Consider the following 56,974-nt stretch of genomic DNA (forward strand, 5'->3'; position numbering starts at 1 on the left):
TCGGCGGTGAACTCGGGGGTGAGATAGCCGGTGAAGGTGTCGCAGCCGCCGTTGGTGGTGTCCGCCGTGTAGGAGACGAGGGAGAACGTCCCCGGCTCGATGACCACCTTCGCCGGGTTGTCCCAGCTCATCACGGTCTCGCGGCGCACGATGGTGCGCGCGACTTCGTCGCTTCCCGCTGCGGCGCGTACGACCGGACAGACGTAGGTGACATCGGTGGTCGCCTCGACCGCACCGCGCTCACCTTCCCGGTACGTGATCCGTCCTCGTGTCTTGACCACGTTCCCGACAAGCCGCACGTTCGTCTTCTCGAAACGGCTGAACAGCAGCAGAGGATCGTTCTCCCGAGCGGGCGCGCGGAAGGCGGTCGCCAAGTAGTCCTGGACATCCCGCTGATGTGGATTGATCAAGGCGATCGCCTTCTCCGGCCGCTCCCCGCGCAGCACACCGGGATCCAGACTGGACGCGGCGAGGAAGTCCCGGGTCCGGTCGAGTGTCTGCGCGACCTGTTCCTTGCTCATCCAGCCGGTCGCCTGTGGTGCGGGCAGGCGGATCCCTGCCGTTCCGTCGCCCCACCGCGCCGCAGGCGACCCTCTGAACGGCTGCTCCATTGTGGGCAGTTGGGCTGCCGCCTCTGTCGCCGGCGGCTGATCCGGACGTTCCGACTCCGCGGCGAGCGGCGCACTCTCGCCGCGTCCGCCACCGCCTCCGAACCAGCCGGCCACCCGCCCCGGATCCAGTGCCGCGACCAGCAGGCCGAACGCGTACCAGCCCCTGCCCCGTCGCCGCCGGGCCGGCTGGTGAGTCCGCCACCCTTCCGGCGGGCGGGTCTCCTCCCGCAGCCGCCGCGTCACCGTCCGGGCCCGCGCTCGGATCGGGATTCTTCGCTGCCGGCCGGTGCCGCTCGCCCGCCTCGCTACCCGGGCTGCGCGTTCTCGCCGCCCGGTCGCTCGTCCGCCTCGACCAGGCGGGCGAGGTTCGCCAAGGCCATGCGGGTGCCCAGTTCGTTGTCGGCGGCGGGGACGTCGTCGGGGATTCCGGCGTGCACGATCAGGACATCGGTCGCGCCGTCCGCGTCGGTGAGTGTGGTCGTCATCGTCATCGTGCCGCTGAAGCCCGGGTCCGCCGTCTCGAACGCGAATACTTCCGTCACCTGCTCGTCCGGCACGAGTCGGGAGAAGTGGCCCTCGTACGTGTCGGTGTGCGCGGCCGATTTGCCGGTGCCGGCCGGGTCGTCGTAGGTGAGGGAGACGCGGAACGTTCCGCCTTCGCGGGGATCGAAGGCGTGCACGTGGCTGGTCATGCCGGCGGGTACCCGCCAGCGGGCGATCGCGTCCGCGTCGAGAAGCGCTCGGTAGACGGCCGCGCGGGGGGCGTTCACGCGGCGGGAGACACGCGTCGAGTACATGGAGTCCAACGTATCGCCGATGGCCTCCGCGTACAGCTCCCGGGAGATTAGATATATCAATCATTTTGATTTATCGTCTCTGGCAGGGCACCACTGCCTGCCGTACCGGGACGGAAGGAACCACCATGTCGGGCGACATCTTCGTCAGCGCCCTCGCGAACACCCCCGCGACCCCGCTGCCGCACTTCTGGAGCCGCGTCGTCGGCGCCGGACGCGCCAATGAGGGGCTGCGTGCCGACTGGCAGCGCCAGCTTCGCGAGGCTCACGAGGCGTGCGGCTTCGAGTACATCCGTTTCCACGGGCTCTTCCACGACGACATGTTCGTGTACACGGAGCGTGCGGACGGCACCGCCGTCCATAACTTCCAGTACGTCGACGCGCTCTTCGACTTCCTCCTGGACCTCGGGGTCCGGCCGTTCGTGGAGTTCGGCTTCAGCCCCCGTGCCCTCGCCCGGGAGACCAACACTGTCTTCTGGTGGGGAGCGCACGGCGCCCCGCCCGTGGACCTCGGCAAATGGGCCGCGCTGATCGAGAGCATCACCCGCCACTGGATCACCCGGTACGGGATCGAGGAAGTGCGCCGCTGGTACTTCGAGGTGTGGAACGAGGCCAATCTCCGGGGCTTCTTCCACGGCACCCGCTCCGAGTACTTCGAGCTGTACAAGGTCACCGCGGGCGCGGTGAAGAACGTGGACGAGCGGCTGCGCGTCGGCGGCCCCGCCACCTCCAACTTCGTACCCGACGAGCGCTTCGGCGGTGAGTCCGAGGATGTCTCCCGGCGCATCGTGGCAGGCCGCGACGACATCGACGACCTGGAATGGCGTCCGGTGTGGATGGAGGCCTTCCTGGACTACTGCGCCGGGGAAGGGCTGCCCGTCGACTTCGTCTCCACCCACCCGTACCCCACGGACTGGGCACTGGACGAGCACGGCCAGGGGGAGAAGCTCACCCGCGGCAAGGACGCCACCCCGGTCGATCTGGCCCTGCTGCGCGATCTGATCGCCAAGAGCCCCTATCCGGACGCCGAGATCCATCTCACCGAGTGGTCCTCGTCGTCCTCGCCGCGCGACCACACCCATGACACGCTGCCCGCCGCCACGTACGTCACGCGCTCGGTCCTGCACTCGCTCGGAACGGTCGACTCGCTCGCGTACTGGACGTTCACGGACGTCTTCGAGGAGGGCGGGGCGGGCGACGAGCTGTTCCACGGCGGCTTCGGCATGATCACGCTGCCCGGTATCCCCAAGCCGACGTTCCACGCGTACCGCATGCTGCACGCCCTCGGCGACGAGCTGATCGAGCGCGGCGAGGACCATGTCGTGACCCGCTCGGCCGCCACAGGACGGATCACCGCGCTCGTCCACCACTACCCGGAGGAGGAGCCCAAGTCCGTGCCGGCCTCCTTCGACGACCGGGCCGCGGCCGAGGCCACCCAGGCCAAGGGGCGGCCACGGCGGCTGACGCTGGAGATCGGCGCGCTCGCGGCCGGCGCCCCCTTCCGTGTCGAGGTGCTGGACTCCGCGCACGGCGACGCCATCGGGGCCTGGCGGGCCCTCGGCTCGCCGGCCGCGCCCACCCGTGAGCAGCTCGCCCATCTCGACCGGCTGGCCCGTGCCACCGAGGTACGGACCATCGCCGCCGGTGCGGACGGGGTGCTGCGGCTCGACACCGCCGTCAGTCCCTGGTCGCTCGTCCTCATCGAGCAGCTGGGCTGACTTCGGTACAGCCGGCACCGGCACAAGCGGGCTGTGCGGACACGTCGTACGCCCCCAGCCGGTACGATTCCATCGATTTGACGCACCCAGGGAACGGCGGCATCTGGCCGCCGTCCCTTTCCGGGGCCGGGAGACGCATTTTGACGAGCAAGAAGGCGAGCGCCGGAAAGGCGTCGATCAGACGCGGCACCAACCTGCCTCGCATGGGTGACTTCAACGAATCCGTCGTCCTGGACGCGATCCGGCGCCACACCGCGGGCCTGAGCCGGGTCGAACTCGCCCAGGCCACCGGGCTGTCGGCGCAGACCGTCTCCAACATCACCCGCAGGCTGCTCGACCAGGGCGTGGCCCGCGAGTCCGGGAAGCAGAGCACGGGCAGCGGCAAGCCCCGTACGCTCCTCCAGATCGCCCCGGGGGCCCGGTACGCCGTGGGCGTGCATCTCGACCCGGCCGTCATCACGTACGTACTTCTCGACCTGCTCGGTACGGTCGTCGCCCAGCGCAGCGAACGGACCCCGCGCGGCGGCGACACCGACCAGGTCGTGGCGGGCATCGCCGCCTCGGTGACCGCGCTGGTGGCCGAGTCGGGGGTCGACAGGGAACGCGTACTGGGCCTCGGGATCGCCGCGCCGGGCCCGATCGACGCGGCGGCCGGGCTGGTCGTGGACCCGCCCGAACTGCCCGGCTGGGGAAGCGTTCCGCTGCGCGACCAGCTCAGCGAGGCGACCGGCTTTCCGGCCCTGCTGGACAAGGACGTCATCGCCGCCGTCGTCGCGGAGCGCTGGTCCGGGGCGGCCACCGAGAGCCGGAACTTCCTCTTCTTCTACCTCGGCACGGGCTCCGGCATGGGGCTGGTCGTCGACGACACCGTGCTGCGCGGCGTCTCCGGCAACGCCGGCGAGGTCGGCGGTCTCGGCGCGGCCTGCTCGACCCGGGTGCTGGTCGAGGAGGCCATCGCGCTCGGCGTGCTCGGCGGGGAGTTCACCCCCATGGATCCCGGGGACGCCCAGCGCGGTCTGGAGCAGTTGGCGCTCCTCGCCGCCCGGGGCGACGAGCGGGCCGGCAGCGTCATCGACCGCTGGGGGATCCGGATCGGCCGGGGTGTCTGCGCGGCGGCCACGCTCCTGGATGTGGACACCATCGTCTTCGGCGGCCCGATATGGCACCTTCTCGCCGACCGGCTCCTCGCGCTCATCGAGCCGATGGTTGCGCAGTCCCCGTTCGTCAAACCGATCCATCCCACGCTGGTCATCACCACCGCCGTCGGCGAGAACGTCGCGGCCGTGGGAGCGGCGTCGCTGGTCCTGGACCGGACGCTCTCCGCGCAGCCGAAGTCCCTGTTGCTGGGGTGAGCCGCAGATATGGGTGAGGCCCGCCGACCGGCGGGGCCCCACCCATATACGGCGCTGATCAGGGCCGTTGCACGCTTCCGTCCGCGTTGCGCAGCAGCGCCCAGCGGTCGTGTTCCAGCGGATCGGTCACCGGATACCTGCGTACGGCCGACTCGTCGAAGTCGACGCCCAGGCCCGGCTGTCCGGAGGGGTACAGGCGCCCCTCGCGCGGCACGGGCGCGCCGGGGAAGACCTCCAGCGTGGCTTCCTTGAAGGCGGCCGCCTCCTGGACGCCGAACGCGGGCGAGCTGATGTCCAGGGCCAGGTTGGCGGCCATGCCGACGGGACTGACATCGCCGGGGCCGTGCGGCGCCGTCCGTACGCCGAACAGCTCGCAGGCCGCGACGAGTTTGCGGGTGGGCGTCAGGCCGCCCAGGGTGGGGATACGGATCCGGGCGAAGTCGATGACCCGCTGTTCCAGCAGCGGCAGATACATCATGACGTCGTGGTACAGCTCGCCCACCGCGAGCGGGACCGAGCCGGCCCGGCGGAGCTGGCCGAAGTGCGCCGCGTCCTCGGGGGCGAGGGCGTCCTCCAGGAAGAACAGCCGCGCGTCCTCGACCTCGTGCACCAGCTCACGGGCCTGCGAGGGCGTCAGCCGCTCGTGCGCGTCGTGCAGCAGCTCCACACCCGTGCCGACCCGCTCACGGATGTCGCGCAGCACCGGCGGGACATGACGCAGATAGCTCAGGGAGTCCCAGCTCCCCGCGCGCAGCCGGCGCCGGCGGGCTTCGGCTTCGTCGCTCGGGGCCGTGCCGTAGGTGTCCGTGCCGGGGACCGCGACCTGGACGCGGACATGGCGGTAGCCGCGCTCGGCGGCGGCGAGCACCCGCTCGGCGATCTCGCCCGCCTCGTGGCCGTCCACGTGCGTGTACGCCTCGGCGGCCTCCCGGGCCCTGCCTCCCAGCAGCTGGTGCAGCGGCAGTCCCGCCGCCTTGCCCTTGATGTCCCAGAGCGCCACATCGACGCCCGCCAGGGCGTTCTGCGCGATCGAACCGCCCCGCCAGTAGCCGCTGTTGAGCAGCAGCCGGTGCAGGTCCTCGATGTCGTGGGGGTCGCGGCCCAGCAGCATCGGACCGAAGTAGTCGTCGACGACCGAGCGGATCGCGAGGGTGCGCTGCGGGTCGCTGGCGCAGCCGAGCCCGTACAGGCCGGGCTGGTTCGTCTCCACGCGCACGATCACGTACGGACAGCCCTGCGGGGCGCACAGGAAGGTACGGACCGCTGTCACCCGTAGCGAGTCGGAGCCCCGCGAGGAGTCGGAGCCCCGCGAGGAGTCGGAGCCCCGCGAGGAGTCGGAGCCGGATCGCGCCCAAGGGGCCGGGGCCAGCACCTCCGCCGTCTCCGTCGTATCCCGTGTCTTCGCTGCCGTCATGGGTTCCCCTCCGAGGTGATGGCACGTCCGTGTTTTCCCGGTGTTACAACTGTTGACACCGTACATCAAGTCGATTTAGATTCGCTGCGTCATAGAGGAGCTGGACGGACAGCCCCGAAGAAAGGCGCTGGGAACGTGATACGACTTCTCCCAGCCGCGCGTCGCACCTCGATACTCGCTTCGGTCGCCGCTATGGGTGTGCTGATCGCGGGTTGCGGTTCGGACGGCGGGAACAGTTCCGGACGCGATGAACTTTCCATGTGGACCTTCAAACAGTCCCATGTGGCCGCCTTGCGGGCGGCAGCGGAAAAGTTCACCGCGGAGACCGGAACAAAGGTGAATATTCAGGCGGTGACGCCGGATGACGCCTTTCTGACCAAGGTTCAGGCCGCGGCCCGCACCAATGATCTGCCCGATGTGCTCGAAGTGCACGCGAACGGCGACGACCTCGCGTTCGGCGGGGCGGGGCTGCTGGAAGACCTCTCCAAGGACGTCGACCAGAAATGGCTCGCCCAGTACCTCCCCCAGGTCCTGACGGACGGCACGGTCACGCCCGATGTCTACAAAGCGTCGCTCACCGAGGGTTCCAAGACCCAGGGTGTGCAGTTGGGGCAGCGATTCAGTGTGCCGCTCACCGTCGGCACCCAGGGCGTCGTCTATATGAACAAGAGCCGCGCGGCGAAGGCCGGGGTCACCCGGGCGCCGGCCACCTGGGAGGAATTCATCGATGCCCTCGACAAGGTGACGAAGGCATACCCCGACAACGGCGGGGTGACCGTCGGTGTGAAGCAGCCCTCCACGGCCCTTGAGTGGCTGATGCAGCCGATGGCGTTCGGCATGCTCGGGAAGCAGAAGTTCGAGGCGCTCTTCGGCCCGGACACCGCTCAGGGCTGGTCGTCGCCGAACGGCCAGAAGGTCCTGAACACCTACAACGAGGTGACCCCGTACTGGATGCCGGGCACCCAGTCCAAGGGGATCGACGAGGCGGATCTCGCCTTCGCCCAGGGCAAGGCGTCCTTCGACATCGGCGGCACCTATACGCTGGCGTTTCTCGCCGAGAACGGCTACGACGCGGACAATCTCATGACGTTTCCCGTGCCGCCGCCGAAGGACGCCGCCATCCCCGGCCTCCAGCTCTCGCCCTTCTCGCTCACCGGTCTCTCCATCACCCGGACTTCGGACAAGAAGGACGAGGCGCTGCGCTGGCTGAAGTTCCTCTCCAGGGACGATGTAGCGGCCGACTTCGGAAAACAGGCACTCGACGTGCCGCCGAATGATCTCGACAAGAAGCAGAGCGAGGCGCTCGGCCCGGTGCTGAATTCCATGGAAGCGGCCTTCGGTTCCGGCAAGAATTCCTACAACGCCGGCTATACGGCGTACCGTCCCAGCCTGTACGACCCCGGGAAAGTCGGAGCCGTACTGGCCCAGTTCACCCCGCTGAAGTCACGCAGCGCGGAAAGCACGGGTACCCAGATGAGTTCCATGCTGAAGTCCTACTGGGCGGAGCAGAACAAATGACGGCCGGAATCGGTACGGCGACGGCCGCCGGCGCCGGGAAAGGCGCGGGCTCCCCGTCCACCGCTGAGCGGGGCGGCGGCGCACCCCGCCGCGGACCCTTCGGCGCACTGCGCGAGAAGCGCAAGCAGGCCGCCTGGGGCTATCTCTTCGTCGCTCCCGCGATCGCCCTGTTCGCCGTCATGGGCGTCTACACGATCGTCTACGGCTTCTCGCTGAGCTTCGCCCAGTGGAACGGCTTCTGGCCCGAGTGGAACTGGCGCGGCTTCCGGAACTACACGGATCTGCTCGGCGGCAGCCCCACGTACTGGCCGATCGTGAAGAAGGCCGCCGTCAACACGCTCTGGGTCGTCATCGCGGTCCCCCTGCTCACGGTGCTCGTCGCGTTCCCGCTGGCCCTCGTACTGAACCAGGTCAAGCGCTTCCAGGGTGTCCTGCGCTCCGTCTACTTCGTGCCGTACGTGACGACCGGGATCGCCGTCTACTTCGCGTGGAACTACATCCTTGAGCCCAACGGCGCCGTCAACCTGCTGCTGAAGACCGTCGGCCTCGGCTCGCTCCAGCAGCCGCAGGGCTGGCTCGGGAATCCGGACACCGCGCTGGCCACGATGATCGTCGTCATGGTCTGGTCGGCCGTGCCCGTCGCGATGCTGCTGTATCTGACCGGACTCCAGTCGCTGGACAGCTCCCTGCTGGAGGCCGCGCAGATCGACGGCGCCGGGTGGCTGCGCTCCACCACGACCGTCGTATGGCCGCTCATGAAGCCCATCACCGTGGTCGTGCTCCTGCTCAATGTGCGCGACTCCCTCCAGGGCTTCCAGTCCTTCCTGATCATGACCAATGGCGGCCCGGGTGACTCCACGAGCGTCCTGGGGCTGGAGACCTACCGGCTCGCCTTCCTCTCCGAGCTGTCCCCGACGCTGGGTCTCGCCAGCGCCCTGGGCTGGCTCCTGTTCCTGGCGGCCCTCGTCGTCGCCTTCATCAACCAGCGGGTGATGAGGAGGATGGGATGAGCGGCGAAACGCTGTCCCCACCGCGGCGGGCGGGCATCCGCGCCCTGGACCGGACCGTGCCGCGGACCGGCCGCCGGGGGCCCCGCGGCCGGACCGCCGTCCGTACCGTCGTCGGGATCGTGCTCGCCGCCTACGCGGCGGTCAGCGTCTATCCCTTCCTGTGGATGGTCTCGGCGGCCTTCAAGACCAACAAGGAGGTGCAGGAGGGCGGTCATCTCCTACCGCACGACCCGACCCTCCGTACCTTCGCCGACACCTGGAACAAGCTCGACTTCTTCGACTACTTCCTCAACAGCGTCAAGGTCACCGTCCTGACGACCGTGCTGGTCGTGGTGGTCTACTCGGCCGCCTCGTACGCCTTCTCGGTGCTCGCGTTCCCCGGCAAGAAGTGGCTGTACCGGCTGTTCCTGGTGCTGCTCTTCGTCCCCGGCGTGGTGACGCTGCTGCCGATCGTGCTGCTGGAGAGCAAGCTCGACATCCTCGGCACCCACTGGGGCCTGATCCTGCCGTTCGTCAACGGCAGCGCCCCGCTGGCGATCCTGCTGCTGACCAACGCGTTCAGCTCGGTGCCGGGGGAACTGCGCGAGGCGGCGCGGATGGACGGCGCGGGCGAGCTGCGGATCTTCAGCCGGATCTATCTGCCGCTGGCCCGGCCCGCCGTCATCACCATCGCGCTGCTCACGGCCATCCCGACCTGGAACGAGTACCAGCTCACCCGGATCTCGCTGAACGATCCGCACACGTACACACTGCCGATCGCGCTCCAGGCGATGCAGTCGCAGAGCGTCGTGCAGTACAACTCGCTGATGGCGGCGGCTCTGATCATGGTGGTCCCGGTGATCGTCCTGTTCCTGTGCGCCCAGCGCTATTTCGTCAACGGACTCATGGGAGCGGTCAAGGGATGAGCGGGCGGACGGTACGGAAGAGCGGCCGGACGGTACTGGTGACCGGGGCGGCCGGCGGGATCGGCCGGGCCGTCGTGGCCGACCTCATCGGCGCGGGCTTCCGCGTCGTGGGCGCCGACCTGGAGCGGGGCGACAGCGAGGACGGCTGTGTACGGTTCGTCACCGGCGACCTCAGCGAGGCGAAGACCGTGACGGAGAGCTTCGCCGCCGCCCGGGAGGCGGCGGGGGAGGACGGTGTGTTCGCCGGGGTCGTGCATCTCGCGGCGTACCCGGCGCCCGGCATCGTGTCGGAGGTCGAGACGCTGCGCGCCAACGTCCTCGCCGCCTATCTGGTGTTCCAGAAGGCCGGCCGGCTCGGCGTGCCGCGCGTGGTCGGCGCCTCCAGCGCGGCGGCCGTCGGCATCGCGTGGGCCGGCCGGGATCTGCACCCGGTGTACGTCCCCGTCGACGAGGACCACCCCGACCTCACCGTCGACTCCTACGGACTGTCCAAGGTCATGTCGGAGAAGGCCGCGGAGTTCACGACCCGGCGCTACGGCACGGTCACCGTCATGCTGCGGTTCCCGTTCGTCGGGTCGGGGGACCGGCTGCGCGAACGGCTGGCCGAGGTGCACGGCGCCCCCGCGTCCAACCGCCGTGAACTGTGGGGCTGGCTGCACACCCCGGACGCCGCCCGGGCTGTACGGGCCGCGCTGACGGCCGAACTCACGGGCCATCATGTCGTCAATGTGGCCGCGCCCGACAGCGCGGCCCTGGAACCGACCCGGGAACTGCTGGAGACGTACCACCCCACCAGCGAGATCCGGGGCGCGCTCGACGGACACGCGTCGCTGTTCGACACCACGCGCAGCCGGGCACTCCTCGGCTTCACAGCGGCGGGGCGTGCGGACATCACGGACGCGGACTGAGCGTCGCGCGCCCGGCCGGCCGGGCCCGCCGCTGTCACTGAGCTGGAGTGTCCGCGCCCTGCCCGTTCTCGGTCTGATCGCCTTCCTGGTCATCGCCTGGCGGCGCAATGAACCGGCGCACCGGCTCTCCGAGTTGGGAATTCAGCACCGAATACGCGCTCGACGCGCGGGAATGCCGCGGGAGTGCCGGGGGAGCGTGGGGGGAGTGCCGGGGGAGCGTGGGAGGTAGCCACGCTCCCCCTTCGGCTGTGAACTGCCTTTTGATGAAAGGGTATTCGTCGCATTCGATCCACTCTTCGGTGAAAGGCCGCCACAGAACTCGCATATGGCCCGCGGTTGTTCGGGTGCGAGAGCAGAGCAGGGACGCGCACGGCTCCGCCGGTCAAATGGCGTTGAGCGATCCGATGCCCCGCGAGAAGCGGCCCGCCCGGGGCCTCGCCGGGGCCGGATCCGGTGCGATCCCAGTGCGCCTTTATGGGCGATTTATCTCCGTTCTCCCCGAAGTCCATTTCCATGGTATTCATGCGACTTTCCACTCTCTTGGTGGTGCCGTGATCTGGACATTTCCGTCATGCGCGTGATGTGTGTCACGTAAGTGCCGGATCGCGAGGTCCGTCTCTCCGCCCATTTCGTACGCGGAGAAGGCGAGTTGAGTTCCCCGGTATCGAGTGGGTAACGAGATATTTCCGGTCCGGATTCATGAATTGGATTCCGTTGTGAATTCGGGGCTTGTTTCGTCCGGGCGTCCTCGCTTACGTTCTCGTCACTCCGGATGGAACGCCGAATCCTGCCGCCGTCCGGTAACCCACACCCACCCACGTACGGCAGGAGCGGGGGACCCAGGTAAGTCGCCGATCCGTACTCCGGACCGGCTTGGGGTGAAGCCGCATTCACAGTGCGGCCGGGCATCTCCAGTCCGAACCCGACAGCTCACCTCGCAGGCGGAGGAGAGGAATTCGTCATGGCCTCAAAGGCTAAGCACCGTCGTCCCAAGAACAGCCCCCTCGCCAGAGGCCTCGTGACCGCGGGCACGGGCGGTGCCGTACTCGCCTTCCCCCTGCTGGCCGCGACCACCGCGGAAGCGGCCCCGGCGGCGCACACCGCCGCCACCGCCAAGGTGACCCTGACTCCGGCCGCCGCCGTCCAGCAGGACACCCCGGCGACCTACTCCGTGGTCTGGGGTGACTCGCTGTCCAAGATCGCGGACACGTACTCGCTCAGCGGCGGCTGGCAGCAGCTCTACGAGAACAACCGCGACGTCATCGGCGCCAACCCGTCGCTGATCCACCCCGGCCTCACGCTGACGCTCGGTACGGAGTCCGTATCGCAGGCCCCGGCCGAGTCCACCGCGGACGAGAGCGCCACTGCGGACGAGAGCGCCGCCGTCGACGAGAGCGCCTCCGCCGATACGGGCGCCACCGCCACCCAGGCGGCCGCGAAGACGTACACCGACGACCTGGACGGCTGGATCCGGGAGGCGCTGGACGTCATGGCGGTGCACGGCATCCCCGGCTCGTACGACGGCATCTACCGCAACATCATGCGCGAGTCCTCGGGCAACCCGACGGCCATCAACAACTGGGACTCCAACGCCGCCGCCGGTATCCCGTCCAAGGGGCTCCTGCAGGTCATCGACCCCACGTTCCAGGCCTACCACGTGCCCGGTACGTCGACCGACAGCTACGACCCGGTCGCCAACATCACCGCCGCGTGCAACTACGCGGCCGACCGGTACGGCTCGATCGACAACGTGAACGGCCCCTACTGACAGGCCTCACACCACTCGCGGCAGGCCGGACAGCCCTCATGGGCGGTCCGGCCCTGCCGCGTTCCGCGTCCCCGTGTCCCCCGTCCCCACCCCAGCCTCCGGGCTCAGGCGCGCCGCGCGCGCAGCTCCCGTACCCCCGCCGCCGCCAGGACGAGCGCCGTCGCGCCCAGGGACCACAGCAGCTGCGGGCGCGCCGCGTCATTCGTCAGCATCAGACCGAACACGACCGCCATCGCGGCGAGCGTGGCCCAGGTCAGCCCCGGGAAGAGCCACATCCTCAGCACCAGCCGCTCCGGTGCCTCCCGCTCGATACGCCGCCGCAGACGCAGCTGCGACACGGCGATCAGGGCCCAGACGAAGAGGAGCACCGCGCCGACCGCGTTGAGCATGTACAGGAAGACCGAGTCCGGCCACTTGAGATTGAGCAGCACCGAGACGAAGCCGAACGCCACGGACGCGAGGACCGCCCGCCGGGGCACGCCCCCGCCGCTCACCTTCAGCAGGGACCTCGGCGCCTCGCCCCGCCCGGCCAGCGAGAAGACCATCCGGGACGATCCGTAGAGGTTGGCGTTGAGCGCCGACAGCAGGGCCACGAACACCACGATGTTCATGATCTGCCCGGCGGACGGGATACCGATCGCGTCGAGGACGGTGACATACGGGCTCAGCCCCGCCTTCTGCGCCGTCCACGGCAGCACCGTCACGATGACCAGCATTGACCCGACGTAGAAGAAGAGGATCCGGAACACCGCGCTGCGCACCGCCCGCGACACCGAGCGCACCGGATCGTCGGATTCGGCCGCCGCGATCGTGACGACCTCCAGACCGCCGAAGGCGAACACGACGGCGAGCACACCGGAGATGACGCCCTGCCAGCCGCCCGGCAGGAATCCGTCCCGCCCCGCGAGGTGGGTGAGGCCGACGGGGTCGGTGTCGGGCAGCAGGCCGAAGACCGCCAGCAGCCCGAGGACCAGGAACGCGACGATCGCGAACACCTTCAGGGCGGCGAACCAGAACTCGAACTCGCCGAAGTTCTTCACGGCGGCGAGGTTCGTGCCGGTGAAGAACACCATGAAGAGCAGCACCCACGCCCACTGCGGTACGGAAGGCAGCCAGCCGTTCGCGATCTGGGCCGCGCCCGTCGCCTCCACCGCGAGGACGACGACCAGCAGGAACCAGTACAGCCAGCCCGCGCTGAACCCCGCCCACCGGCCGAGCGCCCGCTCGGCGTGCACGGAGAACGAGCCCGACGCCGGCATCGCGGCCGACATCTCGCCGAGCATCCGCATCACACACATCGCGAGCGCGCCCGCGATCAGATACGAGACGACGATCCCGGGCCCGGCCATCGCGATCCCGGCCCCCGATCCGACGAAGAGCCCGGCGCCGATGACCCCGCCGAGGCCGAGCATGGTCAGATGGCGCTGCTTGAGCCCACCGGCGAGCGGTATGTGAGCCGTAGCCGTAGCCGTAGCCGTAGCCGTGTCTGTGTCTCTGCCCGTATCCGTGTCGGTCCGGGCCGGGGTGTCGGGCGGGGTCTGGTCGTGCATGAGCGGTCAGGCTGCCTTCGGGGCTTGTGGGGGGTCCGCGGTACCCCGCAGTCTCCCCGGACCACGCCCTCCCAGGCAAAACGAGCCGGTCTCGACCGAGCCGACGGGCAGGTCAGCGTACGCGGGCGACTCCGGCGTAGATACCGCTGTCGAATCCGCCGCTCTCCTCTTCCGCCGGCGCGGCCGTGTCCTTGTACCAGTGAGGGGCCGTGACCAGGCCCGGCTCGGCGAGGTCCATGCCCTCGAAGAACCGCGTCACCCCCGCGCGGGTACGGAAGCCCAGCGTGATCCCACCCCGCTTGTACTGCGCGACCACCTGTTCCACCAGATCGGGGTAGAGATCGGACGCCGCGTGCGAGAGCACCAGATAGCTGCCGCTGGGAAGGGCTTCCACCAGGGTGCCGACGATGTCGTACGGCTTCTCGTCCTCCGGGATGAAGTGCATGAGGGCGATGAGGGAGAGCGCGATCGGGCGGCTGAAATCCAGGAAACCTTGGGCATGTTCCAGGATCGCCCGCGGCTCGCGGACATCCGCCTGGATGTAGTCGGTGACGCCTTCCGGGGTGCTGATCAGCAGAGCCTCGGCGTGCCGCAGGACGATGGGATCGTTGTCGGTGTAGACGACCCGGGCCTTCGGGTTGATCTCCTGGACGATCTGGTGCAGGTTCGGCTCGGTCGGGATGCCGGTGCCGATGTCGAGGAACTGGTCGATCCCGCTGAGCGCCAGCCAGGCGGTCGCGCGGCGCATGAAGGCACGGTTCTGCCGCGCGGCGGCCCTCGCCTCGACCGGCAGCTTCGCCCCCACCGCCTGGTCGACGGCGTAGTTGTCCTTGCCGCCGAGGAGATAGTCGTAGACACGTGCGGGATGGGGCTTGCTCGTGTCGATCTGGGGCTTGGGCATCTCGGCCGTCATTGAACGCTCCCATGGAGTGGAGGCGGGGAAAGAACCTGGTGAAGGAGACCGCAGCGCCGGGGTACCCGTTTCTGGTGATCCGGGTGGGGCGAGCGGTAACAGCGTATGTGATGGCGGCAGTTGCTGTTCGAATGAGGTGCGTATGTGCGAGCGGCCGGATGTCGCGCGGCGGCGGCCGGACGCGAGCCGGGCTGGGCTCGCACAGGATTCTCGTCCATACTTCCGGACGTGGAGCAGCGCATAGACTCGAATATCTGGCCCGAGCGTGCCGTCGGCAAAGACCCGGCGTACGTTCCCGGCCTCATGGTCCCCCGCCCCGTCGGCACAGCGGAGACGGACCCGGAGCAGGCGGAGACCGAGGAGCCGCGCGCGCCCGAAGGCGGCGCCCCCTCGGATGCCCTCCCGGAGGACGTTCCCGATGAGCCCGCCCCCTCCTCGGAGGACGCCCCCTCGGAGGATGACGCCGCCACCGACGCCCCCTCCGGAGAGGACGCCCCCTCCGGAGAGGACGCCGCCACCGACGACGCCCCCGCCAAGGACGGCCCCGTCTTCGAGGCCACCGACCGCCGTGGCGCGATCACCGCGGACAGCGAGGGCGTCCGGTTCCGGCTGGACGACCAGGAGGCCGACTTCTGGTGGGACGAGATCGGCGCGGTCGAGATCAAGACCCCTCGGTTCGGGCGCCGGTTCACCGTCACGGTGCACGTATCGGAGCGCCGCTGGTTCGACGCCGAGGTCGAGGCCGACACCAGGAGCCGTCTCAAGGAATGGACGGCGGAACTCGACGCCGTCCTGGACGCCTACTTCGAGGAATCCTGAGCGGTCGATCCGGTCCCGGCCGATCCGCCGGCCGGGACCATGAGGCCCGGCCGGCGAACGCCGGGCCTCATCGCACCAGCTCCTTCGTCACGCGCTCCAGCATGAAGGCCGACGAGTCCCTCGCCCGTTCCTCCCAGGCGAAGACGCACACCGTCGCGACCCCGTCGAACTCCAGCTCCCGCAGCGTGCCGAAGAAGGCGTTCCAGTCCACCTCGCCCTGTCCGATGTCCAGGTGCTGGTGGATACGGGCGGCCGTGCCCGGCGGGTTGAGGATGTAGCGCAGCCCCGAGGAACCCTTGTGGTCGAACGTGTCGGCGATATGCAGGTGCTGGAGCTTGTCGCCCGCGTACCGCAGCATCTTCGCGATGTCCGCGCCCGGTTCGGCGCCGGAGAGATGGAAGCTGTGCGGGGCGCAGTACAGATAGTTGACGTACGGCTTGTTGACGGCGCGTACGAGATCGACCGCCGGGTTGTTCTCCTCGCAGAAGTCGTCCGGGTGCGCCTCCAGATTGAGCGCGATGCCCTCGCGTTCGAACTCCGGCAGCAGTTCCTCCATCGACCGCCAGAACGCGGCCTCGCTCCGCTCCGCCTGCTCGGGGCGGCCGTTGAACTCCGAGTTCATCAGCGTGCAGCCGAGCCGCGCGGTGATCTCGATCATCCGCCGCCAGTAGCGCACGGCGGTCTGCCGTTCGCTCTCGTCCGGGCTCGACCACTTGTAGAGCGGGAGGACGCTGGAGAGCTGGACGCCGGTCTCGTCCAGCGCCCGTTTCAGCTCCGCCACCCGCTCGTCGTCGGCGCGCGGGTGGCGGAAGAACGGCATGAAGTCGTCGCGCGGGGACAGCTCGATATACCCGTAACCGAGGTCGGCGACCGTGCGCACCATCTCCCTGATCGGCAGCGCGCGGAACATGTACGGGTCGAGGGCGATCTTCACCGGGACGCTCCTCCGTAGAAGGCGGGACGCTCCTTCAGGGCGTCGACGTGCACGATCTCGCCCGACTCCAGGGCCTGGACCAGCGCGTCCGTGATGACGGTCGCGGCGTAACCATCCCAGGCGGAGGGCCCGGTGGGCTCGGTGCCCGCCGCGACCGTTTCGGCCCACTCGCGGAATTCGGTGTCGAAGGCGTTCTCGAAGCGGCCCTTCCAGTCCTGGAGGACGGCGGTCGAGTGCCGGCCGGCGCTCCGTACCGCCACACCGGCCGGGTCGGGCAGCCGGACGAGGCCCTCCTCGCCGACGGTCTCGCACTGGATGTCGTAGCCGTACTGGCAGTTGACGAACACCTCCAGGTCGATCCTGACCCCCTCGGCAGTCTCGAAGAGCATGATCTGCGGGTCCTGGAGATGCGCGTACCGCTTGCTCGTCCGCCGGGGCCTGAGCACCTGTACGGTGCGGATCTCGTCGTCCAGCAGCCAGCGCAGTACGTCGATCTCATGGACCGCCGTGTCCTGGGCGGCCATCGCGGAGGTGTACGACTCGGGCACGGTCGCGTTGCGGTGGGCGCAGTGCACCATCAGCGGCGCGCCGATCGCGCCCGACGTGATGACCTGCCGCATCTCGCGGTAGCCGGCGTCGTACCGGCGCATGAAGCCGACCTGGACCAGCCGGGAGCCGTGCGCGGTCTCGGCGGAGACGATCTTGAGACAGTCCTCGGCGGTGGTGGCGAGCGGCTTCTCGCAGAAGACCGGCTTGCCGGCGGCGATGGCGGCGAGGACATGCTCGGCGTGGGTCGGGCCCCAGGAGGTGACGACGACGGCGTCGACATCGGCCGCGTCGATCACCGCGCCACCGGTGGGCAGGGCGCGGGCGCCGACGGACGCGGCGACCTCCTCGGCCCGCGCGGTGTCGAGGTCGCACACCGCCGTGACCTCGGTACCGGTGATCACATGGGTGAGACGACGGATATGGTCCTGGCCGATCATGCCGGTGCCGATCACACCGATACGCACAGTCATGGGGGATTCCCTTTCGGGCTCAGCCGGCCGGAGCCGGGTCGGAAGGCCGGGTGTAGCGGGCCTGAAGCTCGGTCTGGAGCGATTCGAGCGACCGGCCGCGGGTCTCCGGTACGTGCAGTTTCACGAAGGTGACCGCGCCGATACCGAGGACCGCGAAGACGAAGAACGTGGCGGAGATACCGATGCCGTCGACCAGGACGGGGAAGGTCAGTCCGATCGCGAAGTTGACCATCCACAGCACCACGGCGCAGACGCCCATCCCGAAGCCCCGCATCCGCATCGGGAAGATCTCCGCGAGCATCAGCCAGGTGACCGGCGAGATCGCGCCCTGCTGGAAGGCGAGGAAGGTGACGGTCATGGCGAGTACGGCGTACGCGCGCGGTGTCCCCTCGGGCAGCGCGACCGAGAAGACACCGATCATCAGCAGCGCGCCGGTAGTGCCCAGCTGCCCGATCATCAGCATCGGCCGGCGGTCCATCCGGCCGAGCAGCCAGATACCGAGGAGGGTGGCGAGCACCGAGATCACACCGTTGGCTATGTTCGCGGTGAGCGCGCTGTCCGAGGTGAACCCGGCGTCGGTGAGGATCTGGGTGCCGTAGTACATGATCGTGTTGACACCGGTCACCTGCTGGCAGATGGCGATGCCGACCCCGACGAACACCAGCCGCCGGATCCAGGGGACGGTCCGCAGATCCGCCCAGCCGCCCGCCTTCGACCGCTCGTCGGCCACCGCGAGTCCGGTGACCTCCCGTAGCTCGGCCTCGGCGCGCCGCTCCGATCTGACCTGCTTCAGCACGGCGAGCGCCTCGGCGTACCGGGTCTGCGAGGCCAGCCAGCGCGGGCTCTCCGGCATGACCAGCATGCCGAACCAGAGCACCACGGCCGGCAGGGTCGCGATCACCAGCATCCAGCGCCAGATCCCGCCGCTCTCGCCGCCGAACCCGGCGATGACCGCGTTGAAGGTGAAGGCGGCCAGCTGACCCGTAACGATCATGAGCTCGTTACGGGTGACCAGACCGCCGCGCTTCTCGGCGGGGGAGATCTCCGCGAGATAGACGGGTACGGTCACCGACGCACCGCCGACGGCGAGACCGAGCACGAACCGGGCCACCACCATGACCTCGGTGTTCGGGGCGAGCGTGCAGCCGAGCGCCCCGAAGAAGAAGATCAGCGCCAGCATCAGGATGTTCTTGCGCCGGCCGCGCCGGTCGGAGAGCCGGCCCCCGAACAGGGCGCCGAGTGCCGCGCCGAACAGCAGCGAGCTGGTGACCAGACCCTCGGTGAACGGGCTCAGCCCGAGGTCGTCCTTCATATACGGCAGCGCGCCGTTGATCACTCCGGTGTCATAACCGAAGAGCAGTCCGCCGAAGGTGGCGATGAGGGTGACCACCCGCAGCCTGCGCCTGACAGGGGGCGGGGGATCGTCCGTCAGCGCGGCGGGCGATGACTCGGTGCCCGCGGTCGCGTCGTCCTTGACGTCCGTCATGGCAGCCTCCCCTTTACCGGGTGAGTGGGCGTCGGGTACGGGTGAGGCCGCTCTCTGCCAGGACCGCGCGCGTATGCACGGCGATCGGCAGCGGAACGTCCGGAGCACAGGGGTAGAGGTCCTGCTCGACGATCACGAACAGCTCCGCGTCCAGCCGGGACAGCTCGGCGACCACCTCGCCGGGCTCGGGCACCCCGGCCGGCGGCGCGACACAGACGCCGCGCTTGACGGCCTCGCCGAAGGAAAGGTTCTCCTGGGCTACCTGGGCCAGGACCGCGGGATCCATCTGCTTAATGTGGACATAGCCGACACGTTCGCCGAATCGCCGGATCAGGTCAAGGTTGTCGCCGCCGCCATAGGCCACATGACCGGTGTCCAGGCAGAGGTTGGCGTACCGGGGGTCGGACTCGTTGAGGAAGCGCTCGATCTCCGGCTGCGTCTGGATATGGCTGTCGGCGTGCGGGTGGAGGACCAGCCGTATGTCGTACTCATCGAGCAGGATCCTGCCCAGCTCATCGGCGGCCCGGCCGAAACCGGCCCACTGTTCGGCGGTCAGCTCGGGGCTCTCGGTGAAGGCGCCGGTCTTCTCGTCCCGGTACATCGGGGGGATGAAGACCAGGTGATGGGCGCCGGCCGCGGCCGTGAGCTTCGCGACGGGCAGTACGTCGGCGAGCATCGTGTCCCACTGCTCGGGACGGTGCAGCGCGCCGAAGGTGGTGCCGCCGGAGACCTTGAGGCCACGGACGGCCAGTTCCTCGGCGAGCCGCTCGGGCTCGGTCGGCAGATAGCCGTACGGCCCCAGTTCTAGCCACTCGTAACCGGCCTCGACCAGCTCGTCGAGGAAGCGGGTGTAGGGGACCTGCTGGTCGTCCTCGGGGAACCAGACGCCCCAGGAGTCGGGTGCGGAACCGAGGCAGAGGTTGCCCACGGTCGTACGGGGAGAAGCTGACGTCTTTGTCATCGATGCGGCTCTTCTCGGCGAAGGGGGAAAGGGGGAGGACGTGGGGGAGTGAGCGAGGGGGCTCAGTCGGAGGTGGGGAAACTGAATCCGGCCGCGGTCTGGCGCTCCTGGTGCGGCCAGCGCGTGGTGACGACCTTGGCGCGGGTGTAGAAGCGGATGCCCTCGGGCCCGTGGACGGGGCTGTCGCCGATGAGTGAGTCCTTCCATCCGCCGAAGGAGTAGTACGACATCGGCACCGGGACGGGGACGTTGACGCCGATCATGCCGACCGTGACCTTGCGCTGGAAATGCCGCGCGGTCCCGCCGTCGGAGGTGAAGACGGCGGTGCCGTTGCCGTACGGATTGGCGTTGATCAGCGCGATCGCCTCGTCGACGGTGCCGACCCGTACGACGGCGAGCACCGGCCCGAAGATCTCCTCGCGATAGGCGTCCATCCCGGTGGTGACGCGGTCGAGGAGGGACGGGCCGACGAAGAAGCCGTCCTCGTGGCCCTCGACCTTGAGTCCCCGGCCGTCCACCACCACCGTCGCGCCCTGCGCGGCTCCGGAGGCGACCGCGCCGGTGACCCGCTCCTGGGCGGCGGCCGTGACCAGCGGGCCCATCTCGCTCGTCGGATCGTCGCCCGGCCCGACCTTGATCGCGCGGGCCTTGCGCTCCAGGATCTCCACCAGCGGGTCGGCGGCGGAGCCCACCGCGACCGCGACGGAGATCGCCATGCAGCGCTCGCCGGCCGAACCGTAGGCGGCGGCGATCAGATGCCTGGCCGCGAAGTCGAGATCGGCGTCGGGCATCACCACAGCGTGGTTCTTGGCGCCGCCGAGGGCCTGGACGCGCTTGCCATGCGCGGTCCCGCGCTCGTGCACGTACGTGGCGATGGGCGTCGAGCCGACGAAGGAGACGGCCGCGATGCCGGAGTGGTCCAGGATCGCGTCGACGGCGGTCTTGTCGCCGTGGACGACATTGAAGACACCGTCCGGCAGCCCCGCCTCCTGGTAGAGCCGGGCGACGAGGTTCGCGGCCGACGGATCGCGCTCGCTGGGCTTGAGGACGAAGGTGTTGCCGGTGGCGATGGCGACCGGATGCATCCACAGCGGCACCATCGCCGGGAAGTTGAACGGGGTGATGCCCGCGCACACCCCCAGCGGCTGGCGGAAGTTGTGCACATCCACGCCGGTGGAGACCTGGTCGGAGAAGGAGCCCTTGAGGATGTCGCCGAGGCCGCAGACGTACTCGACGACCTCCCGGCCGCGCACGATCTCGCCGCGCGCGTCGTCCACGACCTTGCCGTGCTCGGCGGAGATGATCCGGGCCAGCTCGTCCTCGTGCCGTACCAGCAGCTCACGGAAGGCGAACATCACCTTGATCCGCTGTGAGAGCGAGGTCTCGCTCCATGACTCGAAGGCGTGGGCGGCGGCGGCGACCGCCGCGTCCACGTCCGACGGTCCGGCGAGCCGCACGCGGGTGGACGGGGCGCCGGTGGCGGGGTTGAAGACCGGGGCGGTACGGGAGGACGCGCCCGCGGTGGCCGCCCCATTGATCCAGTGCTCGATGGTGCTCATATGACGATTCCTCAGATCCTCAGAGGTAGTGGCGCTGGGAGCGCTTGGCCGCGGCGTAGGTCTCGTACGCCCGCCGGGTGGACTCGATCGCGGAGACCTGGCTGACGGGCACGTCCCACCAGCCGCTGCCGGGCGGATTCGGCCCGTACAGATCGGTCTCGACATGGACGACCGTCGTACGGTCGGACGCCCTGGCCTTCGCCATCGCGCCGGTGAACTCCTCGACGGTGGACGCGGAGAGGACATCGGCGCCGAGCGAGGCGGCGTTGGCGGCCAGATCGACCGGCAGGACCTCGCCGTCGAGCTGACCGCTCTCCCGGTCGCGGAAGCGGTAGCGGGTCCCGAAGCGCTGTGAGCCGAGCGACTCCGACAGCGCGCCGATGGAGGCGAAGCCATGGTTCTGGACGAGCACGATGATGACCTTGATGCCCTCGGAGACCATGGTCACGATCTCCTGGGCCATCATCAGATACGAGCCGTCGCCGACCAGGACGACGACCTCGCGGCCCGGCTCCGCCATCTTCACACCGAGCCCGGCGGCCACCTCGTACCCCATGCAGGAGTACGCGTACTCCACGTGGTACGCCTTCGGATCGCGGGCACGCCACAGCATCTGGAGATCGCCCGGCAGGGAGCCGGCCGCGTTGATCACCACATCCCGGTCGTCCAGCGAGCGGCGCAGCGCGCCCAGGATCTCGGTCTGCGCGGGCAGCGGACCATGGCCGGGGGCGAAGCACTCCTCCTCGGTACGCCGCCACGCGGCCGACAGCTCCAGCACCCGCTGCCGGTAGCCGCCGTCGGCCTTCCAGCCGGCCAACTCCCGCTCCAGCGCCTGGAGTCCGAGCAGGGCATCGGCGACCAGCGGCTCGGCGGAGTGCTTCACCGCGTCCAGCCGGGCGACATTGAGATTGATGAACCGCACCCCGGGATCGCCGAAGACGGTGTGGCTGGCGGTGGTGAAGTCGCTGTAGCGGGTGCCCACGCCGAGGACGACATCAGCCTCGGCCGCGAGCGCGTTGGCCGCCGCCGTACCGGTCGAGCCGATGCCGCCGACCGCGCACGGATGGTCCCAGGGCAGCGCGCCCTTGCCCGCGTGGGTGTCCGCGACGGGGATACCGGCCGTCTCGGCGAACGACCGCAGCTGGTTCTCGGCGCCGGAGTAGACGACACCCCCGCCCGCGACGATCAGCGGCCGCCTCGCCGTACGCAGCAGCTGGGCCGCCCGCTCCAGGGCCGCGGGCTCGGGCACCGGCCGGCCGATGTGCCAGACCCGGCGCCGGAAGAACGCCACCGGCCAGTCGTACGCCTCGGCCTGGACGTCCTGCGGCAGACAGAGCGTCACCGCGCCGGTCTCGACCGGGTCGGTCAGCACCCGCATCGCGGCGAGCGCGGCCGGGATCAGCTGCTCGGGCCGGGTGATCCGGTCGAAGTACTTGGACACCGGACGGAACGCGTCGTTGACGGTGACATCCCCGCCGCGGGTGTCCTCCAGCTGCTGGAGCACGGGGTCGGCGGCGCGGGTCGCGAACATGTCGCTGGGCAGCAGCAGGACCGGCAGCCGGTTGGTGGTGGCCAGCGCGGCGCCCGTGATCATGTTCGTCGAGCCGGGCCCGGTGGAGGCGGTGCAGGCGTACGCGGAGAGCCGGTCCCGCATCTTGGCGAAGGCCACGGACGCGTGCACCATGCCCTGCTCGTTACGGGCCAGGTAGTACGGCAGATCCACCTCGCCGGTACGGGCCGCCTGGAGCAGCGCCTGTCCGACCCCCGCCACATTGCCGTGCCCGAAGATGCCCCAGACGCCGGGGACGAGCCGCTGTTCCCGGCCGTCGCGCTCGCTGTACTGATGCGCGAGGAACCGTACGAGGGCCTGCGCGGTGGTGAGCCGTACGGTCTCCATCACTTCTCCTTCCGGAAGGGCAGTCGGGGGTCGGTCTCCTGGCTCTCCCAGCCGGCGCGCACCCAGCCGTGCGCCGGGTCGTCGCAGATCAGCCAGGCCCGGTCCTGGCCGGGGCCCGCCATGACGTTGAGGTAGTAGAGGTCGTAGCCGGGGGCGGCGATGGACGGGCCGTGCCAGCCGTGCGGGATCAGCACCGTGTCGCCGGTGCGTACCTCCGCGAGGACATCGAGCGGCCGGTCCTCGGTCCCGTACACCCGCTGGTACGCGAGGCCGGGGCCGGCGGGGCCGTCGGCGATCTCGAAGTAGTAGATCTCTTCGAGCTCGCTCTCGACGGGGGTCCCGTCGTCGGCCGTGCGCGCCTCGTCGTGCTTGTGCGGTGGGTACGAGGACCAGTTGCCGCCGGGCGTGAGCACTTCGCAGACCAGCAGCTGTTCGGCCTCGAACGTGCCGGGCAGACAGTAGTTGTTGACCTGGCGCGAGCAGTTGCCCGCGCCGCGCAGCTCGGTGGGGACGCCCTCGGCGGAGCCGTACCGTACGGTCAGCCGGCGCTCGCAGCGCGCCGACGGGAGGGCGAAGCGGCCACCGCGCTCGCTGCGGATCACGGCGTCGGTGTCACGCGGGAGGTACGCGAAGTCGGTGACGGCGTCGAAGACCCCGTCCCGGCCGGCGAGCAGGAGCGTCGCGTCGTCGGCGGTGACCGTACAGGAACCGCTCAGCGGCAGTACCAAGCACTCGCTGTCCCCGGTGGACAGGGCGACCGGCTCGCCGGGCGTGAGCTCGGCGACGCGCAGTCCGGAGAAGCCCCACCCCGCGGACTCGGGTGTGACGACCGTGGTGAAGGGCCCTTCGGCGGTGGAACCCGCCCGCAGCCGCGGCCCGTGACCGTTCACAGCAGGCTCACCGCGCGGTCCACGGCCCCGGCGACATCGCCGTCCGCGGGGTAGAGCAGCGACCGGCCGACGATCAGGCCCTGCACGGTCGGCAGGGAGAGCGCCTTGTGCCACGCGTTGAACGCCGCCTCGGCGTCCTTGACCTCGCCGCCGAGCAGCAGCACCGGCAGTGTGGAGGAGGCGAGGACCCGCTCCATCTCCGCCACGACCGGCAGCTTCAGCCAGGTGTACGCGCTGCGGCGGCCGAGCCCGGAGGCGATGGTGATGGACGTGATGACGGCCTCGGGGGAGAGGTCGTTACGGATCTTCCCGTCCACCCAGCGCGACAGGAACGGCTCGACCAGGGCGATCAGCTGACGGTCGTTGAGCTCGTCCACCGCACGCGCGGTGTCCGTCAGTGCGGAGGGGGTGGCCGGGTCGTCCAGGCAGATACGGGTGAGCGTCTTGCCGCCGTCGAAGCCCATGGCCGCGATGGCCTCGGCGTCGTACCCGGTGAACCGGTCGTCGATCTCGAAGGCCGAACCGGCCAGCCCCGCGCGGTTCATGGAGCCGAAGACGCTCTTGCCGTCGAGTACGCCGAGGAGCAGCAGATCTTCGAGGATGTCGGCGGTGGCGAGGACACCGGTGACCCCCGGACGCTCCAGGGCGACACACATCCGGTCGAGCAGCGCGCTCCGGTCGGCCATCGCGGAGGGATCGGCGCCCACCGCGTTGGCGCCGCGCGCCGGGTGGTCGGCGGCGATGATCATCGCCCGGCCGTGCCCGCCGAGCGGCGAGCGGGCCCTGACCCGCCGGGCAGCGGCCTCGGCGATGGCACCGGGGTTGTTGACCCGCGCCTCGACGATCCGCCGGACCTTGTCAGACACGCGCGTTCTCCTCTTCGGTCTTCTCCTGGATCTTCGCCTCGACGCGTGCCGCGTCGGGCATGGCGTCCGAGCAGGCCAGTTCACCGGCGACGAGGGCGCCCGCGGCGTTGGCGAAGCGCATCACGCGTGCGAGGTCCCAGCCGGACAGCAGCCCATGGCAGAGGGCGCCGCCGAAGGCATCACCCGCGCCCAGACCGTTGACGACCTCGACGGGTACGGGCGGCACCTCGACCGCGGTGCCCTCACGGTCCATGGCCAGAACGCCCTTGGGGCCCTGCTTGACCACGGCGATCCCGGCCCCGAGGGCGAGGAGCGCGCGGGCGGCGGCATAGGGCTCCGTCTCGCCGGTGGCGACCTCGCACTCCTCGCGGTTGCCGACGGCGACCGTGGCGTGCCGCAGCGCCTCGGCGTAGTGGGCACGGGCCTCGGCCGGGTCCTGCCAGAACATGGGGCGCCAGTCGAGATCGAAGACGGTGATCCCCGAGCGGGCGCGGTGCCGCAGCGCCGCGAGCGTCGCGGAGCGGCTGGGCTCCACGCTCAGCCCGGTGCCCGACATCCAGAAGATCCGGGCCGACGCGATGGCGTCGAGATCCAGGTCCTCGGGGCGGATATCGAGGTCGGGGGCGAGGGGCAGCCGGTAGAAGTAGAGCGGGAAGTCGTCCGGCGGGAAGATCTCGCAGAACGTCACCGGGGTCGGCGCGACGGTCGACACCCCTACGTGCGTGTTGTCGACCCGGTAGCCCGCGAGGGCCTGTCGTACGAACTGGCCGAAGGGATCGTCGCCGGTCTTGGTGATCACCGCGGCGCTTCTGCCGTAGCGCGCCGCGGCGACGGCGACATTGGTAGGGCTGCCGCCCAGGTACTTGCCGAACGAGGTGACATCCGCCAGGCCCACGCCTGATTGCTGCGGATAGATGTCGACCCCGACCCGTCCCATGGTCAGGACGTCCAGGACTGCCATGTGTGGGGACCTCCAACGACTGGCGCGCTCTACTAGCGCGCTCTAGCTGCGAGTACGATGGGCCAGGTCCATATGTCCTGTCAATGCTTTGTTACGTGCGGTTTTCCGCTAGGTTCACGTACACCCGGCGGACAGTACGAAAGGTGAGGGGGCCCGATGGAGGAGACGACGCCCGGCGGACGGCGCCCCACGATGGCGGATGTCGCGAAGAGGGTCGGAGTGTCCCGTGCCCTGGTGTCCCTGGTGTTCCGCAACCAGCCCGGCGCGGGCGAGGAGACGCGACGGCGGGTGCTGGAGGCCGCCGACGAGCTCGGCTACCGCCCCGACAGCGCGGCCAGACTGCTGGCCCGGGGGCGCAGCCGCACCATCGGCGTCATGCTGACGTTGCATCAGCCGTTCGAGGCCGACCTGGTCGAGGGCGTGTATCCGGAGGCCGAACGCCTCGGCTACGACGTGCTGTTGTCCGCCAGCGCCCCCGGCCGCGACGAAAGCAAGGCCGTCGAGGCGCTGTTGAGCCATCGCTGCGAGGCGCTGATCCTGCTCGGCTCCACGGCGAGCATCGCCCGGCTCGATGAACTCGGACGCCGTAGCGCGGTCGTGGTCATCGGCCGCACGGCCCGCGGCGCCAACGTCGACAGTGTGCACACGGCGGAGGGCAAGGGCGTACGCCAGGTGGTGAACCACCTGGTGGAGCTGGGCCACCGTCATATCGCGCACATCGACGGCGGCAAGGAGCCGGGAGCCGCGGAGCGCCGGCGCGCCTACCGCGCGGCCATGCGCAGACACCAGCTCACCGAGGAGATCCGGGTGGTGCCCGGCGCGCACAACGAGGACGCGGGCATCGCGGCCGGCCGGCTGTTCCTCTCCGAGGAGCGGCTGCCCACCGCGGTGTTCGCCGGGAACGACCGCTGTGCGATGGGTCTGCTGCACACGCTGGGCCGCGCCGGCATCGATGTACCCGGCGAGGTCTCGGTGGTGGGCTTCGACGACAGCCATCTCTCGCATCTGTCGCACATCGATCTCTCCACCGTCCGTCAGGACGCCGTACGGATGGCGGAGCACGCGGTGCGGTTCGTGGTCGAGCGGCTGGACGACAGCACGCTCGATCCGAGGGAAGCCGTCCTCGATCCCAAACTGGTCGTCCGCGGCACCAGCGCCGCGCCGCCGTCGGCCACCGGCTCGGCCGGTCCTGACGACTGCCGCTGCTCCCCGCGCGGTCACCGGGCGGGCCACTGAGGGACGGCTCCGACGACGGCGGGCCGCGCGGTCAGCCGCTCTTCGTGAGCACCCGGTCCCCGAAGCGCGCCCGGCGCTCGTCCGTCGCCCCCTCCTGGCGCTCCCGCTCGCGTACCCGCGTCAGCAGCAGCGCCGGGTCGGGGTCCTTCTGGAGCGCGGCCAGGAGCAGCAGCCACAGATCCGACAGCCCCTCCTCGATCTGCCGCCTCCCCTCCAGGGCGTCGGAGACCGTATGCAGCCCGAAGAAGGCGCAGACGAGTCCGTGCGCGGCCACCTCGGGGCACACGCCCGCGGCGAGCGCTCCCTCGGCGCGGGCCTCTTCGAGCAGCGCGGTGACCGTCTCCAGCCAGCCGACGAACGGCCGGGGCAACGTGGCGTCGATGGCCGCGCGTTCCGCCCACAGCCGGGATCCGGCGCGGATGACGACATCGTCGCGGAAAGCTCTGGCCACATCGAAACTCAGGGCGACCAGCCTTTCGAGCGCCGGGCGGTCGGCCGCTTTGTAACGGCCGATCAGCTCGGGCCAGGTCGCGAAATGCTCCTCCACAATGGCCAGGGCCAGATTCTCCTTGCTGGCGTAGTGGAAGTAGATGGCCCCGCTGGTACGGCCGGACCGCGCGCTGATATCGCTGATGCTGGTACCGGCATAGCCGCGCTCATCGAACAAATGTGCCGCGGCCTCCAGGAGAAACCTGCGTGTCGCTTTCGCCCGAACCTGCTCCGCCCGCACCTGCACGTGTACCCCGGATTCCCGTTCCGTTAAATGACAGCACGCAATGTAGCGGCTTTTCCCGTGGGGCGTGACCGGCGTGTGGCGGGGGCGGGCTGGGGTGCGCGTACCGGAGAATTGCGATGTTCTTATCGCATGAATACATCGGTTGGTGACCTCGCCGGGGAAGTCCGGCCGCTGTCGTGGTCGCGCACCGTCGCGCGCGAGATGGTGCATCGCGCCTCCGTGGCGGAGGTACTGCTCACCGACGTACGGCAGACCGAAAGCGGCGATTTCGAAGCCGCCGCCTCCTGGCCCCGCTCCCATCCGACTTTTCCGCGCGACGGCGCCGATCTGCACAGCCCGTTGATGATCGTCGAGACACTGCGTCAGCTCGGGATCTACATTCCGCTGCGGTATTTCGGCGTCTCACCCGCCGCGAGTCTGATCATCACCGATCTCTTCTTCGACCTCGACCCCGCCTCCGAGCCGCGGGCGGTCTCCGGCGCCACCGGCGTCACCTGCCGTGTACGGGTCGCGGAGGTGCGTCGCGGGCCGGACGGTTCCGCGACCGGACTGCGCCTCCAGGTCTCCTATCTGGCCGGCGGGGCGCTGTTCGCGCTGGCCGGCGGCGGTGCGCGGTTCCTCGAACCCGAGCAGTACGACACCGTACGGGCGGGCCGCGCGGAGTCCGCCGCCCCGTCCGTCGCGCGCGCGGCCGGCCGGGCCCGCCCCGATGCCCGGCGGCTGGGGGTGACTGGCGCGCACGATGTCGTGATCGGGGCCGAGGGCGCCACCCTGCTGGTGGATCCCGCCGATATGCGGCATCCCTTCTTCTTCGACCACGCGACGGATCATGTCCCGGGCATGATCGTTCTGGAGGCCGCCCGGCAGGCGGCGGCCTTCGAAAGTGGCGGAAGACTGCTGCGGCCTACCGCCGGTCGGCTGAAAACGGCGCGCTTCATCGAATACAGCCCGCCCGCTCGCGTTCTGTGCGTGCCGCACCACGCGACCTGCGTCTTCCGCTTTCTCCAGGACGGCGAACAGAAGGCCTTTGGCGTCCTCCGCTACCAATAAACAGATTTAGACACTAAATGCAATCGCTTGACTGCCGAGAGTAGTCCTCTCTAGCGTAGCGATCGTTATGTTCCTGGCGGTCGCCGGAACTGGCCTTCTCCATAAGGCCGCGCCCGCCAGGGATCGCACCCGTCCGACAACGGGTGACCAACACGCCCGCGGTGTTTCGCACCGTTGCGGCGGCCAGCGCTGCCGCTTTTAGGGCACTCCTGAACGGAAGCACGCGGATGACAGCTCAACGCATCCTTTCCTGGACTCCCTCAGCCATCGTCTTCGACTGCGACGGCACTCTCATGGACACCGAATGCCACTGGCAGGACGCGCGCATTCTGGCGTTGCGCGAGTACGGATTCACCCCCGCCACCGGCTTCGCGGAGCGGGCCAAAGGGCTCCACTACAGCGAATGCGGACGCCTGATGGCGGACGAGGCGGGGCGCCCGGACCTCGGCGGGGAGATGACCGAACGGCTTCTCGCGCATTTCCGCGCGCTGGTCGCCGACAACCCCATGACCATGCCCGGCGCCCGTCAACTCGTGGAAACGGCAGCGCAGTTCGCGCCGCTCGCCGTCGCCAGCAACTGCCCGCGGGAGGTCGTCGAGTCCTGCCTCGACACCGCGGGCCTGCTCGACCTCTTCGGGTACATCGTGGTGCCCGAGAACGAGATGCGGCCCAAGCCGCATCCGGACGTCTATCTCACCGCGGCCAGACTCTGCGGCGCCGACCCGGCCGACACCCTGGCGATCGAGGACTCCCACTGCGGTATCCAGGCCGCCGACCAGGCCGGGATGCGCATCATGGGCGTCGGCCCCTGGCCCGACGCGCGGACCGTCGCGCTGGTGGACCTCTGGGTCCGCTCGCTGGACGAGCCGGAAGTCTCCGGCTGGGCCACCGGGCGCGTACCGCCGCAGTACTCGCGCTGACCGCCGGCCCCGTCGGTCGCACGTAGTCCGGCGGGGCCGGATCGAACGGATCGACCGCTTCCCGACTCCCCCCTCCTCCGGAAGTCGCCCTCCCCGGAAATCGGCCTACCATGAGTGCCAGAGGACATATCCGTCCAGAAGCTGCCGCACAGGGAGATGGCCATCGGATGGATGAGGATCGTGCCGGCCGTCTCGTGTCGTCGCTGCGGGCCCGCGGGGTGATGGCCCATCTGGCGCACCTGGGGGTCTACCAGTGCGGAGTACAGATCGTGCTCGCCGAGGGCGGTGAGGCGATCTGGGACATCGACGGGGTGCTGGGGCTGCGGGCCGAGGTGGTGGAGGACGGTGTCCTCGTGGGATTCGTGCCGCATGTGCGGGGCTCCGAGACCTTCACCGAGGAACAGCTCGTGGCGGCGATCGCCGCCACTCGGTACGACAAGGAGGGCCTGCGCCCTCCGGTGGACACGAGCCCCGCACCGGACGGCGGCGTCGGCATGGACGCCGGCGGCGCAGGACCGTACGGCGGCCGCTTCCCCGGCCCCGCGCTGCCGCGGTGGGTCGCCCGCCGCGGACTCAGACTTCCCTGGCGCCTTCGCCGGCCGAGATGACCGGATGACCCGTACGCCGGTTCGGCTCCGCACCCGCCCGGATGGGCGTACGTATGCGCGGGTACCGCGCCGTGTCACGCGGTCGGTGGTTCTTTCCGCGTAATCGCCCCGTGCGCCCCGGCCGTATGGGCATGCTCGGGGGCATGGCTGAGCTTGGTGAGAACGTGCCCGCGTACCGGACGATCCGGGTGTCAGGTCCGGAGGGGCCGGTCGAGGCGGTGGCCGATGTGGTGGCATGGCAGGCGCGGGAGAGCTATCCGGACATCCTCTCGGCGGGCGGGCCGCTCTTCGGAGTGGTGCGCGAACGCGAGGCGGGCGGCTGGGAGCTGGTCTCGTCGTTCTCGGGGCTGGCCCCGCAGGACGGGCGCGACAGCATGGGGTCCCAGTTCCGCAGACGGGCCCAGGAGTGCGAGAAGGCCGGTGACCGCGCCGGGTACGAGGAGTGCATGCGGGCCGCCGAGCGGATGGAGTGGGAGACCCTCGACGAGCTGACCGTGCTCGGCGTCCGCCACCGGGTCGCCCGCGCGGAGTGCTACGTACGGTCGGGCGCCGACGGACCGGAGCCGCCGCGGCCGACCGACCCGGACCCCATGGCGTCCGGCGAGTCGCACAAGGCCCCGGATCCCACGGCCGGGTTCGTCTTCGATCCCGTCATCGCCACCGGTATGTCCGAGGGCATCCTCAAGGTCGAACTGCTCTCCCTCGTACGCAAGCCGGGCACCGTACCGGACGAGGTCCGCGACGATTCCCGGATCGCGGCGCGGACGCACCCGGGTGGGATCCTGCTTCCGGCGACCTTCATGACGGCGGAGAAGGAGTCCGGGCGCTGGCGGCCCGACTCGACCGGGACATGCACCACACCGCAGGGCGCGCGGGACACCCTCGCCGTCGCGCTGCGCGTCATGATCCCGTGGCAGCTCGGCCTCGAACCGGAGCGGCGCGCACCGTACTTGGCCGCCGCCGACCGGCTCGACGCGGAGCGCGGCAATGAAGTGGAGGTGGAGGGACGGCGGTTCAGGGTGGTACGGATCGAACGACTGGTCCGTATCGGGCCGGACGGCCCCGAGGGCCCGCGCCCCTCCGACCCCGACCCGCAGCCTCCCGTGATGGTGCAGCACGAGCGGGCCGTCGCGGAGGGGCTGATCTCCGAGGACGACGACGAGGACGCCCCCATCGAACTCGACGAGAACACGCGGCGGCTGGCGGCGCTGTTCCACGAGGAGGAGGCGCGCCGCAGGGAGCTGCTGGCCCAGCGGCGGGAGCGGGGCCGTGACGCCTGACGGAGTGGCACCGGCGCCGGGGCAACGCGCCCTTCAGCAGCGCGCGTTGACATGGCCGGGCTCTCCTGCCGGTACGACGTCCCGGTCCCGCAGCACGATCGAGAGCCGGTCGCCCCACTCCCGGCACGCGACGGTGAGGTCCGCCCGCCGGTACTCGATCACCAGCACCTTGTCGTCGTAGGCGTCCGCGTACGCGTCGCACTCCTCGTACCGCGCGCACTCCTCGGCGACGGCGAAGTCGAAGCCGATCTCGTCCCGTACCCCGGTCATCTCCGCCGCGTTCTTCTGGCCGATCGCCAGCCCCGCCCGGTGGGCGCGCTCGGCCAGCAGCCCCGCGAAGGCGGCTGCCTCCCCGCGGTCGAGCAGGCCGTCCGAGCGCAGATACGAGTCCAGGTTGTCCGCCTCGACGGCGTCGAACCCCCGGTCGGCGCAGCCGTCGATCCAGCCGCCGACGATGCCGGCCAGCCGGTCGCGGCGGTCGTCGGTGGAGATGTCCAGGAGGGGTTCCTCCCAGTCCTCGTCGATGACGGTCGCGCCGTCCGCGTCGCGCAGCAGCAGATCGGGGTGGTTCTTCCGCCACCATGCCACGGCGTCCGGCTGTGTCTGGTACGCGTTGATGTAGCAGATGTTGTAGATGCCGGGGTCCGGGTCGGGGGCCGCCGTACGGTCCCTGATGACCGTCCGCACCCCGTCGGGCGGGTCGTACGCTCCGCCGAGCTGGTAGTCGAAGGGATCGTTCGCCCGGGGCTGCCGCACCGCGTGACCGCTGGCGGCGGAGCTCTCCGCCGCCTTGGGGGTGGCCGAGGCGCCGGAGTCGTCGGCCGTGTCGGAGGCGGCGCATCCGGAGAGTGCCAGCGCCAGCGCGAGCAGCGGAGCCACGGGCATACGGGCGGCGGGGGTGAACGGCAAGGCGGCGTCTCGATTCCGGAGCGGTCTGACGGACCCGGCAAGTTTCGCACCGGAGCCGGGGCGTGCCCGCCCCCGGGGCACGCCCCCTCGCCCTACAAGCCCCCGCTCACACCGTCAGCAGACTCGGCCTGGCCGCCCGGTCGACGGGCAGGAACGCGTCCGGCACCGGGTACTGGCCCAGGAGGAAGCGCAGGAGCGAGGCGTGCATCGCCTCGACGGGCGCGATCGTGGCCGCGGTCTCGGTCTCGAAGGCGCCCCCCACGCTGTATGTGGCCATCAGATAGGTCTGCGCGGCCTGTTCCTCCAGCTGCAGCGCGAGCGCGGCGGCGTCGGCCGCGCTGGCGGCCCTGGCCAGCGTGGCGGTGATCTCCTTCTGGTCGGAGAGCGGCACGCCCGTCAGGGCGGGCTTGCCGGCGCGGGTCAGTACGCCGTTCCACACCTTGGCGTGGTCGGTGTGCTGGGCCGTCGCCCGGGTGAGGAAGCTCGTCAGCGCGGGCGGTACGGTCCCGAGCCTGCCCTCCCTGGCCGCGGCGAGCGCCGACGTATAGACGCCCACGACCTGGTTCTCCAGCGCTACCGCCAGCGCGACCGTCCGCAGATCGCCGGGGTAGTCGACCCGGTGCGCGATCACGCTGGCCTTGTCGACGGGCGACCGCGAGGACAGGTCGTTCTCACCGGAGCAGGCCGCCAGCAGGAACGCGGCTCCGGCGCCTCCCGCCCCCAGCAGGAAGGTCCGGCGCCCCGGGCCGGGCGCCTCGGTCTCTTCGGCGCGACTGGCGAGGGGTGGCTCCCAGCCGCCCCGTTCGGGTGGTGCGGTACTCACTGCACGGCCCCTTCGGAGATCGGTGAGGCGTTGCTCGTCGGATAGAAGGCGTCGGGGAATCCGGTCGTCCCGACGTCCGCGGGCAGCGCGGCGGCGTCCGTCGGGATCGCGATCAGCTCGCTGTCGCCCGAGCCGAGCAGCGACTGAACGACCAGCAGCGTGGCGCGATGCTGTGCCTCGACCGGGGCGACGGAGGCGAAGAGCCGGCGCAGTCGCGCGGTCCCGGCCAGGCCCACGTCCTTGGTGTACGTCTGCGCGGCCACGTCCTCCAGGGAGAGGGCGAGCGCGACCACGTCCTCGGGGGTCTTGGCGGCCGGCAGCGCCTGCTGGACGACGGCCGCGTACTTCGGGTCGGTCCCGGTCTGCGGCTGCCCGCCCGCCTGGACGGCCGCCGTGTTGAAGGCCTTGGCGTGTTCCTCGTGGTGCTGGGTGGTCGTGGCGATGAACTCCTGGAGCGTCGCGTTGCCGTCCTTGATGAACGGCAGCGCGGCGGCGGTGCGGTAGACGCTCACCGCGAGGTTCTCCAGTGACGCCGCGGTCTGCAGCGCCATGATGTCGTCCCGTGTCGTGGGTTCCAGCAGCCGGGTGTCGATGTGCTCCGCGTCCATCACGCCCCCTCTCTCCTCGGCGCCCGCACCACCGCGGGTGCTCTCTGTGTCACCGACACATTCGCGACGCCGGGGCCGCCGGATGGTGGGACATCCGCGAGGGTTCGGGGTGTTTCACCTCTTCGGCGCAGTACGCGACCGCCCCGTCGCCGTACCCGGCGACGGGGCGGTGCCGGAGCTGTACTCCGGCGGTCCTTCCGCTACTCCCTGACCGCTCCTGACTACTCCTTGACCGCGCCCGAGTTGGCGCCGTTGACGAAGTAGCGCTGGAAGCAGAAGAACAGCGCGGCCACCGGCAGGGTGGAGAGCAGCGCCGCCGCCAGCTTCAGCGGATACTGCGTGCCGCCGCCGAGACCGCCCGAGACGAAGCGGGCCAGACCCGTGGTGAGCGTCTCGTACTGACCGGACTGGGTGGCGACCAGGAAGTGCGTGAACTCGTTCCACGATCCCTGGAACGACAGGATCGTCAGCGTGATCAGCGCGGGTCTGGCCATCGGCAGGACGACGGACCAGAAGATCCGGAACACCCCCGCCCCGTCGACCCGCGCGGCCTCCTCGACCTCGCGTGGCACCGACTCGAAGAACTGCTTCATGATGAAGATGCCCGCCGCGTCCACCAGCAGCGGCAGGATCATGCCGGTGTACGTGTCGAAGATCCCGAAGGTGTTGAGCACCAGGAACTTCGGGATGAGCAGGGCCACGCCGGGCACCGCCATCACCGCGAGCACGAAGCCGAACAGCAGCGAGCGGCCCCGGAAGCGCAGCCGCGCCAGCGCGTACCCGGCCATCGAGTCGAACAGCACCCGGCCCGCGGTCACGATCACCGCGACCAGCGCCGAGTTGGAGAGCCAGCGCAGGAAGGGCACCCCGTCCGCCGACTTGCTCAGCCCGAACAGCCGCTCGTAAGCCGCTGTCGTGGGAGTGGTCGGCAGCAGGGAGAGCGGATTCGCCGCCGCGTCGGGGTCCGTCTTGAAACCGGTCACCAACTGGAGGAGGAACGGCAGCAGATAGAGCAGCGCCACCCCCACCACCAGGGCGTACCCCACCACCCGCCATGGGACCGGGAACCGTCCCAGGACCGGCGGACGGGCGGGGTTGCGCGCGGCGCGCCGGAGCCGGGCCCGCTCGACCCGGTCGCGTACGGCCGTACCACCGGCGCTCATCGCTTCCTCCCCTTACGTGCGCCGCGCTCCCGCAGGGCCCAGCGCTGGAACGCGGTCAGACAGAGGATCAGGGCGAGCAGGACGAACGCGATCGCCGCGCCCTGGCCGAAGTCCGCGTTGTCGAAGCCCGCGGAGTACGACAGGAACGCGGGCGTGAGCGTCGTATTGCCCGGGGCGCCCTGGCCCATCACATACACCTGGTCGAAGACCTGCCAGGTGGAGATCAGCCCCAGCGTGAGCACCAGGAACAGCACGGGACGCAGCGCGGGAAGCGTCACGTACCGCAGCAGCTGACGGCGGTTGACCCCTTCCAGGGCCGCCGACTCCTCCAGCTCCCGGGGGATGTCCTGGAGCGCCGCGAGGAAGATCAGCATGAACGTGCCGGAGGTCGTCCAGACGGCCAGCAGGATGATCGTGCACATCGCGATCGAGGGGCCGGACAGCCACTCGAACCACGAGAGCCCCATGAAGGAGTGGTCCGCCAGCATCCCGGAGGGCCGCTCGGGATCGACGATCCCGAGGCCGCCCAGGATCAGGGAGAGCACCCCGCGCGGGTCCGCGAACCAGTTCGGTCCCTTCACCCCGATCCACGACAGCAGGGAGTTGACGGCCCCGCTGCCCTGGAAGAGGAAGAGGAAGACCGTGGAGACGGCGATGGAGCTGGTGACCGACGGGAAGAAGAAGGTCGTACGCAGCGCACCGCGCGCCCGCAGCAGCTTCTGGTTGACGATCAGGGCCAGGCCCAGCGCCAGTCCGGTCTGCAGCGGCACGGTCAGCAGGACGTAATAGGCGTTGTTGCGCAGGGCGGTCGCGAAGAGGGTGCGGTCGAGACCGTCCTGTGTGAACAGCGTCCGGTAGTTGTCCAGACCCACGAAGTCGGCGTCGCCGCTGAACGGGTTGGACTGTCCGTCCCAGTGCAGCAGGCTCACCCACAGCGCCATGAGGATGGGCAGCACCAGGAAGAGTCCGAGGACCAGCACCATGGGGCTGACGAACAGCCAGCCCCAGGTGCCTTCCCGGCGCTGGTCCCCGCGACGGCCCGCGCGCGGGGCGCGGGCACGGGCCGTCGCGGTCGTACCGGTCACACCGGGCGTGTCAGGTTCGCCCGGTGTGCCGGTCGATCGGTGTGCGCGGTGCGCGCGCACAGTACGGAGGGGCATGGGGCTCAGTTGCCCTTCGCGATCGCCTGTTCGCCGTTGCGCTGGAGGTCGGCGAGGATCTTCTTCGGGTCGGCCGTACGCAGCGACTGGAGGTCGGTGTTGAACTGGCTCAGCACCTTGTCGAAGCCGGCGATCGTGACCGGGCCCTGCGCGTACGCGCTGCCGTCCACCCAGGCCTTGGCCTGCGGAGTCTTCTCGGCATACGTCTTGAGCGCGCTCGTCCGCGACGGCATGACACCGAACGCGTCGGCGAAGGCGAGCTGCTGTTCGGCGGAGGTCAGGTGCTTGACGAGGTCGACGCTCGCGGCCTGGTGGGTGCTGTCGGCGGCGATGCCCCAGCAGGTGCTGAAGGCGAGCGTGCCCTCGCCCTTCGGACCCGCCGGCAGCGGGGCGACGGCGTACTTCACGTCCGGGTAGTCGAGCTTCATGCCGCCGTCGAGCCAGTTGCCCTCGATGGTCATCGCGGCCTTGCCCTTGCCGAGCGCCTCACCGCCCCAGCTGGTGTCCACCTGCTTGGCGAACTTCATCGAGCCCGACTTCAGCATCGACTGGACGAAGGCGAGACCCTCGGCGTTCTCCGGGGTGTCGGCGGTCATCTTCTTCTGGTCCGCGTCGGTGAGCCAGCCGCCCGCCTGCTTCATGAAGACACCGAGGCGCTGGTACTCGTCGCTGGTCACCAGGCCGGTGACGCCATTGGCGGTGAGCTTGTCCGCGACGCTCCGGAGATCCTTCCAGGTCTTCGGGTAGTCCTTCTCGGTCAGCCCGGCCTTCTTCCACAGGTCGGAGTTGATGGCGAGACCGAGGGTGGAGGTGTCCTTGGGCAGGCACATCTGCTTCCCGCCGTACGAGAACGACGAGAGCAGCTGCTCGGAGAAGTCCGAGGCGTCGGATATCTGGTCGCCGTACGCGTAGAGCGAGCCGCCCTTGGAGTAGTTCGCGAACTGGTCGGAGTTGACGTAGAAGACGTCCGGCGGCTTGTGCCCGGCGAAGGACTGCGCCAGCTGCTGGTTCATGTCCTTGGCGACCTCGACGGTCACCGTGTTGCCGGACTTCTTCGCGTACGAGGCGGCGGCGGCCTTCACCGCCTGGGTCTCGGCGTCACCCGAGGTGGCGATCAGGACGGTCAGCTTCTGCTTCTCGGCCTTGTCCTGCGCCTGGTCCTTGCCACTGTCGAAGTTGGACGAGCAGCCGGTGGCGGCCAGGAGCGCCGCGCAGGTGACGAGTGCGGCGGCGGCGGCCGTGCGGGTGACCATGAATTCCTCCAGTAGAGATGAAACGTGCGGCTCAGTAGCCCGGGAAGGGCGTGCTGGGATTCGGTGGCCCGGGAGCGTTCTTCGCCCCGGGCGCTGGTGTGCGCGGTCAGCTTCCCGGGGCGGGTGTGCTGTCGCGGACGACAAGGGACGGTTCGAGCAGGACACGCTCGGGCGGGGCACCGGGCTCCGACATCCGGGCGAGCAGCAGGCGTACGCACTCGCGGCCGGCGGCCTCCAGCGGCTGGGCGACGGTGGACAGACCGGGCGAGAGCAGGGCGGCGGTGGGGGAGTCGTCGAAGCCGATGACGGCGACGTCCTTGCCCGGCGCGGCCTTCCGCTCGCGCAGCGCCTGGTAGCAGCCCAGCGCGAGCATGTCGCTGGCGGCGATCACGGCCGTCGCCCCCGTGTCGAGCAGCGGTGCCACGGCGGCCCGCGCCGAGGCGGTGTCGTCGACGCTCTGCGCGCGCCGGCCGCGTACCGGCAGACCGTGCCGGCGCATGGCGCGCTGCCAGCCCTCGGCCCGGTCGTCACCGACACCGGAGCCGCGCGGCCAGCCGAGGAACGCGATTCTGCGATGCCCCAGCGCCACCAGATGCTCGACCGCGGCGTCCGTGCCCGAGGCGCCGTCGACATCCGCCCAGTCGCCTATCTGCCGGCCCGACCACATCCGGCCGAAGCCCACGAACGGTATGCCGCGCTTGGTCAGCCAGGCCTGACGGGGGTCGCCGCGGTCGGTGCCGCTGAGCACGAACCCGTCGACGCTGTGCAGATCGATCAGCTCCTCGTGCCCGTCCAGACTGGCGTTGCCCGGCGGCGAGGCGAACAGCAGGATCCGGTAGCCGGCCTCGTCGGCCGCCTGGGACAGCGCGTGCAGGAAGCGGTCCATGACCGGCGCCGAGTTCCCCGGCGCGGGACGAATGCCGTAGCCGATCAGCTTGCTGGAGCGGGTACGCAGCGTCTGCGCCGCCCGGTGCGGGCGGTACCCCATCTCGTCGATGGTGCGCTGAACCCGCTCCAGCGTCTCGGAGCGCAGCAGTTCGGGCGAATTGAGGGCATTTGACACCGTCTGTGGAGAGACTCCGGCGCGCCGCGCGACCATGGCCAGGGTCACTGGACCGGCCTTGGGCGAGGGCGCGTTGGGGGAGCGGGGCATGACTGTCTCCGGAACGGTTTGTGCGATTCGACGAGTTGATTGGAGCGTTCAAATGCCATTGTCAACGAGCTGAAGTCGTCGTTAGGGTTCTTGGAACGCTCCAATGACTGAGAGGTTCTGCTCTGTTGTCCACTACTGTCAAGACCCACGACACTATGAACTCCGTCGCAGCCGCGGTCCCCTCGGCCGAGGGCCTCCAGCCGTTCCTGCACGACGCCTGTGTGACGCTGTACGCGCCGAGCTTCGCGATATCCCACGCGGACGGACAGATCGACGGCGGCGCCGAAGGCTTCTACCACGCCGACAGCAGAGCGCTGGCCCGGCTGACGGTCGAGGCCGACGGGATCGCGATCGCGCCGGTACGCGGAGCCCTTGACGGTGCGGACCGGGCGGCCTTCCGCGGAGTGCTGCGCGGCCTCGGCGAGGAGACCCCGGACCCGGCGGTCACCCTGCACCGCAGGCGGCGCGTCACCCCCGGGCGGCTGGAGGAGACCCTCGAAGTCTCCAACGCGGGACGGCAGAACGTCTCCGTCCGGCTGATCGTCACCGCCGCCACCGACCTCGCCGCGATGGAGCGCGTCAAGTCCGGGCACACGCAGAGCCCGGTCCCCGCGACCGCCACCGCGGACGGACTCGACTGGTCGAAGGAGGCGTTCGCCGTACGCCTCACCTCCACCCCGGCGCCCGCCGCCGTCGACCCGGCGTCCGGGCGGCTGGAGTACGACATCGAGCTGGCGCCCGGAGCGGTCTGGACCGCCGTACTGCACTGTGACGCCGCGCACGAGGACGGCGACCAGTTCCCCGCCCCGGCGGCGGACAGCGTGCCCTGGCGCACGCCGGTGCTGCGCAGCGCCGACCGGCGCTTCGACCACTGGATCAGCCAGTCGGCCGCCGACCTCGACCGGCTCCGCCTGACCGACTCCGAGGAGCCCGCCGACCAGTTCCTGGCCGCCGGAGCCCCCTGGTTCCTGACTCTCTTCGGCCGCGACTCCCTGTGGGCGGCCCGGATGCTGCTGCCGCTGGGCACCGAACTCGCCGCCGGTACGCTGCGTACGCTCGCGCGCCGCCAGGGCGTGAAGTCCGACCCGGACACCGAGGAGCAGCCCGGCAAGATCCTGCACGAAGTGCGCCGTGGCACCCAGGACTTCCACGACAACTTCTCGCTGCCGCCGTCCTACTACGGCACGGTCGACGCCACCCCGCTGTGGATCACGCTGCTGCACGACTCCTGGCGCTGGGGGCTCGCCCCCGACCAGGTCGAACAGCTGCTGCCGCACGCCGAGTCCGCCCTCGCCTGGATGCGTGACCACGGCGACGCCGGCGGCGACGGCTTCCTGAAGTACATCGACCACACCGGACGCGGTCTGGCCAACCAGGGCTGGAAGGACTCCGGCGACTCCATCCGGCACCGCGACGGACGCCTCGCCACCTCTCCGATCGCGCTGTGCGAGGTCCAGGCGTACGCGTACGAGGCGGCCCGCGGCGGCGCCGCGCTGCTGCGCGCCTTCGGCCGGCCCGGCGCCGACGAGTGGGAGGAGTGGGCCGAGCGGCTCTCCGACCGGTTCCGCAGCCACTTCTGGGTGGAGGACGAGCGGGGCGCCTACCCGGCCGTCGCCCTCGACCGGGACCAGCGGCCGGTGGACTCGGCCACCTCGGGCTTCGGTCATCTGCTGGGTACGGGCCTGCTCAACCACGAGGAGAGCGCTCTGCTGGCCGCCCGGCTCAGCGCGCCCGACCTCGACTCGGGCCATGGGCTGCGCACCCTGAGCAGCGACTCCGTGGGCTACAACCCGTACGGCTACCACATCGGTTCCATCTGGCCGCACGACACCGCGATCGCGGTGCACGGGCTGACCAGGGCCGGGTTCCCGGACGCCGCGGCTGGGCTCTCCGCGGGGCTGCTGACCGCCTCCGCGGGCTTCGACGCCCGGCTGCCCGAGCTGTTCGCCGGCCATGGCTCGGCGACCGATTCGGTGCCCTCGCCGTACCCGGCGTCCTGCCGGCCGCAGGCCTGGGCCGCCGCCTCGTCCGTGATGGTCCTCCAGTCCGCGCTGGGGCTCTCGGCCGACGTCCCCGGCGGCACCCTGACCGTCGCGCCCGCGTTCGCCGAGGCGTACCGGCCGCTGAAGGTGGAGGGTCTCGATGTCGCCGGCGGGCGCCTGGACATCACCGTGGCCGCCGACGGCACGGCGCACATCGAGGCGCCGGCGGGCCTGGAGGTGAAGAGGGAGTCCGTGACGCCCCGTTGAGGTCATGGGAGCGCGGTGTGAGGATGGGGCCCCGACGAGACGGACTCACCCGTCTCGGGGGACGGGGTCCCGTCGGCGGCTCCGGTGGCTCCGGTGGCGCTTCCGTGGTTCTTCGGCGGCGGTTTCCGGTCACGGCCGGCGAAGTCGGTCCTCTGCCGGGCCGTGTCGCTGTTGGGCCGAACGGGTGAGGCGCGGGAGGATGGCCGGATGCAGACACAGTGCACGGGCGGGGTGGTCCGATGAGCCGCTACGGCAGGTACGACGGATACGACGCCACCGATGAGCAGTGGGAGGGCCTGGCCCAGGTCGTTCCGCTGCGCGGCCGCAACGAATGGCCCTCGCGGGTCGATCACCGCACCGTCCCCGAGGACTTCACGGCGGAGAACCGGCGCTTCATCGTGCTGCGCGTGCAGGTGTTCGCGGACGCGCGGGAGGTCGCCGACCATCTGATCGCGCGGATTCCGGTGCTGCTGGATCTGACCGGCGCGGAGCCCGATGTGGCCAAACGCATCCTGGACTTCAGCAGCGGGGTCGTCTTCGGGCTCGGCAGCGGGATGCACCGCGTCGACAAGAACGTCTTCCTGCTGGCCCCGATCGGCACGGAGGTCGAGGGGATCGCGGCGGACGCCGTCCCCCGATCGTAGGAAGGTGGCCGAGGCGTAACGGTTCGGCAGCTTTTGGGCCGCATACGGTCCGGCCATGGAAGCAACCCGCGCGCGTCCCACCATCACCGAACTGCGGCTCTCCGCCTTCACCTCGCACCGCGGAGCGGCTTTTCCCCTGGGCCCCATGACGCTGTTCACCGGAGCGAGCGGCAGCGGGAAGTCCACGGCGCTGCGGGCCTACGAGTCGCTCGCCAGGCTCGGCGCGGGCGCACCCCTCGCCGATGTCTTCCCGGATCCGGTCGCCTGCGTGCCCGAACGGGCCGCGCCCGACGCCCAGGGGCGGCGCGGCTTCCGGATCGGCTGCACCGTCGACGGCCCGGTCGGTCCCGTACAGCTCGACCTCGCCGTCCAGGCCGAGCCCGAACTCCGCATCGTCGGCGAACGGCTGACCGGCCGCGGGCAGACCCTGCTCACCACGGCGCTGCGCGACCCGGGGCGGCCCACCGTCCAGGCGGCCTGGCACACGGCAGGCGCCGTGCCGGTGACCCGGGCCCCGCTGCCCGACGACCGGCTGGGTACGGCGCTGCTCCCGCTGCGGGTGGGGGGCCGTACGGAGGGCGAGTCGCTGGTGCTCGCCGCCGCCGAACAGACCGTGCTGGCCCTGCGGTCCGTCTTCGTCTGCGACCCGCAGCCCCAGCTCATGCGGCATCCGGTGGCCGCCGGACAGGGGCGGCTGCGCCGGGGCTGCGAGAATCTGGCCGCGGTGCTCGACCGGACGCTGGACCGCTCGCACGACGGCTGTGCCCGCCGGCGGGCCCGGCTGGCCGCGGCGGCGCGGGCCGGATGCGCGGGGCCGGTGACCGAACTCGCCGTCGAGCAGCTCGCCGACGGTACGGTACGCGCGCTGCTCGCCCGGGACACCTCGGGCGCCAGGGCGGCCACCCCGGTGAGCCGGCTCGGCGAGGGCGAGCTGAGGTATCTGGCGCTCGCGCTCGTGCTGCTCACCGGTCCTGGCGTACTGGCCGTGGACCAGGCCCCCGAAGTGCCCCCCGCGCTGCGGTCGCTCACCGTCCTCGCGGACGGATTCGACCGCAGCCTGGACCGGCGGCAGGCGCGCGAACTGCTCTCGCTGGCGTCGGCGGTCTGCGCGGAGGGGAGGATCGGGCTGGTCGGGGCGGTCGGGGACGCCTCCTGCGCGCGGGGGGCCGCCGGGGTGACGGTGGTAGACCTGGACCCGTGACGGAACTCGATGTAGCGGGAATGCAGCGCAGACTGGCCCGGTTCGCGGCGGCGCGCGACTGGGAGCAGTACCACACCCCCAAGAATCTGGTGGCGGCGCTGAGCGTCGAGGCGTCGGAACTGCTGGAGATCTTCCAGTGGCTGACGCCCGAGCAGTCGGCGCGGGTGATGGAGGACCCGGAGTCGGCGCACAGGGTCTCGGACGAGGTCGCGGATGTGCTCGCCTATCTGCTCCAGTTCTGCGAGGTGCTGGGCATCGACCCGCTCGCGGCGCTCGCCGCCAAGATGGACCGGAATGAGGTCCGCTACCCGCCCAAGCCCCCGGCGGATGGCCGCGATTCGCCCTGATCGTCACTCTACGGAGTGGGCAAGTTATGCACAACGAGCCTGCTGTCCAGAGATTTCCGCATTGCTCTGGCCTTTCCGTCGCCAATCCCTCACTCTGGGTAGTGGAGTGCGTGGGCAGGATTGTCGTACGAACGGGGGCTGCGGATGGATGCGGAACGGCTCATCGGAGTGAGCCGGCATGCCCTGGCCGGGAGCACGGACGAGTGGGATGTCATCGCGGAGGCCTGGCAGGCGCAGAGCCTCGCCCGAGCGATCGGCGTCCAGTTGGCGTTGAACGGACCGAAGGAGCTGAAGAGCGACGCGCGGGAGCTGGCCGAGGGGGGCGGGCGCGACTGCGGACCACCGTACGGACCGCCCGACGGGCTGTCGGGGTTACCGGACCGTCCGGGGCCGCGCATCGGCCGGATACGGGCGGGACAGCTTTCCGGGGTGGCCGACATCCGGGCGGCCCTGACCGGGCTCGGCGCGCTGCTGGGCGAGGTCGGGATCGCGCTGGTGGCGGTGGCGTGTGCCACGGACGAGGAGGGGATGTACTGGCAGTGCATCGACGCGATCGACGCGGTGGACGAGGCTGGCGACCGGGTAGGCGTGATGCTGCGCCGGCTCGTGGCGCGGGACCGTGAGCGGGAGCGGGAGTGGGCGCGCCAGCGCGAGGAGCGGCAGCTGGGGCTGGAGTGGCAGCGGCAGCGGGAGCGGGAGAGCAGGATCGGCCGGGACGGCAAGGGGGAGCCTTGCCCGAAGGTGCAGGATGGAGGGCATGGATCTTCGAATCTTCACCGAGCCCCAGCAAGGGGCGAGCTACGAGACACTGCTGACCGTGGCCAAGGCCTCCGAGGACCTGGGGTTTGACGCATTTTTCCGCTCTGACCATTATCTGAAGATGGGGTCCGCCGACGGGCTCCCCGGGCCGACGGACGCCTGGATCACCCTGGCCGGGCTGGCCAGGGAGACCAAGCGGATCCGCCTCGGCACGCTGATGACGGCCGGTACGTTCCGGCTGCCGGGCGTGCTGGCCATCCAGGTCGCCCAGGTGGACCAGATGTCCGGCGGCCGGGTCGAACTGGGCCTGGGCGCGGGCTGGTTCGAGGAGGAGCACAAGGCGTACGGGATCCCGTTCCCCAAGGAGAAGTTCGCCCGGCTGGAAGAGCAGCTGGCGATCGTCACCGGCCTCTGGGCGACGGAGACCGGCCGGACCTTCTCCTATGACGGCACGCACTACCAGCTGACCGACTCACCCGCGCTGCCCAAGCCCGCGCAGAGCAAGGTGCCGATCCTGATCGGCGGGCACGGCGCGAAGCGCACACCGCGGCTGACCGCCCAGTACGCGGACGAGTTCAATCTTCCGTTCGCCTCCATCGAGGACACCGAGCGGCAGTTCGGCCGGGTGCGGGCCGCCGCCGAGGCCGTGGGGCGCAAGGCGGACGATCTTGTGTACTCGAACGCGCTGATCGTGTGTGTCGGCAAGGACGACGCGGAGGTGGCCCGCCGGGCCGCCTCCATCGGACGGGAGGTGGCGGAGCTGAAGGTCAACGGGCTCGCGGGCTCGCCCGCCGAGGTGGTCGACAAGATCGGCCGCTATGGCGCCGTCGGCGCGTCGCGGATCTATCTCCAGGTGATGGATCTGGACGATCTCGACCATCTGGAGCTGATCTCCTCGCAGGTCCAGTCCCAGCTGAGCTAGTGCCTCTCCCGGCCATGTCTGCCCGGTCGCGGCACTAGTGGGGCCGGCTGAGCCGGCGGGGCCGGCTGGGCCGGGCCCGGGGGGCTTGTCCCTGCCGTACCGCGTACTGGAGCGATCGTGAAACCCACCCGCACACTCGCCACCGCCCTCGCCCGGGGGACCGTTGTCCTGGACGGCGGGCTCTCCAACCAGCTCGCCGCGCAGGGCTGCGATCTGTCCGACGCCCTCTGGTCGGCGCGGCTTCTCGTCGACAGCCCGGAGCAGATCGAGGCGGCCCACGCGGCGTATGTCCGGGCGGGCGCACGGGTGTTGATCACCTCCAGCTATCAGGCGACGTACGAGGGTCTCGCGCGGCGCGGGGTGTCGCGCGACACGGCGAGCGCGCTGCTGGTCCGCAGTGTGGAGCTGGCGCGCCGGGCGGGCGCGGCGGAGCGGGACGAGGTGTGGGTGGCGGCCTCGGTCGGTCCGTACGGCGCGATGCTCGCGGACGGCAGTGAGTACCGGGGCCGGTACGGACTGTCGGTAAGGGAGCTGGAGCGGTTCCACCGGCCGAGGATCGAGGCCCTCGCCTCGGCCGGTCCCGACGCGCTCGCGCTGGAGACCGTCCCCGACACCGACGAGGCGGAGGCGCTGCTGCGGGCCGCCGCCGGCTGCGGGGTGCCGGTCTGGCTCTCGTACTCCATCGAGGGCGAGCGCACCCGGGCCGGGCAGCCGCTCGCCGACGCCTTCGCCCTGGCGGCGGGCGAGGAGCAGGTGATCGCCGTGGGGATCAACTGCTGTGAGCCGGGGGACACGGACCGCGCGGTCGAGCTGGCCGCCTCGGTGACGGGCAAGCCGGTCGTCGTCTATCCGAACAGCGGGGAGGGCTGGGACGCGGGGGCGCGGAACTGGCGCGGGGACGCCACGTTCGATCCGTCCAGGGTGCGGTCCTGGCAGGCGGCGGGGGCGCGGCTCGTCGGGGGCTGCTGCCGGGTCGGACCGGAGCAGATCGCGGAACTGAGCGCGCTGACCGAGCGCTGACCGGGCGCTGAGCGGGCCGTGACGGCGCGCGGTGCCGATGGCCCCGGCGGGCGCGGAGTCATCGGGAAAACCCCTGGTCGTGGCGGATCCGGCGGGCAATACTCGTTCGGGTGTTCCTGACGATCAGTACGACCGGCACCCCGGAGCGTCCCGCGACCGACCTCGGATTCCTGCTGCACAAGCATCCCGACCGGGCGCAGACCTTCTCCACGTCGCATGGCACCGCCCATGTGCTCTATCCCGAGGCGTCCACCGAACGCTGCACGGCGGCCCTGCTGCTGGAGATCGATCCGGTGGCGCTGGTGCGACGGAGCAAGGGGAAGGGCCGGGGCGGCGCCCCCGACGCGGCCCTCGCGCGGTATGTCAACGACCGCCCCTACGCCGCGTCCTCGCTGCTCGCGGTCGCGCTGAGCACCGTCTTCAAGAGCGCCCTGCGCGGTGTGTGCGCCGCGCTCCCCGAGCGGGCCGCGAGCCCGCTGCCGCTGCGGATCGAGATACCGGCGGTGCCCGCGCGCGGCGGCGCCGAGCTGGTCCGGGCGCTCTTCGGACCGCTGGGCTGGGCCTCGGTACGGGCGGAGCCGGTGCCGCTGGACGAGCGCTTCCCGCAGTGGGGCGACTCACGCTATGTGCAACTCGTCCTGGAGGGCGAGCTGCGGCTCGCCGACGCGCTGCGCCAGCTCTACATCCTGCTGCCGGTGCTCGACGACGCCAAGCACTACTGGGTCGCGCCCGACGAGGTGGACAAGCTGCTGCGGGCGGGCGAGGGCTGGCTGGCCGAGCACCCCGAACAGAAGCTGATCACCAGCCGCTATCTGGCCCGTCGCTGGGGGCTGACCCGGCGGGCCATGGAGCGGCTTGAGCTGGTCAGGCTCGCCGAGGCCGACGACATCGAGGTCGAGGCGATCGACAACGCGGTCGAGGAGACCCCCGACGACACGGAAAGCGCCGAGAACGCCGAGAACGCCGAGAACGCCGAGAACGCCGAGGGCGCCGAGGGCGCGGAAGGTGCCGAGGACGCGCGGCCGAAGGAGGTCTCCCTCGCCTCCCAGCGACGCGAGGCGATCCTCACCGCCCTGCGCGACGCGGGCGCGAGCTCGGTGCTCGACCTGGGCTGTGGCCAGGGCCAGTTGGTGCAGGCGCTGCTGAAGGACGCGCGCTTCCGGCGCGTCGTCGGCGTGGACGTGTCCGTACGGGCGCTCACGATCGCCTCGCGACGGCTCAAGCTCGACCGGATGAGCGAGCGCCAGGCCGACCGCGTCACGCTCACGCAGGGCGCGCTCACGTACACCGACAAGCGGCTGAAGGGATACGACGCCGCCGTGCTGAGCGAGGTCATCGAGCATCTCGACCTGCCCCGGCTGCCCGCCCTGGAGTACGCGGTCTTCGGCTCGGCGCGCCCCGGGACCGTCGTCGTGACCACACCCAACGTCGAGTACAACGTGCGCTGGGAGACGCTTTCCGCCGGCCACGTACGCCACGGCGACCACCGCTTCGAGTGGACCCGCGCGGAGTTCCGCGGCTGGGCCGAGGAGGTGGGACGGCGCCATGGCTACGAGGTGACGTACCGGCCGGTCGGCCCCGACGACCCCGAGGTGGGCCCGCCCACGCAGATGGCCGTGTTCACCCTCACCGGCCCGCTGACCGCACAGAAGGAGGAGAAGGCCGCATGACCAGCACCACCACTGCCACCGACGGCGCCGCTGCCCGGCGCCCCCTGCCGGTGCCCGACCTCTCCCTCGTGGTGCTGATCGGCGCCACCGGCTCCGGCAAGTCCACCTTCGCCCGAAGCCGGTTCAAGCCCACCGAGGTCGTCTCCTCCGACTTCTGCCGCGGTCTGGTGTCGGACGACGAGAACGACCAGAGCGCCACCGGCGACGCCTTCGACGTACTCCACTACATCGTCGGCAAGCGGCTCGCGGCCGGCCGGCTCACCGTCGTGGACGCCACCAACGTCCAGCCCGAGAGCCGCAAGCGGCTGGTGCGGCTCGCCCGCGAGCATGACGTACTGCCCGTCGCGATAGTCCTCGACCTGCCCGAGGAGGTGTGCGCCGCGCGCAACGCGGGCCGCCCCGACCGGGCCGGGATGCCACGCCATGTGATCAAGCGGCACCGCGGCGAACTGCGCCGCTCGCTGCGCGGTCTGGAGCGCGAGGGCTTCCGCAAGGTGCATATCCTGCGCGGCGAGCGGGAAGTGGAGAGCGCCGAGATCGTTCTCGAACGCCGCTACAACGATCTCGCCCATCTCACCGGCCCCTTCGACATCATCGGAGACATCCACGGCTGCCGCTCCGAGCTGGAGACCCTGCTCGGCAAGCTCGGTTACGAGGACGGCGCGCACCCCGAGGGCCGTACGGCCGTCTTCGTCGGCGACCTCGTCGACCGCGGCCCCGACAGCCCCGGGGTGCTGCGCCGGGTGATGGGCATGGTCGCGGCGGGCACCGCCCTGTGTGTGCCCGGCAACCATGAGAACAAGCTCGGCCGCTGGCTGAAGGGAAAGAAGGTCCAGCACACCCACGGACTCGCCGAGACCATCGAGCAGCTGGAGCGTGAGGACGACGCGTTCCGCACCCAGGTGCGGGAGTTCATCGACGGCCTGGTCAGCCACTACGTCCTGGACGGCGGCAAGCTGGTCGTCTGTCACGCCGGGCTGCCCGAGAAGTACCACGGCCGCACCTCGGGCCGGGTCCGCTCCCATGCGCTGTATGGCGACACCACAGGGGAGACGGACGAGTTCGGCCTGCCCGTGCGCTACCCGTGGGCCGAGGAGTACCGGGGCCGGGCGGCTGTGGTGTACGGCCACACACCCGTACCGAACACCTCATGGATCAACAACACCCTCTGCCTGGACACCGGAGCGGTCTTCGGCGGCCGGATGACCGCGCTGCGCTGGCCCGAGCGCGAGATCGTCGACGTACCGGCCGAGCGGGTCTGGTACGAGCCGGCCAAACCGCTGGTCACGGAGGCGCCCGGTGGCAGGGAGGGCCGTCCGCTGGACCTCGCGGATGTTGCGGGCAAGCGGATCGTGGAGACCCGCCACATGGCGCGCCTCGCGGTACGTGAGGAGAACGCGGCGGCGGCCCTGGAGGTGATGAGCCGGTTTGCGGTCGACCCGCGCCTGCTCGCCTATCTCCCGCCCACCATGGCGCCCACCGCCACCTCGGAGCGGGACGGCTATCTGGAGCACCCCGCCGAGGCGTTCGCGCAGTACCGCGCGGACGGCGTCGGACAGGTCGTGTGCGAGGAGAAGCACATGGGTTCGCGCGCGGTGGCGCTGGTCTGCCGTGACGCGGCGGCGGCGCGCGAACGCTTCGGCGTGACCGGGCCGACCGGCGTGCTGCACACCCGTACCGGCAGGCCCTTCTTCGACGACGAGGCCGTCACCGAGGAGATCCTGGACCGACTGCGCAGCGCCGTCACCGCCGCCGGGCTGTGGCGGGAACTCGACACCGAGTGGGTGCTCCTGGACGCCGAGCTGATGCCCTGGTCGCTGAAGGCCACCGGCCTGCTGCGCACCCAGTACGCCGCGGTGGGCGCCGCCGCGGGGGCGGCCTTCCCCACCGTCACGAAGGCGCTCGAAGCCGCCGCGTCCCGGGGCGTCGAGACCGCGGGACTGCTGGCCACCCAGCGTGAACGCGCCGCCGACGCGGCCGCGTTCACCGAGGCGTACCGGCGCTACTGCTGGCCGACAGAGGGGCTGGAGGGCGTGCGCCTGGCACCGTTCCAGCTGCTCGCCGTCCAGGGCCGTAACCTCGCCGGGGTCCCGCACGACCAGCAGCTGGCCTGGCTGGACCGGCTGGTCGAGCACGACCCGACCGGTCTGCTCCAGGTCACCCGCCGGCTGATCGTGGACACCGGCGACGAGGAATCGGTGCGCGGCGGAGTCGACTGGTGGCTGGAGATGACCGGGCGGGGCGGCGAGGGCATGGTCGTCAAGCCGCTCCAAGCGCTCGTACGGGACGGCAAGGACCGGCTCGTGCAGCCGGGCGTCAAGGTACGGGGCCGGGAGTATCTGCGGATCATCTACGGTCCCGAGTACACCCGTCCGGACAATCTCCAGCGGCTGCGCGACCGCTTCCTCGGCCACAAGCGCTCCCTGGCGCTGCGGGAGTACGCCCTCGGTCTGGAGGCCCTGGACCGGTTGGCGGACGGCGAACCGCTGTGGCGGATCCATGAGGCGGTCTTCGCGGTTCTGGCCCTGGAGTCGGAACCGGTCGACCCCCGGCTCTGACAGCCGGACCGGCCTGGACCGTTCGCCGCGTGAACCGTGCTCCATGCGGCGAGGATGGGAGACATGGGATTCCATGTCGACTCCGAGACCGGGCGGCTGCGCCGCGTCATACTGCACCGCCCGGATCTGGAGCTGAAACGCCTCACGCCCGGCAACAAGGACACACTGCTCTTCGACGATGTGCTCTGGGTACGCCGCGCGCAGGAGGAGCACGACGCGTTCGCCGCCCTCCTGCGCGACCGGGGAGTCCAGGTGCATCTCTTCGGCGATCTGCTGAGGGAGTCCCTGGACCTCCCGGCGGCCCGGCGGCTCGTCCTGGACCGGGTCTTCGACGAGAAGGAGTACGGCCCGCTCGCCACCGGCCATCTCCGGGCGATCTTCGACGAACAGCCCACGGACCGGCTGGTCGAGGCGCTGGTCGGCGGTATGACCAAGCGGGAGTTCCTGGAGCAGCACGCGGAGCCGGTGTCCGTACGCTTCCACGCGATGGAGCTGGACGACTTCCTGCTCGACCCGCTGCCGAACCATCTCTTCACCAGGGACACCTCGGCCTGGATCTATGACGGCGTGAGCATCAACGCGATGCGCTGGCCCGCCCGGCAGCGCGAGACCGTGCACTTCGAGGCGATCTACAAGCACCACCCCCTGTTCACCGGGCCCTCCGCCGGGGCCTTCCATCACTGGTCCGAGGGGCAGGACGACTACCCGTCCACCATCGAGGGCGGCGACGTGCTGGTCATCGGCAAGGGAGCCGTACTGATCGGGATGAGCGAGCGCACCACCCCGCAGGCGGTCGAGATGCTGGCGCGCGGGCTCTTCGCGGCCGGTTCCGCCACCACGATCGTGGCGCTCGACATGCCCAAGCGGCGGGCGTTCATGCATCTTGACACCGTGATGACGATGGTCGACAGCGATACCTTCACGCAGTACGCGGGCCTCGGCATGCTCCGCTCGTACACCATCGAACCGGGCGGCGACGGCCGCGAACTGAAGGTCACCGACCATCCGCCGGAGCATATGCACCGTGCCATCGCGGCGGCCCTGGGCCTGGCGGACATCCGGGTGCTGACCGCCACCCAGGATGTGCACTCGGCGGCGCGCGAGCAGTGGGACGACGGCTGCAATGTGCTCGCCGTCGAGCCCGGGGTCGTCGTCGCCTACGAGCGCAATGTCACCACCAACACGCATCTGCGGAAACAGGGCATCGAGGTGCTGGAGATCCCGGGCAGCGAGCTGGGCCGGGGCCGGGGCGGGCCGCGCTGTATGAGCTGCCCGGTGGAACGTGACGCTGTATAGCGATGCAGGTCGTCGTATATAGTTCCAGTGTCCGGTATCTTCCCCACTCTTCGCGACTCGCGCCCCAGGAGCAGCCACCATGGCCATACACCTCGAAGGCCGCCACTTCCTCAAGGAGCTGGACTTCACGGCCGGGGAGTTCCGCGGCCTGATCGATCTGGCCGCGGAACTCAAGGCCGCGAAGAAGGCGGGCACCGAGGTCCAGCGGCTGCGTGGCAGGAACATCGCCCTGATCTTCGAGAAGTCCTCCACCCGCACCCGCTGCGCCTTCGAGGTCGCGGCGGCGGACCAGGGCGCCTCCACCACCTATATCGACCCGGCCGGCTCGCACATCGGGAAGAAGGAGTCAGCCAAGGACACCGCCCGGGTGCTCGGACGGATGTTCGACGGTATCGAGTTCCGCGGGGACGCCCAGGAGACCGTCGAGGAACTGGCCGCGTACGCCGGCGTCCCCGTCTTCAACGGCCTCACGGACGCGTGGCACCCCACCCAGATGCTCGCCGATGTGCTGACGATGACCGAGCACACCGCCAAGCCGCTGACGGAGATCGCCTTCGCCTACCTCGGGGACGCCCGCTTCAACATGGGCAACTCGTATCTGGTCACCGGTGCCCTGCTCGGCATGGACGTACGGATCGTCGCGCCGCGCACCTACTGGCCGTCGGACGACATCCTCGCCCTGGCCCGCGAGGCCGCCGCGAGCAGCGGGGCCCGGCTCACGCTCACCGAGGAGATCGCCGAGGGCGTGGCGGGCGCGGACTTCGTGGCCACTGACGTCTGGGTGTCGATGGGTGAGGCCAAGGCGGTCTGGGACGAGCGGATCGAGGCGCTCGGCCCGTACGCCGTGACGATGGACGTGCTGCGCGCGACGGGCAACCCCGACGTGAAATTCCTGCACTGCCTTCCGGCCTTCCACGACCTGGGCACGGCGGTGGGCCGGGAGATCCATGAGCGGCACGGGCTGACGGAGCTGGAAGTCACCGACGAGGTCTTCGAGTCGAAGCACTCGGTCGTCTTCGACGAGGCCGAGAACCGGCTGCACACCATCAAGGCGGTGCTGGTGGCGACGCTGTCCGCGAGCGGCACCGCCCAGTAGAGCGGCGATGACTCAGATCGCCGGAAGCGTGAACCAGACCGCCTTGCCCTGATCCGTGGTGCGGTGGCCGCAGGCCGAGCTGAGCGTACTGATCAGCAGCAGGCCGCGGCCGCCCTCCTGCCACGGGTCCGGCATCGCCCCCGGGTGCGACAGATTGCCCGGCGGGGCCGGGTCGCAGTCGTGCACCTCGACCTGGCAGCCGGTCGGCAGCAGCTCCACGACCAGCTCGATCGGCTCGCTCCCCAGGGTGTGCTGGATGGCGTTGGCGACCAGTTCCGCGGTCAGCAGCTCCGCCGTGTCGCTGTGCGTCGGCTCCTCCAGATGTGCCAGAGCGTCACGGACGAGGGCGCGCGCGATGGGCACGGCTTCGACCGAGTGGGGCAGCGTGACTCTCCGGGGGGAGGAGTCTGCGGCTTCTGGCATGGCGGGCGGTCCGATCAAGGCACAAGTACGGCCGGGGGGTGCGGGGGTAATTGCTATCACGTTCAAACATACGGAGCGTGAGCGGGTTAACAAGAGGCTCCGGCCTGCCGGGCACGGGACCAATGGCCCTTGCACCTCGGGACCTTTAGCGGCTTACGGGCGGTATCTCGCGGAATTGTCACGGAAGGGACGCGGGCGCATCGCGGGCCTGTCACAGACGTATCGCGTACTCGTGACGGCAGTCACATTTGGGTGATACCTTTTCTTGGCGCTGAAGCCAGCTCAGGCCGCTCAGGCCCTCGGGCCTTCAGGTCACTGAGGCCGCTGAGGCCGCTGAGGTTCGCTGAAGGAGGTCGCACTCCATGAGCCCGTTCACCGGCTCCGCGCCCCGCACCGAGGAGTGGCGCCATCTGCGACTGACCCGGGACCAGGACGTCGGCGTCGCGACCGTCACCCTCGCCCGCCCCGCGAAACTCAACGCGCTCACCTTCGGCGCCTACGCCGATCTGCGCGATCTGCTCGCCGAGCTGTCCCGGGAACGCTCCGTACGCGCCCTCGTACTGGCCGGCGAGGGCCGCGGCTTCTGCTCCGGCGGCGATGTCGACGAGATCATCGGCGCCACCCTCGCCCTGGACACGGCCCGGCTGCTCGACTTCAACCGGATGACCGGCCAGGTGGTCCGGGCCATCCGCGAGTGCCCCTTCCCGGTGATCGCCGCCGTGCACGGGGTCGCCGCGGGCGCCGGCGCCGTCCTCGCGCTCGCCGCGGACTTCCGGATCGCCGACCCCTCCGCGCGCTTCGCCTTCCTCTTCACCCGGGTGGGCCTGTCCGGGGGCGACATGGGCGCGGCCTATCTGCTGCCCCGCGTGATCGGGCTCGGGCACGCCACCCGGCTGCTGATGCTCGGCGAGCCGGTGGCCGCCGCCGAGGCCGAACGCATCGGGCTGATCAGCGAACTCACCGGCGACGGCCGGGCCGACGCGCGCGCCGCCGAGCTGGCCCGCCGGCTCGCGGAAGGCCCGGCGCTCGCGTACGCGCAGACCAAGGCCCTGCTCACCGCCGAGCTCGACATGCCGCTCGCCGCCGCCGTGGAACTGGACGCCGCCACACAGGCGTTGCTGATGAACGGCGCGGACTACCGGGAGTTCCACGCCGCCTTCACCGAGAAGCGGCCCCCGAAGTGGCAGGGCCGCTGATGGCCCGCGTCCCGCGCGTCGCGGTCATCGGCGGTGGACCCGGCGGGCTCTACGCCGCCGCCCTGCTCAAGCGGCTCGACCCCGCCCGCGAGATCACCGTCTGGGAACGCAACGCGCCCGACGACACCTTCGGCTTCGGCGTCGTGCTCTCCGACGAGACGCTCGGCGGTATCGAGCACGCGGATCCGGTCGTCCACCGGGCGCTCCAGGCCGAGTTCGTACGCTGGGACACCATCGACATCGTCCACCGCGGCCGTACCCTCACCTCCGGCGGCCACGGCTTCGCGGCGCTCGGCCGGCGCCGGCTGCTGGAGATCCTGCACGAGCGCTGCGCTTCCCTCGGCGTACGGCTGCGGTTCCGCACCGAAGCGCCGCCCGCCGCCCAACTCGCCACCGCGTACGACCTGGTGATCGCCGCGGACGGGGTCCACAGCCTCACCCGAGCGGCCCACGCCGAGGTCTTCGCCCCCACGATCACCACCCACCGCTGCCGCTATGTCTGGCTCGCCGCCGACTTTGCCCTCGACGCGTTCCGCTTCGAGACCGCCGAGACCGAGCACGGCGTGATGCAGCTCCATGGCTACCCCTACGCGAACGGGGCCGGCGGAGCGCGGAGCACGGTCATCGTCGAGATGCGCGAAGAGGTCTGGCGGGCGGCCGGATTCGAGGACCTCGACGAGCGGCAGTCCGCCGAACGCTGCGCCAAGATCTTCGCGGACGCGCTCGGCGGACGACCGCTGCGCGCCAACGCCTCGTCCTGGACCGCGTTCCGCACCGTGGTCAACGACCGCTGGAGCCACGGCAATACGGTCCTGATCGGCGACGCCGCCCACACCGCCCACTTCTCCATCGGCTCCGGCACCAAGCTCGCCGTCGAGGACGCCCTCGCGCTCGCCGCCTGTATCGAGGAGCGGCCGGAGCTGCCCGACGCGCTCGCGGCGTACGAGAGCGAGCGCCGCCCGGTCGTGGAGTCCACCCAGCGCGCCGCCGCCGCGAGCCTGCGCTGGTTCGAGGAGCTGGCCACGTACACGGACCAGCCGCCGCGCCAGTTCGCCTTCGGACTGCTCACCCGCAGCCGCCGCGTCACCCATGACAATCTGCGGCTGCGCGACCCCGACTTCACCCGGGCGGTGGAGCGGGACTTCGGCTGCCCGCCCGGCACCCCGCCGATGTTCACGCCCTTCCGGCTGCGCGGGCTGACCCTGCGCAACCGTGTCGTCGTCTCGCCGATGGACATGTACTCCGCCGTGGACGGCGTCCCCGGCGACTTCCATCTCGTGCATCTCGGCGCGCGCGCCCTGGGCGGCGCGGGACTCGTCATGACCGAGATGGTGTGTGTCAGCCCGGAGGGCCGCATCACCCCGGGCTGCGCCGGTCTCTACAGCCGGGAGCAGGGCGACGGCTGGCGCCGTGTCACCGACTTCGTGCACACGCGGTCGCCGGGGACGGCCATCGGCGTCCAGCTCGGGCACGCCGGGCGCAAGGGCGCCACGCGCGTGATGTGGGAGGGCATGGACGAGCCGCTGCCCGTGGGCGGCTGGCCGCTCGTCGCCGCCTCACCGCTGCCGTACCGTCCCGGCGTCAGTGAGGTCCCGCACCAGCTCGACCGGCGGCAACTCGACACGATCCGCGAGCAGTTCACGGCCGCCGCCCGGCGGGCCCAGCGCAGCGGCTTCGATCTGCTGGAACTGCACTGCGCCCACGGCTACTTGCTCTCCGGCTTCCTCTCCCCGCTGACCAACCGGCGTACCGACGCCTACGGCGGCTCGCTCACCGCGCGGCTGCGCTTCCCGCTCGAAGTGTTCGACGCCATCCGCGCGGACTGGCCCGACGACCGGCCCATGACGGTCCGGATCTCCGCCACCGACTGGGCGCCCGGCGGTACGACCCCGGAGGACGCCGTCGAGATCGCCCGCGCCTTCGTCGCGCACGGCGCGGACGCGATTGATGTCTCCACCGGCCAGGTCGTCGCCGACGAACGGCCCGAGTTCGGCCGCTCGTACCAGACCCCGTTCGCCGATCTGATCCGTAACACCCTGTCCGTGCCGGTCATCGCCGTGGGGGCCATCTCCTCCTGGGACGATGTCAACTCCCTGCTGCTCGCGGGCCGTACCGACCTGTGCGCGCTCGCCCGCCCCCATCTCCACGATCCGCAGTGGACGCTGCACGCCGCCGGGGCCCAGGGGTACGAGGGTCCGGCCGCGCCCTGGCCGCTGCCGTACCGCGCGGGCAGCCGCCCACCCCCGGCCGGCCGCGCCGGCGACCCGAAGCCGCGCCTCACCCTTCGGTGACCGGCCGCTCCACGAACGCCAGACCCATGTCCCGCAGCCGGGTGTGCAAGCGGCTGAAGACCTCCGCGGAGCGCTCTCCCGGCCAGTTCTCCGGGAGCAGCTCGGCGGGCAGACCGGGGTCCGCGTACGGCAGATGCCGCCAGGAGTCCAGAGCCAGCAGATAGTCGCGGTACGCGTCCTCCGCCGGGCCCGAGCCCTCGTCCGAGCCGGCGCCTCGGCCGTCCCAGGCCCGCAGCACCGGCTCGTGCGCGTCAAGGAACTCCTCGTGCTGGGTGGCGATCGCGTCCAGATCCCACCAGCGGGCCACGGCGTCGGCCGTCGCCTCGAAGCCGAGATGCCGCCCGCTGAACAGATCGACATACGAGTCGAGCCGCAGTCGTCGCAGGGTGTGCCGGGTCTCCTCGTACAGCCGGCCCGGGGCGATCCAGACGCCGGGCGCCGCCGTTCCGAAGCCCAGCCGGCCCAGCCGGGAGCGCAGCAGATGGCGCTTGTGGCGCTCGGACTCCGGGACGGTGAAGACGGCGAGGACCCAGCCGTCGGACAGCTCGGG

The 56,974-nt window shown here is 70.6% G+C and carries 48 protein-coding genes, 2 pseudogenes and 1 riboswitch (2 of these 51 cut by a window edge); of the genes and pseudogenes, 26 read left to right on the plus strand and 24 right to left on the minus strand.

Annotated elements, in window-relative coordinates; all coding sequences use genetic code 11:
* Both IF11_RS0105140 and IF11_RS0105145 read right to left on the minus strand, forming a co-directional pair.
* Positions 1–872: pseudogene (locus IF11_RS0105140) on the minus strand (hypothetical protein); its annotated part reaches 121 nt to the left of the window's first position; the annotation flags it as partial.
* Positions 873–916: 44 nt separating this feature from the next.
* Entirely contained in the window at positions 917–1,408 is a 492-nt protein-coding gene (locus IF11_RS0105145) for an SRPBCC domain-containing protein (protein ID WP_030350204.1), read from the minus strand.
* Positions 1,409–1,533: 125 nt separating this feature from the next.
* Between IF11_RS0105145 and IF11_RS0105150 the strand changes: the two genes are divergently transcribed.
* Positions 1,534–3,123 carry a GH39 family glycosyl hydrolase gene (locus IF11_RS0105150; protein WP_030350205.1) on the plus strand — a complete coding sequence of 530 codons (1,590 nt, stop codon included), beginning with the start codon at positions 1,534–1,536 and terminating at the stop codon, positions 3,121–3,123.
* Between the two features lie 140 nt (positions 3,124–3,263).
* Positions 3,264–4,475, plus strand: a complete 1,212-nt coding sequence (locus tag IF11_RS0105155) for an ROK family transcriptional regulator (RefSeq protein ID WP_030350206.1) — start codon at positions 3,264–3,266, stop codon at positions 4,473–4,475.
* 58 nt (positions 4,476–4,533) lie between these two features.
* Here IF11_RS0105155 and IF11_RS0105160 read toward each other — a convergent pair whose 3' ends face one another.
* Positions 4,534–5,889: an enolase C-terminal domain-like protein gene (locus IF11_RS0105160; protein ID WP_030350207.1), complete on the minus strand. Its 1,356-nt coding sequence runs from the start codon at positions 5,887–5,889 to the stop codon at positions 4,534–4,536.
* 258 nt (positions 5,890–6,147) lie between these two features.
* Here IF11_RS0105160 and IF11_RS0105165 point away from each other — a divergent pair, with 258 nt between their 5' ends.
* From IF11_RS0105165 to IF11_RS0105185, 5 genes are all read left to right on the plus strand, one after another.
* Entirely contained in the window at positions 6,148–7,407 is a 1,260-nt protein-coding gene (locus IF11_RS0105165) for an ABC transporter substrate-binding protein (RefSeq protein WP_030350208.1), read from the plus strand.
* Entirely contained in the window at positions 7,404–8,417 is a 1,014-nt protein-coding gene (locus tag IF11_RS0105170; protein WP_078490472.1) for a carbohydrate ABC transporter permease, read from the plus strand. The genes IF11_RS0105165 and IF11_RS0105170 overlap by 4 nt, the downstream gene beginning before the upstream one ends.
* Positions 8,414–9,322: a carbohydrate ABC transporter permease gene (locus tag IF11_RS0105175; protein ID WP_030350210.1), complete on the plus strand. Its 909-nt coding sequence runs from the start codon at positions 8,414–8,416 to the stop codon at positions 9,320–9,322. Before IF11_RS0105170 ends, IF11_RS0105175 begins: the two co-directional genes overlap by 4 nt.
* Positions 9,319–10,230, plus strand: coding sequence for an NAD-dependent epimerase/dehydratase family protein (locus tag IF11_RS0105180; protein WP_030350211.1), 912 nt, complete (start codon positions 9,319–9,321; stop codon positions 10,228–10,230). The genes IF11_RS0105175 and IF11_RS0105180 overlap by 4 nt, the downstream gene beginning before the upstream one ends.
* 798 nt (positions 10,231–11,028) lie before the next feature.
* Positions 11,029–11,187, plus strand: a riboswitch (cyclic di-AMP (ydaO/yuaA leader).
* Positions 11,188–11,191: 4 nt separating this feature from the next.
* The gene (locus tag IF11_RS0105185; RefSeq protein WP_030350212.1) at positions 11,192–11,998 is read left to right on the plus strand and encodes a transglycosylase SLT domain-containing protein; all 807 of its coding nucleotides are present in this window, start codon (positions 11,192–11,194) and stop codon (positions 11,996–11,998) included.
* Between the two features lie 104 nt (positions 11,999–12,102).
* Here the strand turns inward: IF11_RS0105185 and IF11_RS0105190 are convergent, their stop codons facing one another.
* On the minus strand, positions 12,103–13,548 hold the full coding sequence (locus tag IF11_RS0105190; protein WP_420894641.1) for an amino acid permease: 1,446 nt from the start codon (positions 13,546–13,548) through the stop codon (positions 12,103–12,105).
* Between the two features lie 112 nt (positions 13,549–13,660).
* The gene (locus IF11_RS0105195) at positions 13,661–14,461 is read right to left on the minus strand and encodes an SAM-dependent methyltransferase (RefSeq protein WP_030350214.1); all 801 of its coding nucleotides are present in this window, start codon (positions 14,459–14,461) and stop codon (positions 13,661–13,663) included.
* A gap of 228 nt (positions 14,462–14,689) precedes the next feature.
* On the opposite strand from IF11_RS0105195, the gene IF11_RS0105200 reads away from it, so the two are divergent.
* Positions 14,690–15,280 carry a hypothetical protein gene (locus tag IF11_RS0105200; RefSeq protein WP_030350215.1) on the plus strand — a complete coding sequence of 197 codons (591 nt, stop codon included), beginning with the start codon at positions 14,690–14,692 and terminating at the stop codon, positions 15,278–15,280.
* 67 nt (positions 15,281–15,347) lie between these two features.
* Here IF11_RS0105200 and IF11_RS0105205 read toward each other — a convergent pair whose 3' ends face one another.
* From IF11_RS0105205 to iolC, 9 genes are all read right to left on the minus strand, one after another.
* Positions 15,348–16,214, minus strand: a complete 867-nt coding sequence (locus IF11_RS0105205) for a sugar phosphate isomerase/epimerase family protein (RefSeq protein WP_030350216.1) — start codon at positions 16,212–16,214, stop codon at positions 15,348–15,350.
* Positions 16,211–17,233, minus strand: a complete 1,023-nt coding sequence (locus tag IF11_RS0105210; protein WP_030350217.1) for a Gfo/Idh/MocA family protein — start codon at positions 17,231–17,233, stop codon at positions 16,211–16,213. The genes IF11_RS0105205 and IF11_RS0105210 overlap by 4 nt, the downstream gene beginning before the upstream one ends.
* 19 nt (positions 17,234–17,252) lie before the next feature.
* Positions 17,253–18,719 carry a sugar porter family MFS transporter gene (locus tag IF11_RS0105215; protein WP_030350218.1) on the minus strand — a complete coding sequence of 489 codons (1,467 nt, stop codon included), beginning with the start codon at positions 18,717–18,719 and terminating at the stop codon, positions 17,253–17,255.
* A gap of 13 nt (positions 18,720–18,732) precedes the next feature.
* Positions 18,733–19,680: a TIM barrel protein gene (locus tag IF11_RS0105220; protein ID WP_030350219.1), complete on the minus strand. Its 948-nt coding sequence runs from the start codon at positions 19,678–19,680 to the stop codon at positions 18,733–18,735.
* Between the two features lie 62 nt (positions 19,681–19,742).
* On the minus strand, positions 19,743–21,239 hold the full coding sequence (locus IF11_RS0105225; protein ID WP_030350220.1) for a CoA-acylating methylmalonate-semialdehyde dehydrogenase: 1,497 nt from the start codon (positions 21,237–21,239) through the stop codon (positions 19,743–19,745).
* Between the two features lie 19 nt (positions 21,240–21,258).
* Positions 21,259–23,136, minus strand: coding sequence for a 3D-(3,5/4)-trihydroxycyclohexane-1,2-dione acylhydrolase (decyclizing) (gene iolD, locus IF11_RS0105230; RefSeq protein ID WP_030350221.1), 1,878 nt, complete (start codon positions 23,134–23,136; stop codon positions 21,259–21,261).
* Positions 23,136–24,026, minus strand: coding sequence for a 5-deoxy-glucuronate isomerase (iolB, locus tag IF11_RS0105235; RefSeq protein WP_030350222.1), 891 nt, complete (start codon positions 24,024–24,026; stop codon positions 23,136–23,138). The genes iolD and iolB overlap by 1 nt, the downstream gene beginning before the upstream one ends.
* Positions 24,023–24,892: a Cgl0159 family (beta/alpha)8-fold protein gene (locus tag IF11_RS0105240; protein WP_030350223.1), complete on the minus strand. Its 870-nt coding sequence runs from the start codon at positions 24,890–24,892 to the stop codon at positions 24,023–24,025. Before IF11_RS0105240 ends, iolB begins: the two co-directional genes overlap by 4 nt.
* Positions 24,885–25,853: a 5-dehydro-2-deoxygluconokinase gene (gene iolC, locus IF11_RS0105245; protein WP_030350224.1), complete on the minus strand. Its 969-nt coding sequence runs from the start codon at positions 25,851–25,853 to the stop codon at positions 24,885–24,887. The genes IF11_RS0105240 and iolC overlap by 8 nt, the downstream gene beginning before the upstream one ends.
* 192 nt (positions 25,854–26,045) lie before the next feature.
* Between iolC and IF11_RS0105250 the strand changes: the two genes are divergently transcribed.
* A complete protein-coding gene (locus tag IF11_RS0105250) occupies positions 26,046–27,089 on the plus strand; it encodes a LacI family DNA-binding transcriptional regulator (RefSeq protein WP_078490479.1) in 1,044 nt (347 codons plus the stop codon).
* 31 nt (positions 27,090–27,120) lie between these two features.
* On the opposite strand, the gene IF11_RS0105255 is transcribed toward IF11_RS0105250, so the two are convergent.
* Entirely contained in the window at positions 27,121–27,756 is a 636-nt protein-coding gene (locus tag IF11_RS0105255; protein ID WP_240628007.1) for a ScbR family autoregulator-binding transcription factor, read from the minus strand.
* Between the two features lie 198 nt (positions 27,757–27,954).
* On the opposite strand from IF11_RS0105255, the gene IF11_RS0105260 reads away from it, so the two are divergent.
* The 4 genes from IF11_RS0105260 (at position 27,955) to IF11_RS0105275 (ending at position 31,683) form a co-directional block, all read left to right on the plus strand.
* Positions 27,955–28,875 (plus strand): ScbA/BarX family gamma-butyrolactone biosynthesis protein, encoded by a 921-nt coding sequence (locus IF11_RS0105260; RefSeq protein WP_030350227.1) that lies wholly within the window; start codon positions 27,955–27,957, stop codon positions 28,873–28,875.
* Between the two features lie 227 nt (positions 28,876–29,102).
* Positions 29,103–29,795: an HAD family hydrolase gene (locus IF11_RS0105265; protein WP_030350228.1), complete on the plus strand. Its 693-nt coding sequence runs from the start codon at positions 29,103–29,105 to the stop codon at positions 29,793–29,795.
* Positions 29,796–29,962: 167 nt separating this feature from the next.
* Positions 29,963–30,403 (plus strand): hypothetical protein, encoded by a 441-nt coding sequence (locus IF11_RS37675; protein WP_051745523.1) that lies wholly within the window; start codon positions 29,963–29,965, stop codon positions 30,401–30,403.
* Positions 30,404–30,546: 143 nt separating this feature from the next.
* Positions 30,547–31,683 (plus strand): DUF5954 family protein, encoded by a 1,137-nt coding sequence (locus IF11_RS0105275; RefSeq protein WP_037727094.1) that lies wholly within the window; start codon positions 30,547–30,549, stop codon positions 31,681–31,683.
* 33 nt (positions 31,684–31,716) lie between these two features.
* Here IF11_RS0105275 and IF11_RS0105280 read toward each other — a convergent pair whose 3' ends face one another.
* From IF11_RS0105280 to IF11_RS0105310, 7 genes are all read right to left on the minus strand, one after another.
* Complete coding sequence (locus IF11_RS0105280; RefSeq protein ID WP_030350231.1) at positions 31,717–32,568, minus strand: endo alpha-1,4 polygalactosaminidase; 852 nt, start codon at positions 32,566–32,568, stop codon at positions 31,717–31,719.
* A gap of 130 nt (positions 32,569–32,698) precedes the next feature.
* Complete coding sequence (locus tag IF11_RS0105285) at positions 32,699–33,415, minus strand: ferritin-like domain-containing protein (protein ID WP_051745524.1); 717 nt, start codon at positions 33,413–33,415, stop codon at positions 32,699–32,701.
* Positions 33,412–34,023 (minus strand): ferritin-like domain-containing protein, encoded by a 612-nt coding sequence (locus tag IF11_RS0105290; protein ID WP_051745527.1) that lies wholly within the window; start codon positions 34,021–34,023, stop codon positions 33,412–33,414. Before IF11_RS0105290 ends, IF11_RS0105285 begins: the two co-directional genes overlap by 4 nt.
* A gap of 221 nt (positions 34,024–34,244) precedes the next feature.
* Positions 34,245–35,186: a carbohydrate ABC transporter permease gene (locus IF11_RS0105295; protein WP_240628004.1), complete on the minus strand. Its 942-nt coding sequence runs from the start codon at positions 35,184–35,186 to the stop codon at positions 34,245–34,247.
* Positions 35,183–36,271 (minus strand): carbohydrate ABC transporter permease, encoded by a 1,089-nt coding sequence (locus tag IF11_RS0105300; protein ID WP_030350235.1) that lies wholly within the window; start codon positions 36,269–36,271, stop codon positions 35,183–35,185. The genes IF11_RS0105295 and IF11_RS0105300 overlap by 4 nt, the downstream gene beginning before the upstream one ends.
* Positions 36,272–36,351: 80 nt before the next feature.
* Positions 36,352–37,599, minus strand: coding sequence for a sugar ABC transporter substrate-binding protein (locus IF11_RS0105305; protein WP_030350236.1), 1,248 nt, complete (start codon positions 37,597–37,599; stop codon positions 36,352–36,354).
* Between the two features lie 106 nt (positions 37,600–37,705).
* Entirely contained in the window at positions 37,706–38,752 is a 1,047-nt protein-coding gene (locus IF11_RS0105310; RefSeq protein WP_030350237.1) for a LacI family DNA-binding transcriptional regulator, read from the minus strand.
* Between the two features lie 155 nt (positions 38,753–38,907).
* On the opposite strand from IF11_RS0105310, the gene IF11_RS0105315 reads away from it, so the two are divergent.
* From IF11_RS0105315 to argF, 11 genes and pseudogenes are all read left to right on the plus strand, one after another.
* Positions 38,908–41,001 carry an amylo-alpha-1,6-glucosidase gene (locus tag IF11_RS0105315; protein WP_030350238.1) on the plus strand — a complete coding sequence of 698 codons (2,094 nt, stop codon included), beginning with the start codon at positions 38,908–38,910 and terminating at the stop codon, positions 40,999–41,001.
* A gap of 239 nt (positions 41,002–41,240) precedes the next feature.
* A complete protein-coding gene (locus IF11_RS0105320) occupies positions 41,241–41,645 on the plus strand; it encodes a cell division protein SepF (protein ID WP_030350239.1) in 405 nt (134 codons plus the stop codon).
* A gap of 55 nt (positions 41,646–41,700) precedes the next feature.
* Positions 41,701–42,846, plus strand: coding sequence for an AAA family ATPase (locus IF11_RS0105325; protein ID WP_030350240.1), 1,146 nt, complete (start codon positions 41,701–41,703; stop codon positions 42,844–42,846).
* Positions 42,843–43,193, plus strand: a complete 351-nt coding sequence (locus IF11_RS0105330; RefSeq protein ID WP_030350241.1) for a nucleotide pyrophosphohydrolase — start codon at positions 42,843–42,845, stop codon at positions 43,191–43,193. Before IF11_RS0105325 ends, IF11_RS0105330 begins: the two co-directional genes overlap by 4 nt.
* A 144-nt stretch (positions 43,194–43,337) precedes the next feature.
* Positions 43,338–43,838 (plus strand): annotated as a pseudogene (locus tag IF11_RS38500) (DUF6099 family protein); the annotation flags it as partial.
* A gap of 112 nt (positions 43,839–43,950) precedes the next feature.
* Complete coding sequence (locus IF11_RS0105340; RefSeq protein WP_030350243.1) at positions 43,951–44,874, plus strand: LLM class F420-dependent oxidoreductase; 924 nt, start codon at positions 43,951–43,953, stop codon at positions 44,872–44,874.
* A gap of 117 nt (positions 44,875–44,991) precedes the next feature.
* Positions 44,992–45,894 carry a homocysteine S-methyltransferase gene (gene mmuM / locus IF11_RS0105345; protein ID WP_030350244.1) on the plus strand — a complete coding sequence of 301 codons (903 nt, stop codon included), beginning with the start codon at positions 44,992–44,994 and terminating at the stop codon, positions 45,892–45,894.
* A gap of 110 nt (positions 45,895–46,004) precedes the next feature.
* Complete coding sequence (locus IF11_RS0105350; RefSeq protein ID WP_030350245.1) at positions 46,005–47,564, plus strand: 3' terminal RNA ribose 2'-O-methyltransferase Hen1; 1,560 nt, start codon at positions 46,005–46,007, stop codon at positions 47,562–47,564.
* The gene (locus tag IF11_RS0105355; RefSeq protein WP_030350246.1) at positions 47,561–50,122 is read left to right on the plus strand and encodes a polynucleotide kinase-phosphatase; all 2,562 of its coding nucleotides are present in this window, start codon (positions 47,561–47,563) and stop codon (positions 50,120–50,122) included. Before IF11_RS0105350 ends, IF11_RS0105355 begins: the two co-directional genes overlap by 4 nt.
* A 63-nt stretch (positions 50,123–50,185) precedes the next feature.
* Positions 50,186–51,418, plus strand: coding sequence for an arginine deiminase (locus tag IF11_RS0105360; protein ID WP_030350247.1), 1,233 nt, complete (start codon positions 50,186–50,188; stop codon positions 51,416–51,418).
* A 79-nt stretch (positions 51,419–51,497) separates the two neighbouring features.
* Positions 51,498–52,514 (plus strand): ornithine carbamoyltransferase, encoded by a 1,017-nt coding sequence (gene argF, locus IF11_RS0105365; RefSeq protein WP_030350248.1) that lies wholly within the window; start codon positions 51,498–51,500, stop codon positions 52,512–52,514.
* A gap of 12 nt (positions 52,515–52,526) precedes the next feature.
* Here the strand turns inward: argF and IF11_RS0105370 are convergent, their stop codons facing one another.
* Positions 52,527–52,937 (minus strand): ATP-binding protein, encoded by a 411-nt coding sequence (locus IF11_RS0105370; protein WP_030350249.1) that lies wholly within the window; start codon positions 52,935–52,937, stop codon positions 52,527–52,529.
* A gap of 362 nt (positions 52,938–53,299) precedes the next feature.
* On the opposite strand from IF11_RS0105370, the gene IF11_RS0105375 reads away from it, so the two are divergent.
* Both IF11_RS0105375 and IF11_RS0105380 read left to right on the plus strand, forming a co-directional pair.
* Positions 53,300–54,133, plus strand: coding sequence for an enoyl-CoA hydratase family protein (locus IF11_RS0105375; protein WP_030350250.1), 834 nt, complete (start codon positions 53,300–53,302; stop codon positions 54,131–54,133).
* On the plus strand, positions 54,133–56,424 hold the full coding sequence (locus IF11_RS0105380; RefSeq protein ID WP_030350251.1) for a bifunctional salicylyl-CoA 5-hydroxylase/oxidoreductase: 2,292 nt from the start codon (positions 54,133–54,135) through the stop codon (positions 56,422–56,424). Before IF11_RS0105375 ends, IF11_RS0105380 begins: the two co-directional genes overlap by 1 nt.
* On the opposite strand, the gene IF11_RS0105385 is transcribed toward IF11_RS0105380, so the two are convergent.
* Positions 56,411–56,974, minus strand: partial view of a PaaX family transcriptional regulator gene (locus IF11_RS0105385; RefSeq protein ID WP_030350252.1) — the 3' portion only. 279 nt of this gene lie beyond the right edge of the window; the window shows 564 of its 843 coding nt (coding positions 280–843); its start codon lies beyond the right edge, outside the window — the gene reads right to left on this strand; its stop codon occupies positions 56,411–56,413. The genes IF11_RS0105380 and IF11_RS0105385 overlap by 14 nt on opposite strands.

It is taken from the genome of Streptomyces scopuliridis RB72 (assembly GCF_000718095.1).
GTDB classification, from domain to species: domain Bacteria; phylum Actinomycetota; class Actinomycetes; order Streptomycetales; family Streptomycetaceae; genus Streptomyces; species Streptomyces scopuliridis.

What these genes read in the sequence shown, in the direction of transcription:
- IF11_RS0105145 (WP_030350204.1), bottom strand. Translation starts at nt 1,408, where the DNA reads ATGTACTCGACGCGTGTCTCCCGCCGCGTGAACGCCCCCCGCGCGGCC.
- IF11_RS0105150 (WP_030350205.1), top strand. Translation starts at nt 1,534, where the DNA reads ATGTCGGGCGACATCTTCGTCAGCGCCCTCGCGAACACCCCCGCGACC.
- IF11_RS0105160 (WP_030350207.1), bottom strand. Translation starts at nt 5,889, where the DNA reads ATGACGGCAGCGAAGACACGGGATACGACGGAGACGGCGGAGGTGCTG.
- IF11_RS0105165 (WP_030350208.1), top strand. Translation starts at nt 6,148, where the DNA reads ATGTGGACCTTCAAACAGTCCCATGTGGCCGCCTTGCGGGCGGCAGCG.
- IF11_RS0105170 (WP_078490472.1), top strand. Translation starts at nt 7,404, where the DNA reads ATGACGGCCGGAATCGGTACGGCGACGGCCGCCGGCGCCGGGAAAGGC.
- IF11_RS0105175 (WP_030350210.1), top strand. Translation starts at nt 8,414, where the DNA reads ATGAGCGGCGAAACGCTGTCCCCACCGCGGCGGGCGGGCATCCGCGCC.
- IF11_RS0105180 (WP_030350211.1), top strand. Translation starts at nt 9,319, where the DNA reads ATGAGCGGGCGGACGGTACGGAAGAGCGGCCGGACGGTACTGGTGACC.
- IF11_RS0105185 (WP_030350212.1), top strand. Translation starts at nt 11,192, where the DNA reads ATGGCCTCAAAGGCTAAGCACCGTCGTCCCAAGAACAGCCCCCTCGCC.
- IF11_RS0105190 (WP_420894641.1), bottom strand. Translation starts at nt 13,548, where the DNA reads ATGCACGACCAGACCCCGCCCGACACCCCGGCCCGGACCGACACGGAT.
- IF11_RS0105195 (WP_030350214.1), bottom strand. Translation starts at nt 14,461, where the DNA reads ATGACGGCCGAGATGCCCAAGCCCCAGATCGACACGAGCAAGCCCCAT.
- IF11_RS0105210 (WP_030350217.1), bottom strand. Translation starts at nt 17,233, where the DNA reads ATGACTGTGCGTATCGGTGTGATCGGCACCGGCATGATCGGCCAGGAC.
- IF11_RS0105215 (WP_030350218.1), bottom strand. Translation starts at nt 18,719, where the DNA reads ATGACGGACGTCAAGGACGACGCGACCGCGGGCACCGAGTCATCGCCC.
- IF11_RS0105220 (WP_030350219.1), bottom strand. Translation starts at nt 19,680, where the DNA reads ATGACAAAGACGTCAGCTTCTCCCCGTACGACCGTGGGCAACCTCTGC.
- IF11_RS0105225 (WP_030350220.1), bottom strand. Translation starts at nt 21,239, where the DNA reads ATGAGCACCATCGAGCACTGGATCAATGGGGCGGCCACCGCGGGCGCG.
- iolD (WP_030350221.1), bottom strand. Translation starts at nt 23,136, where the DNA reads ATGGAGACCGTACGGCTCACCACCGCGCAGGCCCTCGTACGGTTCCTC.
- iolC (WP_030350224.1), bottom strand. Translation starts at nt 25,853, where the DNA reads ATGGCAGTCCTGGACGTCCTGACCATGGGACGGGTCGGGGTCGACATC.
- IF11_RS0105250 (WP_078490479.1), top strand. Translation starts at nt 26,046, where the DNA reads ATGGCGGATGTCGCGAAGAGGGTCGGAGTGTCCCGTGCCCTGGTGTCC.
- IF11_RS0105260 (WP_030350227.1), top strand. Translation starts at nt 27,955, where the DNA reads ATGAATACATCGGTTGGTGACCTCGCCGGGGAAGTCCGGCCGCTGTCG.
- IF11_RS0105265 (WP_030350228.1), top strand. Translation starts at nt 29,103, where the DNA reads ATGACAGCTCAACGCATCCTTTCCTGGACTCCCTCAGCCATCGTCTTC.
- IF11_RS37675 (WP_051745523.1), top strand. Translation starts at nt 29,963, where the DNA reads ATGGATGAGGATCGTGCCGGCCGTCTCGTGTCGTCGCTGCGGGCCCGC.
- IF11_RS0105275 (WP_037727094.1), top strand. Translation starts at nt 30,547, where the DNA reads ATGGCTGAGCTTGGTGAGAACGTGCCCGCGTACCGGACGATCCGGGTG.
- IF11_RS0105280 (WP_030350231.1), bottom strand. Translation starts at nt 32,568, where the DNA reads ATGCCCGTGGCTCCGCTGCTCGCGCTGGCGCTGGCACTCTCCGGATGC.
- IF11_RS0105290 (WP_051745527.1), bottom strand. Translation starts at nt 34,023, where the DNA reads ATGGACGCGGAGCACATCGACACCCGGCTGCTGGAACCCACGACACGG.
- IF11_RS0105295 (WP_240628004.1), bottom strand. Translation starts at nt 35,186, where the DNA reads ATGAGCGCCGGTGGTACGGCCGTACGCGACCGGGTCGAGCGGGCCCGG.
- IF11_RS0105305 (WP_030350236.1), bottom strand. Translation starts at nt 37,599, where the DNA reads ATGGTCACCCGCACGGCCGCCGCCGCCGCACTCGTCACCTGCGCGGCG.
- IF11_RS0105310 (WP_030350237.1), bottom strand. Translation starts at nt 38,752, where the DNA reads ATGCCCCGCTCCCCCAACGCGCCCTCGCCCAAGGCCGGTCCAGTGACC.
- IF11_RS0105315 (WP_030350238.1), top strand. Translation starts at nt 38,908, where the DNA reads ATGAACTCCGTCGCAGCCGCGGTCCCCTCGGCCGAGGGCCTCCAGCCG.
- IF11_RS0105320 (WP_030350239.1), top strand. Translation starts at nt 41,241, where the DNA reads ATGAGCCGCTACGGCAGGTACGACGGATACGACGCCACCGATGAGCAG.
- IF11_RS0105325 (WP_030350240.1), top strand. Translation starts at nt 41,701, where the DNA reads ATGGAAGCAACCCGCGCGCGTCCCACCATCACCGAACTGCGGCTCTCC.
- IF11_RS0105340 (WP_030350243.1), top strand. Translation starts at nt 43,951, where the DNA reads ATGGATCTTCGAATCTTCACCGAGCCCCAGCAAGGGGCGAGCTACGAG.
- IF11_RS0105355 (WP_030350246.1), top strand. Translation starts at nt 47,561, where the DNA reads ATGACCAGCACCACCACTGCCACCGACGGCGCCGCTGCCCGGCGCCCC.
- IF11_RS0105360 (WP_030350247.1), top strand. Translation starts at nt 50,186, where the DNA reads ATGGGATTCCATGTCGACTCCGAGACCGGGCGGCTGCGCCGCGTCATA.
- argF (WP_030350248.1), top strand. Translation starts at nt 51,498, where the DNA reads ATGGCCATACACCTCGAAGGCCGCCACTTCCTCAAGGAGCTGGACTTC.
- IF11_RS0105370 (WP_030350249.1), bottom strand. Translation starts at nt 52,937, where the DNA reads ATGCCAGAAGCCGCAGACTCCTCCCCCCGGAGAGTCACGCTGCCCCAC.
- IF11_RS0105375 (WP_030350250.1), top strand. Translation starts at nt 53,300, where the DNA reads ATGAGCCCGTTCACCGGCTCCGCGCCCCGCACCGAGGAGTGGCGCCAT.
- IF11_RS0105380 (WP_030350251.1), top strand. Translation starts at nt 54,133, where the DNA reads ATGGCCCGCGTCCCGCGCGTCGCGGTCATCGGCGGTGGACCCGGCGGG.